The organism is Sphingomonas sp. P3_C6 (assembly GCF_056402595.1).
Genome location: NZ_JBFUHB010000003.1, coordinates 227,186 through 283,770, shown reverse-complemented (window position 1 = coordinate 283,770; position 56,585 = coordinate 227,186). Strand labels below are relative to the sequence as shown.

The window sequence follows — 56,585 nt, the reverse complement described above, 5'->3', positions numbered from 1 at the left end:
CATAGGCAGGGGTGAAGCCGATCACTTCGGCAAAGGCGAGCAGCATCACGAAGAACAGCACCAGCCCCGAGCCGACCAGGCCATATTCGATCGCCGACACCTTCACCCCGCCGATGACGTCGAACATCAGGAAAGCGAGGAAGGTGAAGCCGACGAACAGAAAGCCATATTTCACCGAGCGGTTGACCTGGCTGTAGAGATCGACCGGCGTCAGCAGATCGACACGCGCCTCACGCGCGCCGGCTTCCGCACCGCGGCGCCCCTCTCCGCCCGACTGCGCGGTCGAGTCGCCCGAGGCCTGATCGAACGAGACGAGCGCGCTGCCCAATGCGAGGTTGCCGACACGCCAGGTCGAGTCGAAGCCCTTGCCGAACGCCCTTTTCTGCACCGGCAGGAAACCGCCCTGATAGCTCGGGTTAGGCCAGGGCGAGACGACCTGCCATGCCGTGTCGCCGCCATTGGGCATCAGCGACAGCGATCCATTGCCGCGCACCGCATAGTCGAACGCCACGCCGAGCGGCCGGCCGCGCAGGTCGCTTGCGTCGAACCAGGCGTAGAAACCCGACCCGCCCGTCTCGCGCATGCCGTTGCCGGGCTGGAGCGCGACCGGCTTGCCGTTGAGCGACACCGCGGGCGGCGGCCCGAACAGGCCGCGCGCGTCGCTGATGCCGAAGCGAATCTGCGCCCGGTCCAGCGCGAGCGCGTCGGGTGCGACGCCGAAGCGCTGGAGATCGGCCGGCAGCGAGAAGCGTGCGCTGCCATGGTTGCGTGCTTCGAACACGACCACGTCATAGATCGAACGGTGGCGCAGATCGGGCTTCAGGTCGGTCTTCAGCTTGGTCACATCGGGCGACAGGGTCATGTCGTGCCAGCTCGTGCTGGTCTTGGTCACCTGCTTGCCATTTTCGGTGACGGTTTCGGTAGTCTGTTTCGAATAGGGGATGACGAGCACCGGTCCCGCAATGACCTGCGGCCCGCCCCAGCCCTGCGCGATCGAGGCCTGGGCAGTCTCCGACTGGTTTTGCCGGTCGTAGACGAGGAGATAGATGGCGAAGAGCGGGATCGCGAGCAGCGTGCCGATGAGGAACGGCAACAGCAGCTTGAACCCGGGCGAACGTTCGGTCGCATGACGTGCGGACATAAGGGCCTCCTTCAGGAGACCTTCAGCTAGCGGGGCGCCGGGATGGAAGCCAAAGTGGATCGGGAGGAATGGCCGTGCAGAATGGGTGCAGGCACCCGCCCCCCTCAGATCACGTCAAGTACCAGCCCGAGGTCGCGCGCTTCCTCGGCCTCGATATACCAGTTGGCCGGCGCTCGCTCGCGCAGATCCTCGAAATCGACCCGGCTGCCCCTCACGATGTCGCGGAAGCCCTCCTCCTCGATCAGGATCGAATGTTCGATCTCGTGCAGGGTCGCCTTCAGGCTGGCGATGCACATGCGCAGCGGGCCGTTGATGTTGAGCTGCTTCGAGATGATCCGCTCATGGATCATCAGCCTGGTGTGGCGCGTCAGGAAGCGGCGATCGACCGGGAACGCCGCCATGAAGGTCGCGCCGGCGGAATAGACCGCGACCTTGCCGAGGAACAGGATCTCGCGGCCGTCATGATCCTCCAGCAGGCGGATATCGTCGGCCATGGTCCGCGCGACCTCCGGATCGCCGCCGAGCGTGGTCATCGCGATGACCAGCGCGCCTTCCTCCGGGCAGGTCTCGAGCTGCTGACGAAAGCTCTGGTACATATATTGGTCGACCGGACCGGACAGGCGAATGTGCGGCTTGGCGAGCAGCGGGTAGCGGGTTTCCTTCATGGCGCCCCCAACCCCAGCACGGCGCGAAATGTTCCGACGTCACGACCTGCCGGCTGGCTGTTTTTCGCTCTATATTTTTTGCTGGCCGTCATGTTGGAGAGCGGGCGCGGATTTCACGCGTGTTGTCATCGACTTGCGTCGCAGCTGGCTGTTATCGAATAACAGCCATGGAACAGCCAGCTATCAGCGGTGGAACAGCCAGGAATAGCGGTCCGATAAAGTCACCAGCGATGCGAAAGAACGGCAAGGACAGTCCTGCCTCAGCATCATGCCATCAACGGCATCCGGTTGAATCAATCCGGCACGCCGTAGCAAAACTCATTTGGCTTGGGATCACCCCTTCCCCGTTCGGGCTGAGCTTGTCGAAGCCCTGCTCTTCCCTTCGAAGGAAGAAGAACAACCCTTCGACAAGCTCAGGGCGAACGGAGGTATGGATCAGTCCAGCTCAAATGCTCTAGCAGACCTCCGCGGTGTTCGCGGGCAGCGGTCCCGGTGGGATGCGCGCCTCGCTCATATAGAAGGGGTCGTCCTCGATCCGGTGGCTCGTGCCGTACGCTTTGCCCAGCACGGCGTAGAGTGCGGGATCATAGGCCTTGAGATCGGCGTCGGAGAGGATGCGGCGGCCATCGAAGATTACCATGCGGCCCGAATTGAACCAGAACTGGCTGCCCACCGCCCAATATTCGTCGATGGTCGTGGAGGCATATTCGCCCTTCCACCGCCCCGCCCGAAGCGCCGCGCGATAGGCGCGTTCGACCTCCTTGTAGAGGCGCGGGTCGGCAACGCGGGTCGCCTGGAGCACGTCGTGCGAGAATTCGTGGAGGAAGATGGTCTGGCCGTAATAGCGCGAGTTGCGCTGGCCCAGCAGGTCCTCGACCGCGCCGCTGGTGAGGCGACCGGCCATGCCGCGGGCACGGAAGTTCCAATAGGCTCGGTCGGTCAGGCGGCCGATGCGCTCGTCATAATGTTTGCGCTCGCAGCGGGTCAGCCGCGGGTCGTTGCGGTCGGGTTTCTTCCAGTCGCGCTGCTCGGGCAGGTCGAGCGTGCTTTCGTCCTCGGCCATGATCGCGACGCGGAAACCGCTCTCCGCCAGGGCGCGGGCGAGATCGGGGCGATGGTCGAGCAGCCCCTCGACGATCGCCTTCGCGGCCAGCAGCGCGCGATCCGGGACCTTGGGCGAGGACAGGATGGGGATGCCGTCCGCATCGACATATTTGGCGTAGAAGGGATCGAGCGCCAGCGACGCGGGCGGGGCGGAAACCCCGGCCGGTGCGCCTGTTGGATCGCCGAGCGCGAGCAGGAGGAAGAGCGGCAGGCCGATCACGGCCGCCGCCCGCACCTCAGTAAACCCGCTTCTTCGGCTTGATATAGTCGATATCGTCGGTGAGCGTGTAATCGTGCACGGGACGGTAATCGATTGCGGTGGTGCCGCCCTTGCCGCCCCAGCCATCGAAGGTCGCGACGGTGTGCTTCATCCAGTTCGCGTCGTCGCGGTCCGGGAAGTCCTCGTGCATGTGCGCGCCGCGGCTTTCCTTGCGGTTGGCCGCGCCCTTGATCGTCACCACGGCCTGGCCGATCAGATTGTCGAGCTCCATCGTCTCGACCAGATCGGTGTTCCAGATCAGCGAGCGATCGCTGATGCCGACATCGGCGAAGCTGGAATAGACCGCGTCCATCTTGGTGACGCCCTCGGCCAGCAGCGCGGTATCGCGGAACACGGCGCAATGCCGCTGCATGGTGCGCTGCATCTCGGCGCGGATCTTCGCGGTGGGCAGAGCGCCCTTGGCGTTGCGGAAATAGTCGAGGCGGGTGAGCGCGAACTCCTCCGAGCCCTTGGGCAGCGCGTTGTGCGGCGTGTTGGGCTTGAGCTGGTCCTTCAGGCGCAGGCCGGTCGCACGGCCGAACACCACGAGATCGATCAGCGAGTTGGAGCCGAGCCGGTTGGCGCCGTGCACCGAGACGCAGGCCGCCTCGCCCACCGCGAACAGGCCGGGGACGACCGTGTCCGGATCGCCGTCCTTATTCTGCACGACCTCGCCATGATAATTGGTCGGGATGCCGCCCATATTATAGTGGACGGTCGGCGTGACCGGCAGCGGCTGGCGCGTGAGGTCGACACCGGCGAAGATCTTGCCCGTCTCGGTGATGCCCGGCAGGCGCTCGTGCAGCACCTTGGGATCGATGTGATCGAGGTGCAGGTAGATATAATCCTTGTGCTCGCCGACGCCGCGGCCCTCGCGCATTTCCATCGCCATCGAGCGCGCGACGACGTCGCGGCTGGCGAGGTCCTTTGCGGACGGGGCATAGCGCTCCATGAAGCGCTCACCCTCGGAGTTGGTGAGGTAACCGCCCTCGCCGCGCGCACCCTCGGTGATGAGCACGCCCGCGCCGTAGATGCCGGTCGGGTGGAACTGCACGAACTCCATGTCCTGCAGCGCGAGGCCGGCGCGCAGCGCCATGCCGTTGCCGTCACCGGTGCAGGTATGGGCCGAGGTCGCCGACTGATACACGCGGCCGCCGCCGCCCGTCGCCAACACGACCGAATGGCTGCGGAAGCGGTGGATCGAGCCGTCTTCCATGCACAGCGCGATCACGCCGCGGCACACGCCGTTTTCCATGATCAGGTCGAGCGCGAAATATTCGACGTAGAAGTCGGCGTCGTACTTCAGGCTCTGCTGATAGAGCGCGTGAAGCATGGCGTGACCGGTACGGTCGGCCGCGGCGCAGGTGCGCTGCACGGGAGGCCCCTCGCCCATATTCTGCATATGGCCGCCGAACGGGCGCTGATAGATCGTCCCGCTCTCGTTGCGGCTGAACGGCACGCCGGCATGTTCCAGCTCGTAAACGGCGGCCGGTGCCTCGCGCACCATATACTCGATCGCGTCCTGGTCGCCGAGCCAGTCCGACCCCTTGACGGTATCGAACATGTGCCAGGTCCAGTGATCCGGCGAGTTGTTGCCCAGGCTGGCCGCGATGCCGCCCTGCGCCGCCACTGTGTGGCTGCGCGTCGGGAACACCTTGGTGATGCAGGCCGTCTTGAGGCCCGACTCGGCGATGCCCATGGTTGCGCGCAGGCCCGAACCACCGGCACCCACGACCACCGCATCATAGGTGTGGTCGATGATCTTATAGGCTTCCGGCATCAGACTGGCGCTCCGGCGGCAAAGGCGATCCTGAGGATCGAGAAGATGGCGATCGCGGCAGTCGCGACGGTGAAGAAGTTCAGGGCGAGCATGGCGGCGACGCGGCCCTCGTCGTGGAGATAATCCTCGATCGCGACCTGAAGGCCGATGCGGAAATGATAGAAGACCGAGACGATCAGCAGGATCATCGGGATCGCGGCCCAGGCCGAGCCGATCCAGAGACGCAGCGTCGCATAATCATAATTGGGCAGGCGCGCGATCGACGCGAGCAGCCAGAGCATCAGGACCAGGTTGGCGCCGGCGGTGACCCGCTGGTTCCACCAGTGATGCGACCCTTCCCGGGCGGAGCCGAGGCCGCGGACCCGGCCGAGTTCGGTACCGTTGCCCATCTTATTTCCCCGCCAGCAGATAGGCCCAGAACAGGGCCGTGAGGGTGATCGAGAAAACGAAGGTCAGCCAGGAGCCGGCGCGGTTCGTCTTCAGCTCGAAGCCGGCGCCCGCATCCATGATGAAATGGCGGATGCCGCTGGCGATGTGCTGGAACAGCGAGAGCGTCAGGCCGATGCCGAAGACATAGCCGACGATGTTCAGGCGGCCGTCCGCATAGGTGAAGATGTCGGCAAAGACATCGTAGCTGTCCTTGCCGCCGGCGAGCGCCGCCAGCCACCATACGAGCAGCATCGTGCCGACCGTCGCCAGCCCGTCACCGGTGACGCGGTGAAGGATCGAAACGGTCATATGGACGCCCCATTTCCACGCCGTCAGATGCGGCGAGATTGGTCGGGCGGGGTTGCGTGGGCTAGCCAAGGCGGGAAATCCTCTCGGACGATCAGTGGCGCCGTATTAGTCCGCGCGTGCTGCGATGCAAGGCGGATTGGACGTGCGCGGTGGTGCGGACGGGTTCGGCCCGGCCAAGTATGGCCCGAGACACGGTGTTGGAGACAGCGCCGATCTGCGAGCGGATGGACACTATTCGTCGAATTTTGCGAGGCACTTGCGAGAGGGGCAAAATCGAGCGCTTCTTGCGGCCTGCGCGCCCGTTACTGATGAGTCGGACATGATTTATGGAATGGTACTTGGCCGGCGAGAGTCGGCCCGGACTCGTCAACAGGAGCTCGACGGCGGGGTGACTTACCGAATTTCGCGAGGGGTATGAGAATTTCATAACGCTTTACTTGGTCCCTTCGGCCAGCCGACATAAACGGACGCGAGTTGAGCACATTGCGATAGTAAGATGAATCGGTGGTGGCGGGGAGGTCACGATTCACCCGACGCGCCGTCAGCTTCTCCTTCTCCCCTCCCGCTTGCGGGAGGGGCCGGGGGTGGGCTCGCGGCTGCTTCAGCCGACACCGTGCGTGGAAAGCGCGAGCCCACCCCTAACCCAGTTCCAGGTGAACGATGCCCCGCATCGTTCAGGTCAGGCCGGGGGCCTGACCGCCCTGGAACTCGCAAGCGGGAGGGGGATGAAGAAGGGCGGATCGGTGCGTTCGGCAGAGGCAGTCAGCCCATTCGCACGGGAAACGGCGCCACTTCCTAACCACGCCTTAACCTTATCTGGCGTAACCCCTGGGCGAACCGCACCGAGACGGACGGCCGCCAGCTAACGGAGTTTCGCCCTTGACCCCCAGTGACCTGCCCACCCCCGGCACGATTGCCGCCAAGGTGGATATCGCGGCCAGGCTTCGTGTCTTCGACGTCGACGGGTCGCTGGCGGGTGCGAGCCGCGACGCGTGGAGCGTTATCGAGCCTGAAATCCGCGCGATCTCCGAAGGCTATTGGCAACAATGGCTGCGCTGTTTCGCCGACGAGCGCATCTGGGCGCCGCACGAGACCGAGAAGATGATCGATGTCGGCTGCGTGTTCCTGCGCAACCGGTTTCTCGACACGACCGGCCGGGCCTGGATCGAATCGGTCGAGCGCTCGGTGGCCGCGGCCTATGTCGGCGACGTCTCGCCGCTTGCCCTGCTATCGATGATCAATGCCAGCGACCGCGTGGCGCTGGGCGTCATCACCCGCAAGGTCGATCGCGACGACCAGCGCCTGCCGGTGCTGGTCGATACGCTGATGCGCCTGTCGGCACTCGAGGGCGAAATCACCGTCGCCATCTACAATGCCTATCGCGAATATCTCGCCCAGGCGGGGCGCGACAAGCTGGCCGCCGAATTCCGCGACGGCATCGCGCAGATGGTCGAAAGCGCGACCCAGGAATCGAGCGTGTTGCGCGGCCAGTCCCTGCGCACCTCCACCTCGGCGCGCGGCATGCTGGGCAAGACGTCCGAAGTCGCCGCCGCGGCCGAACAATCCGCCGTCGCGATGCGCGAAGCGGCGCAGACCGCCGCCGGCCTGATCCGCGCGATCGAGGATGCCCGCACCGAAGTGGAGGCGGCCGCCGAGATCGCCACCCGCGCCTCGACCCAGGCAGGCCTTGCGGTCGGCATGTCCGAGACGCTCAGCGACCATGCCCAGTCGATCGAATCGATCCTCGGCCTGATCCGCGACATTGCCGGCCAGACCAACCTGCTCGCCCTGAACGCAACGATCGAGGCGGCCCGCGCCGGCGATGCGGGCCGCGGCTTCGCGGTGGTCGCCCAGGAAGTGAAATCGCTCGCCAACCAGACGGCCCGCGCCACCGACGACATCGCGGCGAAGATCGCGGCGATCCAGTCGGCCACGCGCTCCACCGTCGACACCAACGCGTCGATCAAGGCGACCGTGTCCGAAGTGCAGGAATCGGCCAACCGGATCCGCTTCGCCATGGAGGCGCAGGCGCAGACCGTGACCGCGATCACCGCCGCGGTCGACGAGACGGCGCTCGCCGCCGATTCGATGTCCAACACGATCGCCGCCATCCGCGAGGACACCGAAACCGTCGCCTCGGACATCGAGCGTGTCGGCCAGGGGTTCGATTCACTTGATGGCAGGTTGGGTACGCTCAAGAACAGCGCGGGCGAGTTCGTCGCCAAAGTTGCTGCATAAGCCAAGGACTCGCGAGCTTAGAGATTCGTGAGCATGGAGAGGATGACTGAATGGCGCAGGAAGGCGCGGGCACCATAGGCGGCTGGGGCGGCGATTCGCGTTCCATTGCCGAGCATGTGGCGAATTACGACTGGGACGGGGCGATCGGCCCCGCCTCGGCCGAGATCGCGCGCCTGATCGAGGGCAGCGAGCGGGCGATCGCAGCCGCCTTTTGGGACCATTATCTGTCGCTGCCGATAGTGGCGCATCTGCGCGAGCAGCTCGGCCCGGACCAGCTTGCCAGGCGCGTCGGGCGGAGCGCCGACTATACCCGCACCAAATATGAAAACCCGTTCGACGATGCCTGGATGCTGATGGCATTCCGCCACGCCGCAGGATCGCACCGGCTCAACATTCCGCTCCAGGCCCTGCTGTCGTCGCTCAGCTTCGCGCATAGCCGGACGCTCGAGGTGATCGAGCGGAAACTGGGCGCCGATATCGCCAGCTTCCGTGAAATCTCCGACGTGATCCAGCGGCTCGGGCTGGTCGAGGCCGATGTCATGGCATCGCATCTCGGCATGCGCGATCTGGAACGTGCCCGCGACGAGCGGCGCACCCGTTCGGCACAGTTCAGCGAAAGCATCGCCCAGTCGATCGAGGGCACCGCCTCGCTCGGCAATCGTATCCGGATCCAGGCGCAGCGTGCATCCGCATCGGCGCGCGGCATGCTGGGCAAGACGTCCGAAGTCGCCGCCGCCGCCGAGCAGTCGGCGATCGCGATGCGCGACGCGGCCCGCACGGCCGCCGGCCTGATCCGCGCGATCGAGGATGCCCGAGGCGAAGTGGAGGCCGCGGCCGAGATCGCCACGCGCGCATCGGGCCAGGCGGGCGAAGCGGTCGGCATGTCCGAGGCGCTGAGCGAGCATGCGAAATCGATCGAGTCGATCCTGGGCCTGATCCGCGACATTGCCGGCCAGACCAACCTGCTCGCCCTGAACGCGACGATCGAAGCGGCGCGTGCCGGCGACGCCGGGCGTGGTTTCGCGGTGGTGGCGCAGGAGGTGAAGAGCCTGGCCAACCAGACCGCGCGGGCGACCGACGACATCGCCGCCAAGATCGCAGCGATCCAGTCGGCCACGCGCTCGACGGTCTCGACCAATGCCTCGATCAAGACGACGGTGTCCGACGTGCAGGAGAGCGCAAACCGGATCCGCGTCGCCATGGAGGCCCAGGCGCAGACCGTCACCGCGATCACCGCCGCGGTGGACGAGACGGCGCTGGCGGCGGATTCCATGTCCAACACCATCGCCACGATCCGCGAGGACACCGAGGGCGTGGCGACCGAGATCGACGCGCTCGGCCGGGAATTCGGCGAGGTCGACGACCGGCTCAGCGGGCTGAAGGGTGCGGCGGATACCTTTTCGGCGAGCGTGGCGGCGTAGGACCGGTCGTCCGAGCGCGGCTCGAAAAGACGCCCGATCCACCAATCTCCCTATCTTTTCGGCGTATCGGCGAACCTATATCTGGGCAATATGGGGCTTCCGTCATTGACGACATAACGCAACCGCGCTGCAAGCCATGCCTCCGCCTTTGGCCAATCCTTGATGCCGACCGGAAGCCGCGCGATGTGTTTCAGTCCGCCATCGTAAAGATCCACGTGCCGAAAGGGAATGACGACGACAACGACGATCATTTCTCCAAAACCTGCCACCCCGGAGAGCGGGATCACTTTCTTCTTAAAGAGGTGATGGTAGACGATATTTTCGCCTTCGATACTCCAGCGCACGCGTTGGATAGCAATTCCGGCTGCCATAAGACCGAAGAGAAAAAGACCAATAACGGCTGCAGATCCGAGTTCGGCTGGTACCTGCGCTTCCTTGTGCGTGAAAATACCGTAAATTACGGCACCCAGTGCGACCGCAGCACCAAGGCACACCAGCCATCCCAGCGCTCGCTTTGCCAACCCGGTCCTAAATACGAGATCATTCTGCATAAGGCGCCACCTGCATGGTTCGTTGAGACCGAGGAATGCGTCTCACAGGTAGCGGGAACCTCGCGCCGGGCGCAAACTCTATCAGATCGGGCATCATAAGCGGGCGTAATCAGGCCGGGGGCACCCTTGCGTGTGTTGGAATCCTCGGCATTGCGCCGTAAGAGCATTTCGCGGCACCGGCCACGAAAATGCGCCCTTTCGCGCATTTTAAAACAGTATCTTAAGTAATAAAATCAACAAGGGGCAAGATAGCCAACCTGGCCATTGTTATAAGAACACATTCTTTGCTGCTGTTCTTGATTTACCCTTCCGGTGTCGGATGAATAAGCTCTTTCTGGCGGCGCCTTGAGCGTTTTACTTTGATACAGATAATTGCGGATCATTTGACGCGCGCCAGCAATTTTAAGAGTTCTTTGAGGATCATCAGGGGCTATGTCGTAATAGATCGCAATTTCGTCATCAGACATTGTCAATTGTTGCTGCGGAGTTGTTGGAGGTTTTTCGCCGGAAGCTTTTTTTGTAATATTTGGCGATTCATTCATACAGCGCTCGAGCGTGCGATATGCCTCCTGCAATCGAATGACGCTCGATCGGAACACTTCGCGCCCCTCAAGCTGAACGCCGATCATATTACTGTCCCGTTTATCTTTCAGCGTTAACCGAAGATCTGCAGCCACTATCAATGCTCCGCCCTGTCCGGGCAGACTCATTTGCTGGGCAGGAACCGATGGATACGGATTGTTGCCGGACACTGCGATCCTAACCGACCTTGATTGGCCGTTGCCCGGGATGGACTTGCCCGTGAACCAGATCATGCCGCGGCTATTGCGCGCGGTGTCCGCATCGACTGGACCGACGATGGCAAAACTGTTGGTAGGGGTGACGAAATTTACCGAGCAACTATAGCCGTCATTGAAGGGCTTGTGCATCAGCACCCAGGAGCCTTCCTTGCCCTCGTAGAACCGTTCGCTCGTGAGTGATCCCGATGCGCTGCCGGATCTGCGCTCAGGCGCGGCCTGCGTCGCGCTCGCAAAGGCGAATGCAGCCGCGACGATCCCACCTGCCAGCCAAATTTTCATCGAGTACACCTATACCGAAACCACATGATGGCCGTTCGGATGCAGTCAGTTCCGATGCCCACCCAGCGTGCGTTTTGCCACCCTTACGCCAAACACAGGATCGCCGACAAATCCAGCGGCGTATCGCCGGGCACTCTGCATCACGCGGCGCTACGCGGTCGGCATGAGTTTCGACTTTCCTGTGCGCTGGCGCTACTCGCGGGCAAGGCTGCGGACCCTGCCCGGTTGCGGGCGGATTCCTCGAGCCGGTCGACATCTGACTCCCGTCAGAGTTTCACCGGGACGGCCGGCTCCGGGCCGGCATGGTTGCGCCCAAGGGTGAAAAACGGCAGCGCATAATGCACCACCCAGCCAATGGTCAGCGCGTAGAGCACGGTGCCCACCCCGACGGTGCCGCCCATCAGCCAGCCGGTTGCGAGGACGCTCAGTTCGATTGCCGTCCGGACGATCTTGATCGGCCAGCCGCTACGGCCGGCGATACCGGTCATCAGCCCGTCGCGCGGCCCGGCACCGAGGCCGGCACCGATATAGGCACCACCCGCGATGCCGTTCAGCACGATCCCGGCGATCAGGAACAAGAAGCGCAGCGGATATCCCTCCGGCGCAGGCAGCAACGGTAGCGACAGGTCGACCACCGTGCCGATGATGAGGATGTTGAGCACCGTACCGATGCCGGGGCGCTGGCGCAGCGGAATCCACAGCAGCAGCACGACCAGCCCGACGAGATTGACCGTCATGCCGAAGCTGAGCCCGATGCGCGGCGCGAGACCCTGATGGAGCACATCCCAGGGATCGAGACCGAGATTGGCCCGCAGCATGAGGGCCATGGAGATGCCGTAAAGTGCCAGGCCCCAAAGGAGCTGGATAAGACGTCGTGTGATCATGAACAGAGCCATAACCAGAAGCGGCATTGTTTTTGAGGGCCAATTCAAAGATATTGGCCCCTATGGAAATGAATGCGCTCAGCCCGGCTTCCCTCGCCCGCCAGCTCGGATCATGGCGCGGCAGCGCGGGCGGCGGGGCTGCTTATCGCCAGCTCGCACGGGCGCTACGCCTTTTGATCCTCGACGGGCGGATCGGCCTGGGCGTGCGGATCGGCGGCGAGCGCGACCTTGCGCAGGCGTTGGCGGTGAGCCGCACCACGGTGAGCGCCGCGTTCGACCTGCTGCGCGACGAGGGCTATCTGCTGAGTCGCCAGGGTTCGGGCAGCGTGACACGGTTGCCGGGCGTAGGACAGGCGCGCGCGCCCGGCGCGACAGACCGCGACACGATCGACGATGTCGGAGAGGCAGGCCCCGATGTCGTCGACTGGACCAAGGCGGTACTGCCAGCGCCGCAGACCGTGTGGCATGCCTATGAGCAGGCGCTGGGCCAGATGCCGGCCTTCCTTTCCGGCTTCGGCTATGAGGTGTTCGGTATTCCGCGGCTGAGATCGGCGATCGCGGCCGATTATAGCGCGCGGGGGTGCCCGACGACGCCCGACCAGATCTTCGTCACCAGCGGCGCACAGCATGGCCTGTCGCTGCTGCTGCACCTGTTCGCCGGGCCGGGCGACCGGATCGTCATCGACCATCCGACCTATCACAATGCGATCGCTTCGATCCTCAAGCATAGCTGCGTCGCGGTGCCGGTCGCGCTGTCCGAAGCGGGCTGGGATATCGACGCGATCCACGCCGCGTTCCGCCAGACCGGCCCGCGCTTCGCGTATGTCATCGCCGATTTCCACAACCCGACCGGCCGGATGATGGATGCCGATACGCGCGCGGCATTGGTGCGCGCGGCCCGCGCCACGCATACGCCGCTGGTGATCGACGAGACGATGGCAGCGATGACGCTCGACCTGCCGGCGCCCGCGCCCGTCGCCGCGCATGACCCGCGCGGCGATACGGTGGTCAGCATCGGATCGGTCAGCAAACGCTTCTGGGGCGGGCTGCGGATCGGCTGGATCCGCGCCGACCCGCAGACGATCGTCGCGCTGGGCCGGATCCGCGCGACGCTCGACATGGCGACGCCGATCATGGAACAGCTGGCGGTCGCTGCCCTGCTCGACGGCAGTATCACAGGCGACGGCGGCGGCATCGACCTTCGCGTCCGCCGCGACCATCTGATCGCACGGCTCGCCGACGCCCTGCCGCACTGGCGGGTACCGGTGCCGGCCGGCGGCTTCATGCTCTGGGCCGAAATGCCGCGGCCCGAGGCGTCGGCGCTCGCGGCGATGGCGCAGAGCCTGTCGCTGCGCATCACGCCGGGCCCGCGCTTCGGCGTCAACGGCGCGTTCGAACGCTTTGTCCGCCTGCCCTTCACGCTGCCCGAGGCGGAGCTCGATCGCGCGGTCGACCGCCTGGTCATGGCCGAAGCCCATTTGCGCTCGCGCCACGGGCGCATGCCCGATCCGGTGGCGTGGGAACTGGACGCGGAGCGGGTGATTTAGAATCCGACTCGCCTGTTCTGAATCAGCGTCCCGGATTTGTTTCGTGGGGCTACCGGCCACAAATTTTTCGGCGGAGAAGCTCGCGGCCCGGTGGATGCCGGAACGGGTCCGGCATGACGGAATTTTGCATTATCTGGGCGAGAGCCCGTCGATTGTCTCCACGAACAGGCGCGGGTCGAACGTTGCAATCTCGCGGAAACTGACCTCGTTAAAGGTCGTTCTCCGTGCCGCCTCCGCCAGTCCCGGTTCCAGATCGACGATGTGGATCGGCTTCAGCGGCCGGCACATGACCTCATAGGCGTTGAGACACTGCTGCCCGCGATGAACGTCGCTCCAGTCGAAGACGGTCATGCCGCGCGATGCGAGATCCGCAAAACTCGTCGGATCCGGAATGGAAACGATCATCTTCACGAGGCTCGATTTCGGCAACGCCTGAACGAGAGAGTCGAGATCGTCATTGGTCGGGTAATCGTCATCGAGAACGGTGGTGGGAGCCGGTCCTTCGCCAGCCGTCACGAAAGTCGCGACATGACCATCGCGGTCGACCGCGATCCATTCCCAATCAAGGTGCCATGGATAGTTGCGCATCGACCGGCTCTCCTTCGCTCCCTGCGCCAACCGGTGCGCGCGTCCTGCCCAGTGCTCAAGGCTGTATCGCGGCTCCCCGCCAGATGATCGGCGGCAACATAGCCCATGCGAACACTGGCCTGCCGGCCTCGACATGGGGAGAACCGGGCTTCAACTTTTTCGGATCGAAAATCCGGAGTGTCACCTTGGCCATTCTGAACTGGCGGGTACGCGGATCGGTTACTTCGGTGAAGACGATCTTGCCATCCGGGCCGATAAGCGCTCTCGCTGGCACTCGACCGGGCACACCGTCAAACTCGACCTGGTCGGGCGAAGGGATCAGCGACGGGCCGCCCAGTTCGGACAGGGTAAGCGGGCGCTGCAGTATGGGAATGTCACCGGCATTGTACGCCTCGGCAGCGGCCAGCATCTCACGATAAGCGTCACTTTCGGGGTAAGCCTTGGGCGCGAGCAGGGCCACCGCCCTGGCGGGATCCGCCTTTCCCAGCGCCCCCTGCATTTCGAGAGCCGCCAGCTTTCGAGCAGCCCTGAAGGCATCTTTGGCCACCGCCGCTTCGAGCATCAGCCGCGCCCGCGCCTTGTCGGTCGGGACAAGGAGCTCGCCCAACAATAATTGGGCATCTGGTCGTCCGGCAGCGGCCGCGTCCTCTAGCATTGCACGATTTGCCCGCCTGGCCAGAATGGCGAGAAGCGTGTCGGAAGGTTTCTCGCCCCAGTCCTCGGCGGTCAGGGTGAAGATTCCGAGCATGCGTGCCTGCAGAAAATACAGGCGAGCCCGCGCCGGATCGGCAGGAACGCCGATACCGCGCCTCGATGCCAGGCCAAGCCAGTAGAAGGCGTTTCCCGTCCCCTTCGAACGGCCCGGCCCCCCGGCGGTAAGGAAGGTCAGAATCGCAACGCCTATTTCCGGATTGGTAGCGCATTTTACGAAGACGGAAGGATCAAAGGCGCGTTCCGGATTCGGGATTGCGGGCTTCAACAACGCCCCCGCCATTTCATAGATGTCATTCGCGCGGCTGTCGTTCAAACCTGCCGCCGTCTCGCCCGGCCTGGGCAGGGACTGCGCGATCTCTTTTGCGTCACGAATTCTGAAATCCGCACCGGACCGAGCAGGATCACGCTGATAGATTGCCCCTTTGCAATCGGCGACCGCTTCTGCCGTGCGTTTCGCCTCGGACACCGACCAAGGCTGTTGGGCGGCTTGCCCCGAAGCAGGCGCGCAAATCAGCGAAGCGGCAAGCGACGCCAGGCCATATTTATAAGGCATTTCTGGACGTGGCTCCACTATTCGATGCATTGCTTATCGAACGATTCCTAACATTCGCTTTTTTGCGGGCCGAACCGATCGGCTGCTGATACTGCATTTACCGGGACCGGTAGCTGGAAGCGGCATGATGACGCATGAGGACCTTTCTCAAGCACTCCCGATCATCGCCGTCGCGGGCGTATTGTTGCTCGACGCGCTCTCGACGCGCTTTGGAATGCGCTGCCTCGATTGGATCATCGAGCGAGCCGGCGGCCGGATCGCAGACTGGTTCAACCCGAATCGCCGTTACCGTTCGCAATCAAGCCCCGAACGCTATCGACGCCCGCTCCTCGGGCCGCGTCGCGACCGATCCTCCGAGGATAATAATGGAACGGACCGGAATCTTCCACGCTGATCACCGAACCCGTATCGCCAACCACCGACGCGTGGGACCGTAGCCGGCGAAAGCGTACAGGGTTGCGCACCTCCTCCGATCATGAAACCCTCTCCTCGACAGACTGGGGATTTTTCCGATGCAAGCACGGACTAGCGTGGCGATCGTCGCGCTGCTGATCTCTACGGGCTGTTCCCGTACCCCTGCGCCCGTGCCACCAGCGGCATCGACCGAGGCGATCGAGCAGGCGGCGCATGGCGGCTATGTCGCGGCGATCAACAGCAACGATGTCGAGACGCTGATGGGCAGCCTGACCGACGATATCGTCTATCAGGCACCGGGCGCCCCCGAGGTACTCGGCAAGGCGGCAGTGCGCAAATGGGTCGCAGGCTACCTCGCCGCCTATCGCATCCGGTGGGAAAAGACCTCGATCGGCTTCACCGTCAGCGGCGACTGGGCGTTCGAGCGCTATACCTACAGATCGACCGACACGGACAAGAAGAACGGCGCGGTCACGACCGATATCGGCAAGGGCATCAACGTCTATCGCCGGGGCGCCGACGGCAAATGGCGGGTGGCGATCGATGGATGGAGTTCCGACAAGCCCGCGGCATAACCAAAATGATCCGCTGCTGGCACGAGGGGCACGGCTGAGCTAGGGGACGCGCTTTCATAGAAGGACCGTCCATGTCGCCCCAGGATCTTGCCGCTTATGCCACGCGAACGCTGGACGATGCGACGATCCCGCAGCTGCCGCGGCATTATCGCGGCAAGGTGCGCGAGAATTACGATCTCGACGACGGGCGCCGCATCATCATCGCGACCGACCGGCTGAGCGCGTTCGACCAGATCCTCTGCTCGGTGCCGTTCAAGGGCGAGATCCTGACCCAGACGGCGCGCTTCTGGTTCGAGAAGACGGCCGATATCTGCGCCAACCATGTGCTGAGCTATCCCGACCCCAATGTCCTGCTGTGCCGGCGGCTCGACATCCTGCCGGTCGAGATCGTGGTGCGCGGCTATCTGGCCGGAACGACGGGCACCTCGATCCTCACCCTCTACAAGGCCGGGCAGCGCGACATGTACGGCATGACCCTGCCCGACGGCATGCGCGACAATGAGCGGCTGCCGACGCCGATCATCACGCCGACCAGCAAGGAATTCGACGGCGGGCACGACGCGCCGCTGAGCGCCGCCGACATCCTCGACCAGGGCCTGCTCAGCCAGGCGCAATGGGACGAAGTGAGCGCGACCGCCCTCGCCCTGTTCGCGCGCGGCCAGGCGATGGCGGCGGAGCGCGGGCTGATCCTGGCCGACACCAAATATGAGTTCGGCGTCGATGCCGAGGGCAGGATCATCCTGGCGGACGAGATCCACACGCCGGACAGCAGCCGCTACTGGAAGCAGGCGAGCTATGCCGAGCGCTTCGAGGCGGGCGAGCGGCCCGAAAGCTTCGACAAGGATTTCATCCGTGCCTGGGTCGCCGCGCGCTGCGACCCGTACAAGGACCCGATCCCGGCCATTCCGGAAGAGCTGATCCTCGGCACCTCGGCCGTCTATGCCGAAGCCTATGAGACGATCACCGGGCAGGACTTCGCGCCCGACCTGGCCGGGGCCACGGTGTTCGACCGGATCGTCGGGCGGCTGACGCCGTTCTTTCCGGACTGATTTTCGAGGCGCGCGCGGCGGGTAATTATATCGGGCTCCATGCGCGCGGCCGGACCTTTGTCTGGCGGCAGACGATGCACAATGCGGAAGCGCATCTTTGGGCCCGGTTTCGTCCGGGTGCATCGATCCTGTCTGGTGCCATGGCGGTCGATCGAGACGGCGACGTGCGGGCGCAAGGGGCCGGTCGAGGTGGCGCTGAACAACGGCGCGTGCCTGCCCGTCTCCAACCGCTATGCGGCGAACCTGCATAGCTGAATCGCCTGTCCCCTGTCGGCGGGGGTGACGCGGGCGGATGAGCACGGCTATGGCCCCCGCCATGACCAACATCCTCCTCACCGGCAGCAGCCGCGGCATCGGCGCGGCGATCGCGACTGCCCTCACCCTCCCCGACGTCACCCTGGTCGGCCATGGCACGGCGAGCGGCATTCCCGCCGACTTCGCCGATCCGGCTGGGCCGCGGAAGCTGTGGGACGCGGCGCTCGACCAGCTTGGCGGCACGCTCGACGTGCTGATCAACAATGCCGGCGTGTTCGAGAACAACCCGCTCGACCGGCCGCATGACGAGTGGGTCGCCGATTGGGAGCGCACGATGCGGATCAACCTGACCGCCTCGGCAGAGCTGTGCCGGCTTGCCGTGCGCCACTGGCAGGAGCGCGGTACCGGCGGCCGGATCGTCAACATCGCCAGCCGCGCGGCCTATCGCGGCGACAGCCCGCAACACTGGCATTATGCCGCGTCCAAGGCCGGCATGGTCGCGATGACCAAGTCGATCGCGCGGGGCTATGCTGCCGAGGGTATCCTGGCCTTTGCCGTGTGCCCGGGCTTCACCATGACCGGCATGGCCGAGGAATATCTGTCGAGCCGCGGCGGCGACAAGCTGCTCGCCGACATTCCGCTCGGCCGGGTGGCGATGCCGGAGGAGGTCGCCGAGACGGCGCGCTTCCTGGCGCTGGCCGCGCCCGCGTCGATGACCGGCGGGGTGATCGACGTGAACGGGGCAAGCTACGTCCGTTAGGGAAGCCGCAGCGCCGCAACAATTATCGTGACAGCGGGCCCGGCGGCGCCCACTCTCCTCCCCGGGCCTTCATCATGTTCCGGGGGGATCATGCCGTATCGTCACGCCTGGCTGTTCGTGCTCGCGCTGATCGCGGCGACCATTCCTGCTTTCTGGCGCACCTATTTCTCCGTGATCGGCGGGGCGCCGCTTGCCTTCCACGTCCATGGCGCGACCGCGACGCTGTGGATGCTGCTGCTCGTCGTGCAGAGCCGCACGGTGCATCATGGCCAGCGCGCGCTGCACCGGTCGCTGGGGCTGGCGACCTTCGCGGTCGCGCCGCTGTTCGTCATGGGCGGCTTCATGGTGATCCAGTCGATGGCGCGGGCGACCGCGGCCGGCGACCTTTTCTACCAGATGTACGGTGCCCGGCTTGCCAGCTACGACATCCTCGCGACCGCCACCTTTGCCTGGTGCGTCGCGATGGCGCTGAAGGAACGGCGCAACGTCCAGCTCCACGCCCGCTATATGCTCGCGACCACCCTGTTGCTGATCGGGCCGGTTCTCGGCCGCGTCATCAATAAATTCGTGCCGGGACTGATGATCAGGAGCCCGCAGGATTTCCCGCTCTTTGCCTGGGGCCTGCATCTGGCGGGGCTGTTCGCCATTGCGATCGCCCTGTGGCTCTATGGTGCCGATCGTCGCTTCGGCCGGCCCTGGCTGGTGGTTGCGGTGGTGACGATCGTCCAGTCGATCCTGTTCGAGACGCTGGCGCGCAGCCCGATCTGGGCGCGGATCTATCTGACGGTCGCACCGATTCCGATGCCGCTGTTCCTGGCGACCGGCCTTGCGGCCGGGGCGGCCGCGACGTGGTTCGGCTGGACCAGGGTACCGGCACGGCGGAGGAGGACGGTCACCGCCTGAGCCTATGCCGGCTGGGCCGGTCGGCGCCGGCCTGCCCGAGATGTCGCCGCTTGCGGCCTCGATCGCGGAGGCGCTCAGGGCCTAGACGCTTGTCGAACGCCGGTTCTTCTGCTTGGCGGCTGCGCGAGAACGGAGAAAGCCGATGTCCGAGAGCTGGAAGCTCAGTTTGCCCTGCACCCGCGACGAAGCGGAGGCGATCGATTTCGAAGCACCAGCGCTGGCGTCGCTCGACCCGGCGCCGGTGCTGCTGACCAGCGAGGAGATCGAGGACGATCCCCTGAGCTGGCGGCTCGATGCGTTTTTCGACGGCAAGCCCGATGCGGCGACGCTGGCGGTGGTGCGCGCCCTGGTGCCCAGCGGGGGGAAGAGCAAGGCGAAGCCGGAGCTCGTGGTCGAACAGGACTGGGTGACGCTCAGCCAGGCCGGGATCGAGCCGGTCCATGCCGGGCGCTTCTATATCCACACCGAGGCCAATCGCGGGACGGTGCCGCCCGGCACGCGCGCCTTCCGCATCGAGGCGAGCCGGGCGTTCGGCACCGGCCAGCACCAGACGACCTCCGGCTGCCTGGTGACGCTCGATGCGCTGAAGCAGCGCGGGGCGATGTTCCGCAACATCGTCGATGTGGGCACCGGCACCGGGCTGCTCGCCTTTGCCGCAATGCATTTGTGGCCGCGCGCCTATGCGACCGCATCCGACATCGATCCGGCGTCGATCGAGGTGACGGCCGACAATGCCGATCTGAACGACGTGGCGCTGGGACATGGCAAGGCCCAGCTTGCGCTGGCGGTCGCCTCGGGGCTCGACCATCCACTGATCCAGCGGCGGGCGCCGTACGACCTGATCGTCGCCAACATCCTGGCGGGGCCGCTGATCGCGCTGGCGCCGGCGATCGCTGCCGCGCTCGAGACGGGCGGGACATTGGTGCTGGCCGGGCTGCTCGACACCCAGGCGGCGGCGGTGGCGCGCGCCTATCGGCGCGAGGGACTGTTCCTGGCGGGCCGGACCCAGATCGGCGACTGGCCGACGCTCAGGTTGCGCAAGCGACGGCGGCAGGGCTGGCGGCGGCCGCTGCGGGACAGCGGGAAGACGGCGGAGACGCCTGGATTCGGGAGCTGGTGATTTAATTCCTCCCCGGAACGGGGAAGGGGGACCGCCCGCTTCTTCAGCGGGTGGTGGAGGGGCTTGGAGCGCCGGGCAGACGTTCCGCGCTCCAAGCCCCTCCACCATTCGCCGGAAGAGGCGAATGGTCCCCCTCCCCCGGTTCCCGGGGGAGGAACTAGAGAGCCGCCGCCTTTTCCCGGGCATAATCCTGCGTGCCGTGGGTCAGCACCACATCGTCCGGCAATATCTCCGCCACCGGCACGTCGGGCTGCGCCATGATCTCCGCATAGAGCGGCGCGAAATCGGTCTCGACCGTCACGCGCAGCAGTTCGTCGAAGCTCGGGATCACGAAGTAGTTCTGCTGGAAATCGTCGATCCGATATTCGGTGCGCATCACCCGCTTCATGTCGAAGGCGATGCGGTTGGGGCTCGGATCGTCGAGCGCGAAGCGGCTTTCGGCAAAGCTCGACACGATGCCCGCGCCATAGATGCGCAGGCCCTCGGGCTCGGCGATCAGGCCGAATTCGACCGTGTACCAATAGAGCCGCGCAAGATGCTTGAGCGACCCCAGTTCGAGCGCGCGCTGGCCGCCGCGGCCATAGGCCTCGAGATAATCGGCGAAGACCGGGTCGGCGAGCATTGGCACATGGCCGAACACGTCGTGGAACACGTCCGGTTCCTGCAGGTAATCGAGCTGGTCGGCCCGGCGGATGAAATTGCCGGCGACGAAGCGGCGATTGGCCATGTGATCGAAGAACACCTCGTCCGGCACCAGCCCGGGCACCGCCACGACCTGCCAGCCGGTCAGGCCCATCAGCCGTTCGGACAATTCCTCGAAATCGGGGATGCCGGGCTTCGACAGCTTGAGCACGTCGAGCCCGCGCAGATAGGCCTCCGATGCGCGGCCGGGCAGGAGTTTCGCCTGGCGGTCGAACAGGGTGTCCCACACCGCATGTTCCTCCGCGGTGTAGTGCGACCAGTCCTGCGGGACGGTCCAGTCGGGTGCCGCGCCTTCGGGCGGGCGATCGAGAACATGCGTTTCTTCAGCCATGGAAATGCCATATCACACTCGCGATGCTGGCGAAAATCCACCCCGTCCGGAACGGCGCAAGGTTGGCCGGAACGGCGCTTGCGGGGCTGATCGGCGTGCTGCTGGCCTATGGCTCGGCCGGGATGATCGGCGGCGCCCTGCCCACCAATGCCGGCTGGACGCAGACTGAATCGGGCGTGCGCATCTATATTGAGAGCAACGGCATCCATACCGGCATCGTCGTGCCGCAGGTCGGCGGCGGCGAGGACTGGCGCGACCTGATCCGGCCCGAGGATCTGCGCGATCCGCGTTATGCCGGGTACAGCCATATCTCGATCGGCTGGGGCGACCGCGCCTTTTATCTCGAAACGCCGACCTGGGCCGAGGTGAAGCCGCTGACCGTGCTGGCGGCGGCGACGGGCAGCGAGCGCACCGTGATGCATGTGGACCATGTGCCGGAACCGGGCGTCGATGCCGATATACGCAGCGTCGTGCTGCGCCCGGAGGAGTATCGTCGCCTTGCCGCCTTCATCCGCGCCAGCTTCCGGAGCGAGAACGGGCAGCGGCCGGCACACCAGCCCGGCTATGGCGATTACGACGCCTTTTACGATGCGCGCGGCCGGTACAGTGCGATCCGTACGTGCAACGAATGGACGGGCGAGGCGCTGCGCCATGCCGGCGTGCGCATCGGTGCCTGGACGCCCTTTCCCGTGACGGTACTTGGATGGTTCCCATGATGACGACCGATGCCAGGGCCCCTTCGCTATTGCTCTGGGCGATGGAGCTGCCGCGCGGCGCGATCGGGCTCGGGCAGCTTTTCTGGAACAGACGACTGCTCGAAGACGGCCCCAAGGGCGATGGACGGCCAATCCTGATCCTGCCCGGGCTGGTCAATGCCGACCGGTCGAACTTCGCCATGCGGGGCTATCTCAACCGGCTGGGTTACCGCGCCTATGGCTGGGGGCTGGGCCGCAATCTCGGCGTGCGGGCGATCGGGCCGGACGGCGAGAAGCTGTTCGAGCGCATTCGCGAGATCCATGACGAGACCGGCGAGAAGGTCACGCTGATCGGGGTGAGCCTGGGCGGCATCATGGCCCGCATGGCGGCGCACCGCGTGCCCGAGCTGGTGCGCGAGGTGATCACGGTCAGTTCGCCCTTTGCCGGCAGCCCGCGCGCGACCAATGTGTGGCGCGCGTTCGAATGGCTGACCGGCGACCGGATCGACGATCCCAAGGTGGTGGCACTGGGCCACGAGGTGGCGGAACCCCTCCCCGTTCCCGCCACCGCCATCTGGAGCGCCAGCGACGGGCTGGTCAATGGCGCGATCTGTCGCGAGCCGGGCTGCCGGAGCATCGAGGTGCGGAGCAGCCATATGGGGGTGCAGGTGCGGCCCGAAGTGCTGCTGGCGATCGCGCAGGTTCTGGGCGGGAAATAGTAGGAGCACCCTCCTGCTTCTGCTCCCCTTCCGCTTGCGGGAGGGGTCGGGGGAGGGCCTGTCCTGATGGCGCTTTCCTATCTGGGACAGGCCCTCCCCTAGCCCCTCCCGCAAGCGGGAGGGGGATTTGGCGGCGTTACGTCGCACCCTTAATTTCATTCACACTCGTGAGAGTGAGTGTTGACAAAGACCCGCGCCGCCTGCATCCTTCACCCACATCGCCGGCATCAACGATCGGCGTTCATGGGAGAGAGAGCATGAAGGCCATTCTTCTTGCGTCGGCCTGCGCCGCTGCGTTCGTCCTTTCGGCGACGCCTGCGCTGGCACAGAGCGTCGCACCACAAACCGACACCCCGGCCACCGCGCAGGACGAGACTCATGATGCGGCCGGCAACGACATCATCGTCACCGCGACCCGCCGCAACGAGCGGCTGCAGGATGTGCCGCTGAGCGTCACCGCCTTCTCGCAGGAGCAGCTGACCGAAAAGGGTATCGTCGGCTTCGAAGGCATCGCCCGCGAGACGCCCGGCGTGGTGCTCAATCGCCCGACCCAGAATTTCAACAATTTCACGGCGCGCGGCATCGCCACCAACGGCTACAACGCCAATCTGCAAAGCTCGGTCGCCGTCTATATCGACGAGCTGCCGGTCTCGACCATCGGCAACACCACCGTGGTCGACCCCAATCTGTTCGACGTGGAGCGCGTCGAGTTCCTGCGCGGGCCGCAGGGCACGCTGTTCGGATCGGGATCGCTGTCGGGCGCGATGCGTATCCTGACCAAGAGCCCCAATCTTCATGACTTCGACTATTCCGCGCTCGCGGATATCGGCCTCACCGGATCGGATTCGGTGCGCCAGCGCTATAATGTGATGGTCAATGTCCCGATCGTCTCGGACAAGCTCGCGATCCGCGGCGTCGGCTTTTATCGCCATGAGGACGGCTATCTCGATAATGTCGGCACCGGCGTCCACAATTCGAACAAGCTGATCGACTGGGGCGGGCGCCTCGTCGCGCTCTGGCGACCGACCGATCGCCTGTCGATCAAGCTGCTCGGATCGTACGAGAACAGCGACCCGAAGGATTCCTCGCTGACCAGCCCGTCGCTCGGCCGCGAGAAACGCATCTCGGACCAGCCGGACCGCTTCACCGGCAAGCAGACCATCATCAACGGCACGCTCGACTACGACTTCGATTTCGCCAAACTCACCAGCTCCTCGACCTATTCGAAGTTCGATCAGCGCTTCTGGCTGGATCTTGCCGGCACCTTCGCACCCGGATCCTATGTCGGCGCGCCGATCGCCTTCGGCCTCGATGCCAATGCCTATGACAAGGTGTTCGTGCAGGAGACGCGGCTGGTCTCGTCACTCGATGGCCCGCTACAGTTCGTGGTGGGCGGATTCTATCTGAACCGCCGCCGCGACGTCGATTATTTCTATCGCTCCAGCCTGCCGTTCCTGCAGGCGCGCGGCCTTACCGGGCTGCCCGACCAATATTACCAGAAGCAATATACCCATCAGATCAGCGAGGAGCTCGCCGGCTTCGGCGAGCTGACCTATCGCTTCTCGAGCAAATTCTGGCTGACGGGCGGCATGCGCTACGGGCGCACCTCGGCCCAGGGCTTCACCGAGCCCGGCGGCTATCTCGCCACCGCGTTCGGCCAGAATTATTTCACCTATGCGCTGCTCAAGATCCCGGTGAAGTTCGATACCTTCACCCCCTACACCGCGGTCACGGGCGTGAAGGCGTCGGGATCGAAGCCAAGCTGGAAAGCGAGCGCCAGCTTCAAGCCGACGGAATCGGTGACGACCTATGCCACCTTCTCCACCGGCTTTCGCGCCCCGATCGTGAACGCCTTCGCCGGGCGCCCGAGCCTGGTGAACCCGAGCGACATCATCATCCCCAACGGCGCATCGTCGGACGACCTGAAAAGCTATGAGATCGGCGCCAAGGGGCGGTTCCTCAACGGCCTCGTGACGATCAACGTCGCCGCCTATCTGATCGACTGGAGCAACATCCAGGCACAGGCCAATCGCGTATCGGACTCGGTGCAGTTCGCCACCAATATCGGCGGCGCACGGAGCAAAGGCTTCGAAGTCGAGATGGGCGTCGTGCCGGCAAAGGGTGTCTTCCTGGGCCTGAACGCAGCCTATAATGATTCCAAGATCACCAAGCTCAGCGCGACCGAGGCGGCGATCTCCGGCGCGGTGCTTGGTCACCGGCTCTCGGCACCGCGGCTTCAGGGTGCGGCCTATCTGTCCTATGGCTTCGACCTGGGTAACGACACCAAGGCGAACCTTGCCGTGAACGCGCAATATGTCGGGTCGTACAACAGCTCCTTCCCGAACACGCCGGGCGCGCCGACCGTACCGCTGTCCACCTTCGGTGTGACCGACGAATATGTGAACACCAACCTGACCTTCGGCCTCAAGCGCGGCGATATCTCGGCGCAGCTCTATGTCGAGAATGTGTTCGACGATCATTCGGTCACCTACATCCACCCCGAAGCGTTTCTCGTCAGCCGGTTCGGCACCCTGCGGCCGCGCACCATCGGCATTCGCCTCGGCTATGGTCTCTGATCGGTGACGGCCGGTTCAGCCCCGACCACCGGCACGCGCCCATGGCTGATGCTCGGCGCGCTCACCTTCGTCTATGTGCTGAACTTTCTCGACCGACAGCTGATCGGCATCCTGGCCAAGCCGATCCAGGACTCGCTTCAGGTCAGCGACGGTCAGCTCGGGCTGATCGGCGGCCTGTATTTCGCAATGTTCTATTGCTTCATCGCGATCCCGGTCGGCTGGCTCGCCGACCGGACCAACCGCATCAACGTCCTGTCGCTCGCCTGCGCGATCTGGAGCGGGGCGACGATCGCGTGCGGCATGGCCGCGACCTACCCGCAGCTCGTCGTCGCGCGCATGCTGGTCGGTTTCGGTGAAGCCGGCGGCGTGCCGCCATCCTATGCGATCATCACCGATACCTATCCGCCGGGCAAACGGGCTGCGGCGCTCGGCATCTTCAATCTCGGCCCGGCGATCGGCGCCGCGATCGGCGTGGCGTTCGGCGCCGCCATCGCGGAGCGGTTCGGCTGGCGCATGCCGTTCATCATCATCGGCGTGATCGGCATCGTCACAGCGCTGCTGGTGCGGCTGTTCCTTCGCGAGCCCGAGCGCGGCGCCACCGACCAGGTGCGCTTGCACGGCGGTGGAGACACCATTCGAGACAGGGCCGAATTCTGGCCGACCGTGCGCATGTTCTTTTCGCATCCCGTGCTGATGCTCGCGGCACTCGGCAGCGGGGCGACCCAGTTCGTGACCTATGGCCTGGGCAATTTCGCCGTGCTGTTCCTGATGCGCGACAAGGGCATGGTGCTGAGCGAGGTGGCCGTCTGGTATGCCCTGGTGCTCGTCCTCGGCATGGGCGGCGGGATGGTGATTTCAGGCCGGGTGATCGACCGCATGACGCGGACGTCAAGGGCGGGCTATGCCATCGCCCCCGCCTTGTCGCTGGCGGTGGCGATGCCCTTCTACCTCGCCTTCATCTGGGCGCCGACCTGGCCGCTGGCGCTCGCGCTGCTCGCCATCGTGATGATGTTCAACTATTTCTATCTCTCCGCATCGGTGGCGCTGGTGCAGGACGAGGTGAAGCCCAACCAGCGCGTGCTGGCGGGGGCGCTGCTCCTGCTGGTGATGAACTTCATCGGCCTCGGCCTCGGCCCGACCTGGGTGGGGCAGGCAAGCGACTGGTTCAAGGCGCATGGCCATGCCCAATATCTGCAATCGGCGCTCTACACGCTGACGCCCTTCTACCTGATCGCCATCGCACTCTTCCTCTGGCTGGCGCGCATCCTGCGCCGCGAAAGCCGCAACCCCGCCGGGATTCCCGCATGAAACCAGTGTCCCTCGCCGCGCTCGCCGCCGCGCTCCTGCTCACCACCGGGCCGGCGGCCGCGCAATCGGCGACGGTCGATGCGCCCGCCGGCGCCGAGCAGGGCAGCGTCCAGGGCGATCTCCGCATCTTCAGGGGCATTCCCTATGCCCAGCCGCCGGTGGGGGCGATGCGCTGGAAGGCGCCTGTCGCGCTTCCGGCCTGGCAGGGCGTGCGCAAGGCGACCGAGTTCGGGCCGGCCTGCGTCCAGCCGCATTCGAAGGCCGTGAGCATCTATACCAACCCGCCCGGCAAGATGAGCGAGGACTGCCTGACGCTCAACATCTGGGCGCCGAAAGACGCGAAGAAGTTGCCGGTGTTCGTCTGGATCCATGGCGGCGCGCTGGTCACCGGCTATAGCCACGAGCCGACCTATGACGGTGCGCGCCTGGCCGGAAAGGGCATGATCGTCGTCTCGATCAACTACCGGCTCGGCATCCTCGGCTATCTCGCGCATCCCGCGCTGAGCGCCGAATCCACCGAAGGCATTTCCGGCAATTACGGCCTGCTCGACCAGATCGCGGCGCTCGACTGGGTGAAGCGCAACATCGGCGCGTTCGGCGGCGATGCGGGTAATGTGACGATCGCGGGCGAGTCGGCGGGCGGACTCAGCGTGATGTACCTGATGGCGTCGCCCCGAGCGCGCGGGCTGTTCCACAAGGCGATCGCCGAAAGCGCCTATATGATCTCAACGCCCGAGCTGAAGCAGACGGCGCATGGCACACCTTCCGCCGAAGCGGCGGGGACTCAGGCCATGACGGCGCTGGGTGCGGCCGATCTGCCGGCACTCCGCGCGATGGATGCGGAGAAGCTGACCGATACCGCCGCCGCCAAGGGCTATGGCCCCTGGGGCGCCGTCGACGGCAAGATACTGACCCGCCAGCTCGTCGATACCTGGGATCGCGGGGAACAGGCGCCGGTGCCCGTCCTTGCCGGCTTCAACAGCGGCGAGATCCGGTCGCTTCGCATCCTGCTGCCCCCGGCGCCGGCCAATGCCGCCGCCTATGAGACGTCGATCCGCAAAAGCTATGGCGATCTCGCCGACTATTATCTGCGGCTCTACCCCTCCGGCGCGATCGGGGAGAGCATGCTCGCCAACACCCGCGACGCGCTGTACGGCTGGACCTCGACCCGGCTCGCGATCGGCCAGACGGCAATCGGCCAGCGCGGCTATCTCTACCTGTTCGACCATGGCTATCCGGCCGCGGACGACAATGGGCTGCACGCCTTCCACGCCTCCGAACTGCCCTATGTCTTCGGCACGGCCGGCGCGACGCCGCCTTATTGGCCGAAGGTGCCCGACACGTTGGCGGAGCGGCGCCTGTCCGATGCGATGATGGACTATTGGGTGTCGTTCGCGACGACCGGGGACCCGGTCGCCAAGGGCCAGCCGGCGTGGCTGCCTTATGGCAAGGATGCGCACTACATGGCCTTCGCCCAGGCGCCGGTGGCCGGCACGAAGCTGTTCCCGGGCATGTTCGCGCTGCATGAAGCGTCGGTGTGCCGCAGGCGGGCGGCGGGCGACCAGCCATGGAACTGGAATACCGGCGTGATCTCCCCGGTGCTGGCAAAGGCGGCGACCTGCAAATGATCCACGGGGAAATGCAGCCGTTCGATCTGACGCTCGACAAGTTTCTCGACCATGCGGCCAAATGGCATCCCCGCCGCGAGGTGGTGACCGCGCGCGAGCATGGCGGGGTCGACCGGATCGGGTATGCCGATCTGAGGACACGCAGCCTGCTTGTGTCGTCGGTGCTCGCCGGGCTGGGCGTGGACAAGGGCGACCGGGTCGCCACGCTCGCCTGGAACAGCCAGGCCCATGTCGAAGCCTGGTATGCGATCATGGGCATGGGCGCGGTGTGCCACACGCTCAACCCGCGCCTGACCGGTGCGCAGCTTGCCGCGATGGTCGGGCAATCGGGTGCGCGCATCCTGATCGCCAGCGCCGACCTGATGCCGCTCGCCAGGCAGATCGTCGAGCGCGTGCCGTCGATCGACTGCGTGCTGGTCATCGATGGCCCTGCCGATGCCAGGGCCGGTGCGGCGCGTGTCCTCGCCCTGGAACCGCTGATCGCGGAAGCGGGCACCGACATCGTCTGGGGCGGTTTCGAGGAAACGGCGCCCTGCGGCCTGTGCTTCACGTCGGGCACGACGGGCGCACCGAAGGGCGTGACCTATACCCACCGATCGAGCTTCCTTCACACGCTGCGCCTGCTTCAGGCCGATGTGATGGCGATCTCCGGCAAGGACAGCGTGCTGGTGGTCGTGCCGATGTTCCATGCCAATGCCTGGGGCCTGCCCTTCGCGGTGCCCTCGGCCGGCGGCAAGCTGGTGCTGCCCGGCCGCCACGCCGACGGCGCGAGCCTGGCACGGCTGATCGTCGCCGAAGGCGTGACGGTCGCGGTGGGTGTACCGACCGTATGGCTCGGGCTGCTCGACCATCTCGAGGCGACCGGTGGCGAGGTGCCGACGCTGGAGCGCATCATCATGGGCGGCGCGCCCCTCGCCCCTGCGCTGATGGAGCGGATCGAGCGCAGGCTCGGCGTGACGGTCCAGACGAGCTGGGGCATGACCGAGCTGTCGCCGTCGGGCACCGTGTCCCTGCCGGGCGATCCGGCGCGATCGGCCGCCATGGCGGGCCGCCCGGCCATCGGGGTCGATCTGCTGCTGGTCGATGGCGACGGCGTCGCCCTGCCCCAGCAGCGCGGGCCCGAGGGGCATCTGCGCGTGCGCGGCGCGGCGGTGGTCGAGCGCTATTTCGGACAGGAGCAGAGCGCGACCGACGAAGACGGCTGGTTCGGCACGGGCGATCTCGCGCGGATCGACCTGGACGGCAATCTCATCATCACCGGGCGCGCCAAGGACCTGATCAAATCGGGCGGCGAATGGATCAACCCGGCTGAGATCGAGGCGGTGGTCGGCGCCCTGCCCGAGGTGTCGCTGGCAGCGGTGATCGGCCGGCAGGACGAGAAATGGGGCGAGCGCCCGATCCTGCTGGTCGAGATGCGCGACCATGAGGCGATCAGCGACGAGGCGCTGCTGGCGCCGCTGAAGGGCCGGGTCGCGCCCTGGTGGGTGCCCGATGCGATCATCCGCTTGCAGCACATGCCTCTGGCGTCCACCGGCAAGATCGACAAGATACGGTTGAGATCGGAATATGGCGTTTGAGCCGGAGCCAGGCCGCCGGCTGGCCCGACGCCGGCCGAGGCAAGACAGAAAGGCCCTCATTGCCCGAAGACGTTAAACCCCGCCGACGTTCCACCAAGGCGGAACAGCGCGCCGAGACGATGGAACAGATCCTCGACGCGGCCGAATATCTCTTCTCGCAGCATGGCCTGTACGGCGTGACGCTGAAGGATGTCGCCAAGCGGGTGGGCGTGCACCACACGCTGCTCAACTATTATTTCGAGGACAAGAAGAAGCTGTTCGACGCGGTGTTCGCCCGGCGCGCGGTGGTCACCAGCGAGCGGCGGATGAAAGCGCTCGACGAATATGACGCGGCGACGAACGGCAAGCCGGGCGTCGAGGGCGCGCTGCGCGCTTTCCTCGACACCGATCTCGACCTGTATATCGAGGGTGGCGAGGGCTGGAAGAATTACGCCGCGCTCGGCGCCCAGGTGGCCAACGCCCCCGAATGGGGGGCCGAGCTGATGGACGCGCATTTCGACCCCGTCGTGCTGCGCCTGATCGGCCTGCTGAAAAAGGCGCTGCCCGATTGCGCCGAAGCCGACATCTTCTGGGGCTATCACTTCGTCACCGGCGCGCTGATGCTGACGCTGGCGCGCACCGGGCGCATCGACAAGCTGTCGGGCGGCCTGTGCAAGTCGGACGATTTCATCGCGGTGAAGGACCGCATGGCGTCGTTCATGGCGGCCGGTTTTGGGGAATTGTGCCGGCAGCGTTCGGGCGGGAAGGCACAGTAGTCCCAGGTCCGATTTAACATCGCCTGCTGCCACATTATGGGTAGTGTCTCAGTTTGAATTTAGCGGCTAATGCCAGTCGGGGCCGTCATAGCCAGCGGGCGGCTCAATGTCCGCCCACCGCGCCGCGACCTCATGGCATGAGGATGCCATGTTCCTGCGAAGCCGATCAATCGCTACGGGCGCCTTGGTGATCTCACCACCGAACGGGTCGAATGACATGCAGAGCCGCGCCAGCGGCTCTGTCTGGGACGAGCTTTCTTGCAGGGCCCAATGGATCAGAGCAGCCACGTATTTCCTACGGTCCTCAATGTTCTTGCGAGCGTCCGGTGTGCTCGCCATCAAAAGGACACAGCCCCCGGAGAATAGCTGCCCATCCTTCCCTTCTTCGACGATGGGAGCGTCAAGTCGAACATTGACCCGTACGGTTGAGATTTTAACGGTGCTGTCCTGCGGGCCTGGGAGAAAGCGATATTTTCGGGATGCCGTCGTCGCGAATGTCTGTTTAAATGCAGCGATCGCCGCTTGGCACCGCTTAGCCTCTTCACGGTTGTATCCGTCCTCGCGCAGCTCTCTGGCAGCGAGGCGCGCGAGCATGTCGTCAAAATACGAAAGGTCGCCTGTGTTTGTGGATAGAAATTTACCAATTGCCGGTAGCGCTTGAGCGTATGCGATTACCGACACTTTCCGCGGGAATTTCGCTTTACGAATCACCGCTTCTCTCTGATTCGCGTTGGTTGTAGTGAGGTACTCGGCAAGATGATTGGCAGAGAAACGAGGGCTCCGGTGAAAGCCATAGTTGGGAGCGTCAAGCATGGATGATATCATCCTCAGGGCTGCAATTGATACCGAGACGACCCTATACATAACACCAATTGCCGCCGAAACATACGCGGAACACATTGAGCATGACAATCTCGGTGGCGGAAGCGGCTATTTCGTCCTTCGGGGACGCCGCACTGGTCTGAAAGAACACCTAGATATTTTGGCGAAGGCGCCGACGTTCGAGGCTGCTGGCGATCTTTTTGATATGATCGTCTCTGCGCGCAAGCGCGCCGCGATCTAAGCGGCGCGCTTCTTGTAAGGCACAGACGGGCATGGCCCGAGTCTTGGGTTTGTCCCCACGGGGGAACTCGTTTCCTAGTTTTATCGGGTCCCGCGCTATGGCCGGCTCCATCGGCGGCGACTTACGCGAAAAAATCGAGAATCCCCTTAAATTTCAATGGGGCTCCGGCGGCGGCGACACGCCGCGAACAACCGTCAATGGCTTTGATACTTCCCTGCTGATCGACATCTGCAATGCCATCATTGCCGCCGAAGCTACCGGGTCACTCAAGGCGGCGCGATACGCCAAATTATCCAGCAAGCGCATATCATTGTTGGAGCATCGGCCAAGAACGGCATCCGACAGCTTGTTTACGCTTTGGCTGGATATAGCCCTTCAACAGAAGAAATTATCGCGGCCTTTAATCTACAAATTCAAGAGGAGGTCAAGAAATACGAACCTCAATTTCCCAATGAACTTTATATGCACTGGCACCGTCTTTACGATATTCCGATACCGGATCGCAGCAAGCGTTGACATTTCAAGCATCTAATGGTGCGGCACATCTACCATCCACTAGCAAAAAGCAGCGGAAATATATTGACGCTTCTTCGCGCGAAAAAGGCGACTGGAGGAGCGCGTCAAACCAAACTTTTCCAGTTTCTCAATGAAGTCGGCGCGCGGGCGCTCAGAATGCATCTTGGCCGTGTCTTGGAAATGGCAGAGTCGTCCGAAAGCAGCGACGAATATGACGTAAAATCGCCGCGCGTTTTGGAGATCAGCGAGAGCTTGAACTTGTCATTCCGAAGGTGGCCCCACCGCTTAGCCGCCGCCTGAGCAATCTCGCGGCGGCGCTCCGGCGTCATGTTCGCCGCGCGCTTCTTGCCGCCGAGGCTACCAAGCTCGGCGGCAGCGCTTTTGACCGGGTCGCGCGTATCCTCGATCTCGCCAGTGGCAAACTTGCCGATCATCACCGCAAGGCCGATTGCGTCGGCGGGGCGCTTCTCTCCGCGTGGCCCCTTAGGCATTACTAATCACCCGGCCATCATAAGAAATCGTGGAGCTGGGCCATCGCGCCGCTTTCGTAGCGACCACATCTCTTGCCCTTCTCGATCGCCAACGCGAACGGCACCAACTTTCAATAACGCCATTCTCAAGTCGCCATCAGAAATTCCTGATAGAACTTTTCTTATATGGTCCAATGGTCGAGCATCCCATTTTTCGCTTTTTAGCATTTCAAGTAGAACTGCGTCGATCTGTTGGGTCAGTTGCATCTCCGATTTGGCCTTGTTGGATGCTAGCCGATACGAGAGAAACGCAATAGGCAAGGACGTGATCGTGGCCGAACCAGCACCTATTATGGCAGCGAGAATTGTCGTATCCATATTGCCTCCACGCGTTGCGCTAAGCATATAGGAAGCGGGCGGCAGATGCGATAGCCGATCCGTCAAAGTTCAAACTGAGACACTACCACATTATGCCAGCAGGAATTGCCCTTTGGCCATGATCGGATGAGCGGCCCCTGTCGCGCGCGCAACGCCTTCTCGACCTGATCCAGGTGTTACGCCGGCATCGTCGGGCCGTGACGGGTGCTGCGCTGGCTGACGAGCTCAACATCTCGCTGCGCACCCTGTATCGCGACATCGAGACGCTGAAGGCACAAGGCGCGCACATCGATGGCGAAGCGGGCGTGGGCTATGTGCTCCGCCCCGGCTTCATGCTGCCGCCGCTGATGTTCTCCGAGGAGGAAATCGAGGCGCTGGTGCTCGGCTCGCGCTGGGTTTCGGAACGGGCGGACGGGCTCCTGGGCAAGGCTGCGCGCAACGTGCTCGCCAAGATCGGCGCGGTGCTCCCCGACGACCTCAAGGACAGTATCGAAGCGTCGGGCCTGTTGATCGGATCGGGTGAGCCCATCGCTGCCGGTGACCCCGGACTTGCCACGATCCGGGCGGCAATCCGGTCCGAACGGAGGGCGCAGATCACCTATGCCGACGAACAGGGGATCGCCACCCAGCGGACCATCTGGCCCTTTGCGCTGGCCTTTTACGATCGCGTGCGGGTCGTCGTCGCATGGTGCGAGTTGCGCGAAGGCTATCGCCATTTCAGAACCGACCGCATCACCACGCTCGATGTGACGCCCCGGCGGTATCCGCGCCGACGTGCCGCACTGCTCAAGGAGTGGCGGGCGGTCCGGAATATCCCGGAGCAATGACCCCTGGCACGATGACTCCGGGCATGATGACTACTGACATAAACTGACAGCATGCCTTTGTAGACGTCTCCCACCGGCCGGCGACCTTACGCCCCGCCGATCCAGGAGATCCTCAATGCCCGATTTCAGCTTCCTGCTGCTGCACGTCGAAGATTCCGCAGCCAGCGCTGCGTTCTACCATGAGCTGCTGGGCTTGCCCGTCCTCGATCAGAGACCAGGCTTCGCCATGTTGCCGCTAAGAGACGGCGTCACGCTGGGCCTGTGGGGCCGCGAGACGGTCGAGCCGACAAGCTCAGGCCAACCCGGTGCGAGCGAGATCGCCTTTGCGGTCGCCGACGCGGACACGGTCGAGGCGACGCACGCCGACTGGGAGCGACGCGGCCTCAAGATTCTTCAGACTCCAACCCGAATGGGCTTCGGCATGACGTTCGTCGCGCTCGATCCCGATGGTCATCGGCTGCGTGTGTTCGCACCCGGCGCCGCATAAAAAGCAATCGCCCTTTGGCGGCCGAACCAGCCGGTTCGGCCGCCAAAGGCGGTGGAGGCGCCCCTACCGAAGAGGCGTCTATATATGTGCTTGACCCAATCATCTGACCAGCCATCATCCGCCCATCAACGGGAGGGTGCGATGATAAAGCTACCGAAAAGACTGCCCTACGAAATCTTAGTTCTTGCCGCGCTAGCGCTCGGAAGCTGCGATGGGCCAGGATTGTCCGAAAAGCAGCGCGAAGAAGTGTCTGACATCGCGAGTGGTGAGGTTGGAGACAGTGACGCGCTGGTATCCGTGCGCAGCCGATTGGAGGCGATCGAGCAGCGCCTGAATATGTGAAAAGGGCCTGGAGTTTCCTCCCGACCCTTCCAAGGCCTAACCTCACTTTTTCTCACGGCGCAGACTTACCGCGAGCAGGCGCGCCAAGCTGAGATGACTCAGGGTAATTCGGGGACACTATACAAAAATATCTTCAGCGCTCTCGGCGAAATCAATCTGCCAAGGACAGTTAAGTATAGTGTCCCCGAATCTCCGGCAGCGTTCGGGCGGGAAGGCGAGCTAGTGGCGAAAATCACACGGTTGGGACCCGCTCGGGAATGACATGAATCGACCAAAATGCGCCGTTGGATGGCCAAGCATTCGAAGGCTGCTTCCGCCGAAAACCTGCCGTTCGCACGATCCTTCGCCTGCCGACAGCAACGCGACGCAACATCAGTAATTTCGGTTCGCTGCAGGAAAGCCTCAAAGGCTGCCGTCTGCGAAATGCGTGTCCAATTTACACTCGTTCGTTTAGTAATTCTGGACAACGCCGTTTACGCTGGTTTGAGGCGAAATATTGTCGCGAGGGCAGACAGCTGCGGAATTGGGTCTGACGCCAGATATTGCGGGCTGGGTAGGCGCGTTCGTTTTGCGGCGGGGACGGCCCGGGTATATGGGGCCTGCGCGCCTTATACGGTCAGAGGTCCCCCTTCGCACATGTTCATTAGATACGGGGCGTGCGATGGGTGATGTACAGTGTTGCGGAGCGATGAGAGGCTGAGCCGACTGATTGAGTTCACTGGTCACGTTATTGATTATAGCCGCCTTGCCATCGAGCTTGTCTTTCTCAAATTTCTCATTGTGTTCAGCGAACAACCAATACCATAGCGCTGCTATGATGACGAGTGCCGCCAGTACCTTTGTGATGATAAATGTTAACTCGCCTCTCTTTACGCGATTCCATTCGTACTTTAGTAGCTCTTTGGAGGCGTTAAGGAAGTCAAGTTCAATTGGCCTTATGTTGGCAGGCGTCATATTACTATCGTTAGCAGTTAGCTGCTGAAATCGCTTCATGCAGGCCAGCGCCGCCTTTGACCGGCTCTCGTCGGGATTAACCCGCAGCGTTATAGCGAAGCTTGCTTGGTTTAGCTGCGAGTAAAGCGGAGCAAGCGCCTTAACCTTTTCTGCGTGATCCTTGTATGTCACCCCCACGGCGTCGGCGATGGCGTTGAAGCTCGCCAGATAAGCCGTGATCTCGGACCTAAGCGCATCCACCCAAGCCTGGCGAAACTCGGAAGTTTTCTGCTCCTTGCTGATAATGAGGCCGAGGAATGACACGACACCAGCGATGAGCGCGGCACCTACGGCCCCAATGCTGATGTCCCCGCCCATTCAAATGTCCGCGCCTTAGCCCTTACCCCTTGACCGACAGTAGTTTAGCACGGAGGCTGTGCGGGAAGATAGTAGATGAGTGGGGGCCAATGCCTGCGATCGTACCTTATCGCTTAAAGCTGACTGGCGATCTTGCTGACGATCATCAGTTTGAGGGCTATGATGGTTACATGGCGCTTGCTGGGTTCGCTTGGACCCTGTCGCTGGTCGCCAACTATGCCGACTCCGGCAAGATAAGGCAGCGGGGCGAGTTCGATGGCAGGCACGCCGTTCGAGCCAAGGCCCCAGAGGAAGGCAGCGTCATCGCTGACTTCTTCGTCAATTTGACAAATAATCCTGCTGACGTGTTTGGCTCCGTGGCTGGAGGTGCGGCCAGCGGTAGCTTCCTCGACGCGCTAGTCCGGCGAGTTATCAATAAAAACCTAGGGCAGACCGCCGATGACGAAGCTCTAGCCCGGCTCCTCGCTAATCGGGCACGAACAGGTGATGTCGAGGCCCTGGTTGCAATAACAGAAGCCCCCATCCGCCAAGCCCACAGCGTTATCGGGTCTGGGGCCGAAGAGATGTTGATCTCTGGTGGTATAAACATAAATCCCATAGCGACCTTCGATGAGTCAACCAAGGAATATGTCAAGCAGAACGTTGAGGATAATCGCGAGATAACGAAATCCTTCAGCGTTTCAGCATTCAATGCCAACTCCGGATATGGAAGTGTTTTTGATCGTGATCATGGTCACGTCATACCCTTTAGTATGAAGCGCGATAAGCTGAGGCAATTTAGGCAGGTATTCTCATGGGGCTTGGACCAATACTCAAACCGAACTGGCGGTAAGGTTAGTGCGACGTTTACTCGAATTCTCGCGATGGACGGCCGACCGAAGCGATACGTTATCCACCGTGCCGAAAGGGCTGCCACTTAGGTGCAGTCACTATTACAAAGGAAAGTGCCAGCCGTGACATTGCGCAGAAAGTTTCCCTTGTTTTAGATGGTTGTGAATACCCGATGCGATCCCCCTCGGTTCCACCAATTCGCGTGTTTTGCATATGTTGATGAAGATTCTACGCGACCTTCCAACATCCGCTTTTGAAGCAGTTCATCTGTAAGCAGACTGGCAGAATCCGGTCCAATTTCTGTTGTTTCGCAGTCCCGTGCGGGCGAAGCCACATGTCCGCTTCTGTCCAGACCTGCCGTTCGACGAACCGCGGAGGAATGGCAGCAATGTCCCACCTTTGGTCATTTGGCGCAGCACGTAACCGGGTACCAAGGGTCAGGCGAGAACCACTAGGCAGAAGAGAGCGCGCGACCGCCGGAGGCTCCGATCAACTGCCTGTGTCCGGTCAGCCTGCAGGGCAAACGGCGTGACGCGGCAGACGCCAGTCCTGCCGAAGCAGCGCGACCGCCACCTGCCACGCGTGATCCCGCCGCTCGTTGGCGTGCATCACTTCGGGCGGTGCCGGGCAATCGGGCCGGACGCCGCGGCCATGCGGCTGGCCAGCCCATGCCATGCGGAACTGCAGTAGCGGTATGGCAAGCTTCATCCTGCTGTTGGGGAGTTCGAGGTTCCAGCGATAGCCACTGGTGTTCCCTTCGTCGGCGCCGCCGACCTCCTCCCCGACGAACACCGCCCGATCTGTATGACGGAGCATGGATGCGAGCTCGGCCCCGCCCGAAAAGGTATTGCCACCCGCGAGAACGACGAGGCGACCGCGGAAGATCGGGGCGAACGACGTCCATCGTGACATCAGGCCATGCGGCGGCGTGTTGCGCCGCGTCCAGCGGCCGCCCCTTATAGGGCGTTGCTGGTCCTTGTCGTCGTCATCGAATACGTCGGTCTCGAAGCGCTGTCCGCTAAGGCTGGTCACGGCGATGTGCCGGGCTCGCGCCTCGACTGCGGCATATTTACGCAGCGGCTTTTCGACGAGATAGGAGAACAGGATGCTCTCATTGGGCTCCGAGCCGCCTCCGTTCTCGCGCAGGTCGAGGATCAGGTCCCTGGCACCGTGCCGCTCGATTTCCGCGAAGACGGCGTGGATCGCGTCGGGAAAGGTCGCCCCCACCCCACGCATCCGGGCGTTGCTGAAGCTCGGGACGTTCAAATAGGCGGTGCGATCGTCGAGCCATTCGAGCGTCGGCAATGGCGGCGGATCATCGCTTTCCGGCGGCCGTGCGAGGCGCGGCACCGCCATGAGGTCGCGCTCGACCCGCCCGGCGGGGCCGTCGAGTACGACATGGAAGCGCGATTGCACTCCTCGCAAACGATACAGGATCGTGGCGAAGCCACGTCCCGAGACATCGCGCATCGTGCCGGTGCGGATAACGCCGTCATGCGGGGTCACGGCCGCCATCTCTTCCAACAGATCCGCGTCGCTGACGCCATCGACCGAAACCAGCCGCGTGCCCTTTGCAATATCCGCCGCCGCGCCATAGCCAGCGAGGACGAAGGCGCCCTTTTCAGTCCAAAGCAGGTCCAGCGGGAAGCGCGGCGCGTTCCGGTAATGCTGGCTCATGGCATCGCTGAGCTGGACCCCGAGATGGCCTTCTCCGATCCGGCCGAGGAGCGGACGCAGGACACGCCACAGAGCCTCGCTGTCGATGACGCCTGCGGCGCCAACGCGCGCGTTGGCCTTTGCCGCCGCCCATGCGTGGCGACTTTGATGCCAGTAGATGTTCGGCATGGCCGCCTCGACCGCAGCGATGGCGAGTTCCAGATCCTCTCGCGCGCCAGCCGGGGTCAGCGCGATGGCGACCGGCCTGGGTGTATCGGCAACAACGGGCACCGCGGCCAGCATGGAAACGGCAGCGAGGAGCCAGCGTCCCCACCCGCGAATTGTCATCATTGTGAAAGCCCGATAAGCAAAATACTGCCTGAATCGTTGGAGGCAATATTTTGCCTAGTCAAGTCACGCCTTCTTTCCTCACGCATGTCGCGGCAAATGTGCGCGCGCGCCGTATGGCTGCGGGCCTGAGCCAGAAGGCTTTGGCCGATGCCTCCGGCGTCAGCCTGCGCATGGTCGGGGGAATCGAAAATGGGGCGACCAGCGTCAGCACGGCAACGCTCGACCGGATCGGAGTCGCCCTGAATGCCACGCTCGCCGAACTCGTCGCTGACCCGTCGGCACCCCGTAGTGCCCGGATCGACCGGCTCGGCTGGAGTGGCGACAAGGGTGGCGAAGGGGTGTTGCGGTGGAGCATCGATACGCGGCGCGAAGTCGAGCTATGGGAATGGCGACTGGAGCCGGGCGAACGCTATCAGGCGGCGGCCGACCCGGTCGGATGGCACGTGATGATCTTCGTCGTCGAAGGCCGGCTGGCCCTCGAACTTGAAACGGAGACGATCGAGATAAGCGCGGCGAGCCATGTTTTCGACAGTGCCCAGACGCACGCATTCGCCAATTTTGGAACGGAGGCGGTTCGTTTCTTCCGTTGCACCGCATGGTAGCGGGGCCCTGATCATTGCCATGGGAGCTAGCCAGAATAATATTCGCTATCTTGTGAGTGAATAATATTCACGATATTCCGCCCGGCAAGATCAACCAGAGGGGATGTCGAATGTCAGTGATGGGACGCGTCGCGATCGTAACGGGCTCGGGCGGCGGATTGGGGCGCGAGCATGCGCTGTTCCTCGCGCGCCAGGGCGCGAAGCTGGTGGTCAATGATCTTGGCCTGGACGCGGCCGGGCGGGTCGCCGCCGAGATCGTCGAGGCCGGGGGCGAGGCGATCGCCGTTGCCGGATCGGTGACCGACGAGGCCGCCGTCGCTGCGATGGTCGCCACCGTGATGGCGCGCTGGGGCCGGATCGACATTCTCGTCAACAATGCCGGCATCCTGCGCGACAAGAGCTTCGCCAAGATGAGCATCGACGATTTCCGGCTGGTGGTGGACGTGCACCTGATGGGCGCCGCGATCTGCAGCAAGGCGGTGTGGGAGATCATGCGCGAGCAGCGGTACGGCCGGATCGTGATGACCACCTCCTCGTCCGGGCTGTACGGCAATTTCGGCCAGGCCAATTACGGTGCGGCCAAGATGGCGCTGGTCGGGCTGATGCAGACCCTGGCGATCGAGGGCGAGAAATACGGCATCCGGGCGAACTGCCTCGCCCCCACCGCCGCGACCCAGATGACGCACGGCGTGCTGGCCGAGGCGAGTCTCGACCTGCTCGACCCCGCGCTGGTGAGCCCCGGCCTGCTGGCGCTGACTGGAGAAGACGCCCCGACCCGCGCGATCCTCTGTGCCGGTGCCGGCCATTTCGCACGAGCGAGCGTGACCCTGTCGGACGGCCATTATGTCGGTGCCGGCGCCGATGCCGGCGAGCAGGTCATTGCGCATTGGGACGACATCTCGGACCGGGCCGGCGAGATCGTCCCGGACTATGGTTTCACGCAGGCCGAACGCGAATTGGCCAATGCCGGGTTCGTCATGGAGTCGGTCGCCATCAGGGGGTGACGCGCGCCATACCCGCGCGGGTGCGAAACGGCTGTCCATGCGTTCCGCACCCACCATCCCGTCGGCCCGACGGGATGCGACCGGGAGAAAAGCGTGCGCAATCTCGATTTCAGCTCGTGGCAGAGCCTCGCGGCCACGCTGTTCGGCCTTGCCATCGTCACGCTGATCKGCGTCGGCATCCGGCTGGTGATGATGATCACCATCCAGCAGCGCCGCGAACGGATGAACCGCCAGATCAACGAGCGCCTGCGCACGCTGATCGCCGCCTACAAGACGCTGGGCGGGTCGTTCACCGGGACCCTGACCGTCGATCCGCGTCACCTGCGCGATCTGCAGCACCCGACCGAAACCCCGGCAGTCGCAGGGCTCGACCTGAGCCCCGAGCGTGCCGCCGGGTCGGATCGCACCCGGCGGATCAGGGACGCGGTCGAGGCATCATTGTCGGACATCATCCTGCTCGGCACCGAGGAGCATGTCCGGCTGGCGGAACGCGCCGCCCGCGAACTGGTCGCCGGGCGTCCGGTTCACACGCATGACCTGGTGGTGTCGCTCCGCAGCTTCATCCGCGAGGCGCTCGATCTCGACCCGATCCCGCCCGGCCTGGAGATTCCGGTCCAGGGCCCGGCCCGCCCGTCAGGCTCCGGCGGCGGCAGGGGCGAGCGTGGTGGAAAGGGCGATGGTGGCGGCAGTGGCGGCGGCGGTGGTGGCGGCGGGATGGGAATGGGCGGTATCGGTGGTGGCATGAGTGCCGGGGACGACGAGCCCTCGCCCTCCGGCCACCGCGCCTAGTTCCGGCCGCGCTGTTCCAGCGCCCGTTCCCAGGCGAGCGCGTCCTTCACGATCGTATCGAGATCGTCGAGCGCCGGTTTCCAGTCGAGCGTGGCGAGGATCGCGCGGTTGTCGGCGATCAGCTCCGCCGGGTCGCCCGCTCGCCGGCCTTCCAGGCGACGCTCGATCTTCATGTTCGTGACCCGGTCGACCGCGTCCAGCACCTGCTGGACCGAGAAGCCGCGGCCATAGCCTGCATTGAGGAAGTGGCTGCGGGCGGGCTCCGCGACCAGCAGGGCGAGCGCCGCGACATGGGCGGCGGCGAGATCGCTGACATGAATATAGTCGCGCACGCCGGTGCCGTCCGGCGTGTCGAAATCGGTGCCGAACACCGACACGGCGGCGCGCTTGCCCGTCGCGGCCTCGACCGCGACCTTGATGAGATGGGTGGCGCCCGCGGTCGACTGGCCGCTGCGGCCCTTCGGATCGGCACCGGCGACGTTGAAATAGCGCAGCGCCGCGAAGTTGATCGGGTGCGCCGCGGCGACATCGCGCAGCATCGCCTCGGTCATCAGCTTCGACATGCCATAGGGGTTGATCGGCACCTGCGGATCATTCTCCGCCACCGGCACCTTTTCGGGCGTGCCATAAGTCGCGGCGGTAGAGGAGAAGATGAAGTGGCGCACGCCGCAGACCACCGCGCTCTCGATCAGCGCGCGGCTGGCGGCGGTGTTGTTGCGATAATATTTGAGCGGATCGGTGACCGATTCAGGTACCACTACCGAGCCGGCGAAATGCATGATCGCCTGCACGTCATGCTCGCGCATCGCGGCACGGACCGGGCCGTCATCCTCGATGCTCGCCTTGACCAGCACGGCACGCGGATCGACCGCCCAGTCGAAACCGGTGACGAGATTGTCGATCACGACAACGCGGTATCCTGCATCGAGCAACGCCAGCACCGCATGGCTGCCGATATAGCCCGCTCCCCCCGTTACCAGCACCGACCCGTCCAGCATCGCCATCTCCCTGAAGCCGCCAACGCGTTAGGGCCTGCACCCGGCCTCCGCAACATGAGGAGATCGGATGCAGGCCCTTTCGTGCGACCCGGCTATGTCGGTCCTGTTCGGGCTCAGCAGCGGGCTAGAAAATCCTCCATCGCGTCATAGGCGGTGGACGTCAGGCGGAGATAGGAACGGCGGCCGTCATAAGGATCTGCCTCGCGCACGACGAGGGAGCGCTCGATCAGCAGCTTTACCCAGCGCAGGCCGGTCGACATCGGCTTGCCCGAGCCGATCGCGGCGCTCGTCACCGAGACGCGCTTGCCGCTTGCCTGGGCAATGTAGAGATCGAGCATCAGGTCCCAGCCCGGATCGCCGAACAACTCGTTGCCGAGCACCTCGTCCCGCATGCGGCGTTGAGTATGGATGTGGCGGGCCTTTTCGATCAGCGCGAATTCAGCGCGCAGGCCGACCCGCATATGAGCGACTGGCAATTCCTGGATCAGCATAGTTGTTCCCCCGCTCCCCGGCGATACGCCAACTATAAGGAACAATGCGGGAATCCATGTGATGCCAAAGTCGGAACACCGTGTTCCACGGTGTCTCGTGCCGCGTCGATACCCGGCAGCCGGGCCGCGGGCGGAATGCGCCATGAAAACAACGGAAATTGGAGGTAATAATCGGCGGATTTCCGCCCTTTATTAAATATCGGCGTGCTGAATGCCGATACAGGGCGGTTTCACCCCCACCAGCCGGGATCGGTGGAACACCTCGGGTGGAACACCCCTGGAGCAATGTGGAACACCTTCGGGGGCCATTTGGAACACTATGGCAGGTTGGTGTTCCACAGGTTCCGATCCGGCCCTGACGACCCGCCCGCGACGTGCGGACGGGCCGGAGTCGCGACTTACCTGGCGATGCGGGTGACGCGGCCGACGCTGGTATCGCCTGCCCACATGTTGTTCTGCTTGTCGAACACCCAATAGCTCGCTTCGATGAACTGGCCCTTGCCGATGCCCATGCCGTTGCCGGCCGCACCGACGACCTTGCCCGTCTTGCGGTCGAGCTTGAGGAACTGGCCGTCCTGGCCGCTGGCCATCCAGGGTTCGCCGTTGCGGTCGAACTGGATCGCGCAGACCAAATTCTCGGTCGGGATCTGGCGCAGATACTGGCCCTGGCTGTTGAAGATCACGATCCGATAATCCTCGCGGTCGCCCACCCAGACATCGCCGGTCTTGGGATCGACGCCCAGGCCATGCGCGTTCTGGAACTTGCCGCGGCCGACGACATGACCGAACCACTGGCCGATATAGTTGCCGGCCTTGTCGAGATGCAGGACGCGCGCCGCGCCGATATTGTTGGTGGGATCGTCCGAATCGACCACGTTCGGACTTTCATTGCCATGGCCTTGCGCGATGTACATGTCGCCATTGGGGCCGAACGCGATCATCACCGGCTCCCACAACAGGCGCTGGCCCTTGGTCTCGTCCCAGTCGCCGGGGTGACCGGAACTGCCGATGGTCTGGAGCAGCTTGCCGTCCGGGCCGACCTTCTTCACTGTCGCATTGGCGGTATCGATGACATAGACATTGTCCTCGGCATCGATGGCCATGCCATGCGCCTTGTCGGCATGGCCGATCACCGCGTCACCGACCGTCATGGTCAGCTTGCCAGCGGGCGAATAGCGCATCAGCTGCGGACTGCCGGCGGGCTTACGCTGGAACACCCAGAGATTGTTCTTCGAATCCAGCGCGACCGCCGGAACCCCGCCGATGCCGGCCGGAAGCTGGATCGGATAGGAGAAGTCGTAGCCGAGCTTCTGATCCCACTGGACGCGCTGAAGCTCGCCGCGCTGGATGCCGGTGCGGCTCTGGCAGGTGGTCGAATGGCGGCAGCCCTGGATCGTGTTGGGGCGCGCGCCGGCGGCGAAGGGCGCTCCTTCCGGCCGCGGCAATATCGTCACCACGCCATTCGCATCGACCGAGGTGCGGCCGCCGGGATCGGGGAAGGAACCCTGCAGCACCCAGCCAGGCGTCGTCCCGTCGGCCGGGCCCCTGGTCGGCGGCACGGTCTGCGCAAACGCACCCGTGACGAGCAGGATGGCGCCGAGCGTCGCGCCGGCGATCACGGGCAGTGTAGGTCGGATCATTGCATTCTCCCGGGGGTAGATCTTATCGTTGAACAAAGCGCTGGCGACTGACGGCGTCGGTCTGCGATTTCCGCGCGAGGGGGCGTCGCCTCGGGCGTGACCTGAACCACGCCGCCGCGGACCAGGAGGTCGCCGTCAAAAGAAGGGGTGAGGAGGCGCAGATAGCAGGCCGCCATGGATTCTTGCCATTTCCAGTCTCCCCGTCGAGTGTTGTCCGGGCCATTTTTAGCCTCGTATCCGGTGGTAGATTCCCCACATTCTTCGCGCACTAGCGTCGCATATGGTGGATGCTTCAGACTACCACCGGCAGCACGCGCCATAATGCATACAGAAAATGATAGATGCATGCATCTTCACAAACAGCAAATCTGTCAATAGATTCGTCACCGATTCATCAGTGGATTTCGCGCGGCACATGAGCAAAAAACGGGGCCGCCCCATCAGGGCGACCCCATAGGGAGCATCCGAGACCCCACCGTCTCAGACGGGCATTTTCCGCTTGGTGAATTCGCGGCCCATGATGGCGACATCCTCGCCGCCCTGCCCCGCCGCCACGACCATGCAGCCATCCTTGATCTGCTGGACCACGTTATTGTGGCCCGGCTCGGTCTCGGCCGCGTTGAGGAACATCACCTTGTTCTTCTTGCATTCGGCCAGCACCCTGGCGCGGACCGCCTCCATGTTCGGCAGCGCCGACACATCGGAGACGACCTTGCCGGCGGCGTCGCGGATCACCGGGTGGCCGGACAGGCCGCCATCCTCCACACCATGATAGCCGTTGAGCCAGAGATTATGGTCGCCCGGCCCCCATTCGGCCATCGCCATGCCGGGGATCGCCAGGGTCTGCGCGACGGTCTTGTCGGCATAGGTATCCTCGATCTTCACGCCGAAGATCAGCTCGCCGCGCGGGTTGAGCGGCCAGAGATCGGCGATGTGCTGATAGGTGCCGCCCGACACGCCCCAGATGTCGGCCGCATAGCTGGCGCTGTTGCCGCGCAGGCCCTGCATCGGCACCCGCGGCGTGTTGGGATAATCGCGAAACGGGTAGCGCGCGCCCATATGCATATAGGTCTCGATCGCCTTGGGGTCGCGCGCATGGCAGATATGGATGCCCATCACGCCGGTGCAGAGCAGCTGCTCGATCACCCAGGTGTTGGCGCGGGCATAGGGCTCATCCAGGCCGATGACCGGCGGCGAGACGAACACGGTGGGGAAGCGGTGGCCGGATTTGGTGCCGCCGCCATCCTTCAGGCCGCGCATGAACTCGCGCAGTTCCTTCAGGTCGAAACAGCCATGTTCCATTTCATAGCTGATCGCGTCCGCCCAGGTCTTGCACATCTTCCTGCCCTGTTCGTACGGATCGACGTTCGGGCCGACGCCGGCGCCGGTATAGTAGATCGGCTGGCCGTCCTCCCACAGCTCGATGCACTTGTTCAGCCGGCGCGGCTTGTAGTTCGGATCGACCGACGATGGCTGCTTGCCGGTGTTGATCGGGCGGGCGGCGCGAGTCTGCGCCGCGGCCTGGGTCGCGGCGATGCCGACACCGACGGCCGCCCCGGCCATCAGGAGTTCGCGCTTGTTGATCTCCATGAGCTATCCCCTTTTTTCCGCTGGAGGTGGATCGGAAAGGCCGTGTCCAGCAACGCGGCCCTTTACGGCCCGGTCAGAAATTCGCCCGGAAGCCGACCGAGACCAGCCGCCCGAGCAGGTTCGAGGTGAAGCCGTTGAAGCCCCAGGCGCCGACGCCGCCTGCCCCGGTGGTGTTGCCATTGTAGAAAGGCGGCTGGCGGTCGAAGAGGTTCTTCACGTCGACATAGACCTGGCTGCCGTTCAGGAAGCTGCCCTTGAATTCATAGGCGGCGTGCAGATCGACGCTGAAGTCCGGCTTCACATGATCGCCGCCGCCGGTCGGATTGCCGTTGGAGCCGAGCGTCACCGGCCTGACCGAGGTCTGGATCCAGTTGCGATAGGCGCCGGTGTAATTGCCGAAAAGGTCGATCGAGAAGGCGTCCTTCTCCCAGCTCAATTGCCCGCGGCCCTTGGTCTGGATCGACGGGAACTGGGAGTTGTAGCCGGAGGTGTTGAGGATGCTGAACGCCTGGTCGCCGAAATCCTGCATGAAGCGGGTGAAATAGGTGATCGACCCGCCGACCGTGAAGGTGCCGAGGCTTGCCGTCGGCATGCGGTACTGGAACTGGGCGTCGATGCCCTGGACGTTGAGGTTGAGCACATTGCCGACGTCGCGGTTGATGAGGAAATAGACCGTCGACGGCAGGGTCGCGGCGGTGGTCGCGCCGTTCGCGACGTTGGTGAAGGTGCGGATCTGGTCGGCGGTGCAGGCGGTCGGGCAGATCGTCAGGCGATCGCGCAGCGCGGCCGAATTGATGATGAGCGGCTGTGCCGGCGAGGCGACGCCGCCCTTGAACACATTCGCCCAATAGGTGACGTTCATGGTGAAGCCGGGGATGAAATCCGGATTCAGGTCGAGACCGACCGACCAGCTCGATCCGGTCTGCGGCACCACCCCGGCAAAGCCGGCGCCGAGCGACCGGTCCAGCCCCTCGCGCCCGGTATTCGCGCCGACGCGGCAGGTGACCGTCGCCGTCTCGCAGCCCGGCAGCTGCTTCACCTCTGGATAGGCAGCGACCGGCACGTCGAGCACGGCGCTGGCGCCGGTACCGGTCGCCCCGCGCAGATAACCCTGGCGCGCATCGCCGATCTGGTTAAGCGGCGGCGCCACGAAGGATTCCGCCCAGTTGCCGCGAATCTTGATCCAGTCGTTGATCTGCCAGTTGGCCGCGACCTTCGGGTTCGTGGTCGATCCGAAATCGCTATAATGGTCGATACGGCCCGAGATGCTCAGGTCGAACTTCTTGACCAGCGGGATGTCCATGTCCTCGCCGACCACGGGCACATAGACTTCCACATAGCCCGACTTCACGTTGCGCGGGCCCAGGTTCATGATGAAGTTGGTGTAGCCGGTGCCCGAGCTGTTCGGGTTCAGGCCGTACACGTCCTGGGTGACGTGCATATATTCCCCGCCGACGGCCGCGCGGACTGCACCACCCGGCAGATCGAACAGCTCGCCCTGCGCCTCCAGCTTGAGCTGGTACATGTTGTTCTGGTGTTCGTTGTTGGTGTTGTTCGTATAGAGATATTGCCACACCGACGCCGCCGTGCGGTTGTTGCCCAGGCCGTTCCACACATCGAGGGCGTTCGCCGCCGTCAGCGCCTGGCTGGTCGTACCGGTCTGGCCCGGCTGGGGCAGGACGGTCGAGATCGAGCCGTTCAGCGCCGGCGATCCGTTGAGCGCAAGCGTGGCGCAGGTGCTGCAGAAAGTGTTCCTGCCGCGCTGATAGCTGTTGGACCGGGCAAGCGCGCCGCTGGCCGTGATCGACCATTTGTCGGTGACCTTATAATCGATCACCCCGGTCGTGTAGAAGGTAGTGTTCTGGTAGTTGTTGGTCCCGTAATTCCCGTCGGGCGTCAGCGCGAGCCAGTTGACCAGTTCCTGGGTGAAGCCCGTTCCCGGCGGCGCGCGGAAGAAGGGATTGATCTGGGTGCCCTTGCCCGATCCGGCACCATAGGTCTGCGCCCCCGTCAGCGTGCCGGGCGTACCGGTCGAGAAATGCTGCAGATGGTTGTACACGAACTTGCCGGTGAAGGTGATGCGGTTGCCCAGTTCCTGGTTGACCACCACCAGCACCCCCTCGCGCTGGACGCCCGGCACGGCGCTGCCATAGATCGAGGTGTTGCACATGCCGTTCAGCGCCTGGTTGTTCGGCAGGGTCGAGGTGGCGTCGGCGCTCGGATAGATCACGGTCGCCGACGAGCTGGCGCGGACGGTCGCGGGTGAGCAATTATAGGTGTTGGTGTTGCTGCCGCCGATGTCGCGATAGTCGCCGCGGCTCAGGAACGAGCGTTTGTCGCTGGTGATTTCCTGCTGCTTCAGGAACTGGCCGGCGATGTACACGCCGCCCGTATCCCATTTCGTGCCCCAGATGCCGTTGAGGTCATAGCTGCGATAATCGTCGGCGAAGCCGACCCGGCCATTGACCTGAAGCCCCTCGAACGTCTTGCGCGTGATGAAGTTGACCACGCCGGCGACGGCGTCCGAGCCGTAGATCGAGGACGCGCCGTCGGCCAATACCTCGACCCGCTGCAACGCCGGCGTCGGAATGATGTTCGGATCGGTCTGCGCATATTGCAGGCCGCCACCGGGCATGCGCAGCCCGTCGATCAACGCCAGCGTGGTGTTGCTGCCGCTGCCCGCGAGGCTGTGGATCTGCGGCGCGTAATAGGAATAGGAGCTCTGCGCCTGCGGCGTCGAGCCGGCGGTGGTGATCGCGGGAACGGTGTTGACCAGTTCCGAGGTCGAGATGGCCGCCGTCTTTTCGAGCGCCTCCTGCCCGACCGAAACGAGGTTCGACCCTACCGGGGCCACGCCGCGGATCGCCGAGCCGGTGACCACGATGTCCTCGCCCGGATTGGCCATATCCTGCTCGGCCGGCAGTTCCTGGCCCGATCCGGCAGAGGCCGTCACCTGCCCGCCCGGCGCGGGTTGGGCATTGGGGCTGGCCGTCATCCGCGCGTCCTGCGCCTGGGCCGCCGAAGCGACGGCGAACATGGCCGCAAGCGCGATCGTCGAGCCGCTCATCCTGAGCGAGGGCAACATCTTGGTCACTGTATCTTCTCCCCTTTTTGATTCTTGTGGGTCGATGATGCGATCAGGACGCTCCGGCACAGCGGCGCGCGGCAAGGAGTGCGACATGGGAAGTGTCGTGGATGATCGGTGCAGCGTCGCGGCTCTCCGAGTCCCGGCAAGCGGGCACGAGGCTCCGGCAACGGGTCGCGATGCGAATCCCGATCAAGGCATTCTCCCCTTTTATGTCGCCGCGGCTTTTGCCGTTGACGTCGCTGGCACCGGTCTTCCCGCCGCCCGCCCGTCACCCGAGTCCGGGTAACGGTGTATTTGGATACAATTCCTGTCGTTGAATACAAGATGATATTTCATGCTGCATTGCGACGTAAAAAATGTGATCTATTTGGTGCGCGCCAGTCCCGGAAGTTCGGGCCGCGCGCATGCCCGGCTAGAGAGTGGCGGCGTTACAACCGATCTGATCGTTTTTCCCAAGGTTAAAGCGCGGCTTATCCAGGTTCATTTGAGCTGGTCGCCGGGCGCCGGGCACGCGGCCCTCGCCCCATGACGAGGCTCAATACTGGATACACTGTGATGTTCTGCACGCAAGAAAAGCAACGGCGCATCCAGCCGCTTACAAGCCACACCAGGCGCGACGTTTGGGCGACCGGTAGGGCGAGCATATGTATTGTACTGTCGATAATTGTATGCAAATTCTGCCGTGCGGCTCCGGGCCAGCGCGACTCTATCCCCGGAGCCCGAAGCAAAGGGGGTCATCGAAACGCACCGCGCGCCCGTCGACATCCCGGGCGACGATCACGGCCCCAGGCCATGGCGGATGGGAATCACGACAAGAACAAGGGAGAAGATGCAGTGAGAAAGCTATTACTGGCCGCCGCCTTGAGCGCCTCGGCGCTTGCGATGGCCATGCCCGCCCAGGCGCAGATCCAGGCGACCAGGGAAGATATCCTGTTCTACACCGCCGACTGGACCGGGGAGCGCTTTCCCGATGGCCGGCCCAAGGTGCCCGATGCGATCCTGAAGCGCCTGCTCGACGTGAACACGGAGGAAGCGTGGGGCATCCTGCGCCAGGCGGGGTACAACAACCAGTTCGAGGGCGGTTTTCAGATGGTCCATAACGACCGGCCGTTCGTCGGCCGGGCGCTGACCGTCCAGTATCTTCCGATGCGCCCCGACATGAACAAGGCGATCAGCGCCTTGGGGGCCAAGGAGAAGCGCAGCGGCGGGCATAACAGCTGGCCGATCGACATGCTCCAGGTCGGCGACGTCTATGTCGGCGACGGATACGGCAAGATCATCGACGGCACCCTGATCGGCGACAATCTCGGCAATTCGATCTACGCCAAGTCGAAGACCGGCGTGGTGTTCGATGCCGGTGTGCGCGACGTGGCGGGCCTTGCCGCGATCGACGGCTTCAATGCCTTTACCCGCGGTTATGACCCCTCGGCGATCCGCGAGATGGAGATGTTCAGGATCAACGGCCCGATCCGCATCGGTCGTGCGACGGTACTGCCGGGCGACCTGATCCTGGCGAAGCGCGAGGGCGTGGTGTTCATCCCGGCGATCATGGCCGAGAAGGTGGTGAAGGGCGCGGAGTATATCGCAATGCGCGACGGCTTCGGCCATCAGATGCTGCGCGAGCAACGCTTCACCCCAGGCCAGATCGATCAGAAATGGACGCCCGACATCAACGCCGCCTTCCTCAAATGGGTCGACGAGCATCCCGACCAGATGAAGATGACCAAGGCCGAACTCCAGGAGATGATGAAGGGGCGCGAATAGGCGTCACGGGGTGCCGGAAAGGCGAAGGGGCGGCCTCGCGGTCGCCCCTTTTTCGTTCGATCCCGCCTCCCCCGTTCGTCCTGAGCGTGTCGAAGGATCGTTCTTTCTTCCCCTGAAGAGAAGAGCAGGGCTTCGACAAGCTCAGCCCGAACGGAAGGAGGGGCGTCTGTAAAGGCTTGGGCCCTAAACGAAGTCCACCCGGAAGATCTTGCCGCTCGATGTGCTCGCCCGGTCCGGCCAGCCGGGATGGATGCCGGCATCGCAGCCATACATCACGCCATCCCTGAAGGTCAGGCCGTGCGGGTCGGCGCTGCCCGGCACGAACTCGGCGGTTTCGAGCAGTCGGCCGGTCGCAAGGTCATATTTGGCGAGGCCCGGCTTGAAGTTCGGGTCGGTGTTCGAATCTCCGGTGACGATCCAGATCGCATCCCCATTCACCGCCAGCCCGTGCAGGCGCGGCGCCTGGCAGGGGATGAACAACTCGGGCGCCCAGCTCTTCGGATCGACCCTGAGGATGCCACGCATGCGCAGCGCGGTGATGTAGAGCTTGCCGCCGGCATACGCGACGCCGTGGCACCCGCCGCCATTGTCGGCCGGGCCGAGCGGGATCTGGCGGTGGCTGACGGTGCGCCCGTCCAGATCGGTCTCGAAGATGCCGTTTGGCGCTGCGTTGGCGCCCATCCAGAGGTGCCCGCCGCCGAACGCCATGCCGCTGGTGTTCTTCGACTCGGTCTTCACCTTGCGCAGCACCTTGCCGTTCCAGTCGACCAGATAGCAGTCGTTCGACACGCCCACGCCCTCGGCTGTGAGCTGCTCGGCCACCCACAGCCCCTCCGGTTGCGAATCGATCGCATTGGGATAGCCCTCGGGACTGAGGAACAGGTCGGTGGTGCGAACCCTGCGGTGCGGCACGGCCTGCGCCGGCCGCGTCTCGCGTGCGATGCGCGCCGCGTCCCTCTCCTTCTTCTGCTGGTCCCCGCCCTTCTGATCGACGCCCTGCGCCGAAGCGAGCCGGCCCAGTCCCAGGCCGAGCCCCACACCCAGGCCAGCCCGAAGGAATTCGCGCTTGTCCATTATCCTCTCCCATTTCCCTGTTCGTACGTCCCGTTTTTCGATCATACCCCCGACCTTAGTCGGTGTCTTTTTTCGTCGGTTTTGCATGTAAAGCATAGCGCTTCGTATAACTTGCATGCAAGTTGTGCTAGAGCGCTGATCAGGTTAGATTATTTGTAGAAGCTACAACATGTTAGGGGGCAAGATGAAAGGATCGTCGGCAAAAAGCGATAGGGGAGTCGGGTCCGGGGACGGGTGCACCAGCTTGATAAGTCCCCTTCCGGTCTTTAGGTAAACGCTGTCTCACGACGTTAACCTTCCAAAAAATCACAATTGGGCGCTGAGATGATGAGCCGAACTGTAAAACCTGGCACCAAGACCAAAGCCGTCAGAGCCAAGGCTCCAGCAAGGAACGGCGTCAGTGCTGGACCACGCAAGGGCAGGCTTCGTCTTGACGCGGTAAAGACAATTCGGAAGATGATTCTGCTGGGCGAGCTGCCGCCGGGCGAACGCCTGCGCGAAGTCGCGCTCAGCGAGGCGTTGGGCATGTCGCGGACTCCGATCCGCGAGGCGTTCCGTACGCTTGCCGCCGAAGGATTGATCGACCTGCTGCCCAACCGCAGCGTCGTGGTCAGCGTGCCGGACAAGTCGGAGGCAGCGGACGTGTTCACCGTGCTCGGCGTGCTCGAAGGCCTGGCCGGGCAGCTCGCCTGCCGCCGCATGACGCCCGAGCAGATCGAGATCCTCGACGAGCTCCAGGCCGATCTCGCCGCCTATTTCGAAAAGTCCGACCGGCTGAGCTATCTCGAGGCGAATCGCCTGATCCACGAACATATCGTCCAGGCGGCCGAGAGCCCGTCGCTGATGCTCGCCTGGCGGCTGCTGCTGCCCCGCGCCGAGCGCGCCCGGCACGTCACCACGCTCGACCATGACCGCTGGGCCGAGGCCTATGCCGAGCATCAGGAGATCAACGCGGCGATCCAGGCGCGCGACGAGAAACTGCTCAAGCAGCTGCTGGAGAATCATTTCGCCAAGGGCGTCGAGAGCATGAAGAAGAACGAAGCCCGCGAACGCGCCAATCGCCGCGCGGAGATCTATGCCGGCGTGACGAGCTGACACGCTAAGAGGCCACTGCCGTTCCCCGGCGGAGGCCGGGGCCCAGTTGGGAAGGTAGATGTAACAACGCGCGACGCCAGCCGACTGCCGTCTCCCAACTGGCCCCGGCCTCCGCCGGGGAACGGCAGTACCGAAGCTCCCTCGAATCCCTGTACCCTCACCCCATGAGGGCCCGCGCCCAGGCAACATGGCATCGCCTCACCCGACACGCGCATAAAATCCCGCGATACCCGGTTGTCTGTATGCAAGTCGCTTGATATGCATACAGGAAATCGGGCGCAGTCATGCGACCCGTAAACGGGGAGAATGACGAGTGCGCGACCTGCTTCCAGCCGACAGCCAGGACGCGACTCTGGTGGGGCGGCTGGCGACCGACCAGGGCCCGATCCCCATCTCCGTAATCGACGGCCACGTCTTCGACCTTTCCGCCGAAGCTGCCACGGTCTCCGGCCTGCTTGAGGCGATACCGCCCGGCGGCACGCTGCCGGCAGGCCGCGACATGGGTCCTATCGAGGCGCTCGACCTGCGCCCCGCCTGGGACGGCGGCACCGGGCGGCTGCTTGCCCCGATCGACCTGCACTGCGTCAAGGCATCCGGCGTGACCTTCGCCGTCTCGGCGCTCGAACGGGTGATCGAGGAGCGCGCCCGCGGCGACTCCGCCGGTGCCGCGCAGTTCCGCGCCGAGATCCAGGCGAAGATCGGCGGCGACATCCAGTCGGTCCGCCCTGGATCGCCCGAGGCGATGAACCTCAAGGAGATGCTGATCGCGAGCGGCGCCTGGTCGCAATATCTGGAGGTCGCGATCGGCCCGGACGCGGAGATCTTCACCAAGGCGCCTGTACTGTCCGCGGTCGGATCGGGCGCCTGGGTCGGCATCCGCAGCGACTCGCACTGGAACAATCCCGAGCCCGAGGTCGTGATCATCGCCGATTCAGCGGGCAACGCGCGCGGCGCGGCGCTGGGTAACGACGTCAATCTGCGCGACATCGAGGGGCGCAGCGCGCTGCTGCTGGGCAAGGCCAAGGACAATAACGCATCCTGCGCGCTCGGCCCGTTCATCCGCCTGTTCGACGACAGATTCACCATGGACGACATCCGCAACGCCGAAGTCTCGCTGCTGATCGAGGGCGAGGGCGAGGACGAGTACCGGCTGGAAGGCACGTCCAACATGCGGCTGATCAGCCGCGATCCGATGGCGCTGATCGGCCAGACGATCGGCAAGAGCCACCAATATCCCGACGGCTTCGCGCTGTTCCTCGGCACGATGTTCGCGCCCGGCGACGACCGCGGCGAGCCCGGCCGGGGCTTCACCCACAAGGTCGGCGACACCGTGAAGGTGTCGACGCCGAAGCTCGGCACGCTGACCAACAAGGTGTGCCACTGCGAAGACGCGCCGCCATGGACCTATGGCATCGCGGCCCTGATGCGCGACCTTGCCCGCCGGGGTGCCGTCACGGCCTGACCGGCAGTCGATCGAAGCCCCGACCGTTTTGCAAGACGCGCCCGCCAGGACGGGACGGTCCAACAGGAGAGTGATTATGGGGAACGCCTTCTCGTCGAAAAACCACACCGCCGCAGGGCGCAGGCGCAAGTCACGGCTGACCGTCCGCCTGCTGGCAGCGAGCGCCGGCGCGATATGCCTGTTCGCCACCCTGCCCGCGCTGGCGGAAACGCTGGTGGTGAAGAACTTCACCCTGATCGACGGCCGTGGCGGCACGCCCGCACCGAATTCGGCGATGGTGGTCGAGGACGGGCGCATCCTGTGGGTCGGCCCGTCGGGCCAGGCGCCGGCCGCTGCCGATGCGGTGGACCTGACCGGCAAATATGTCATCCCCGGCCTGATCGACACCCATATCCATATGGGCAACGTGCATGACCTGACCCAGGACGAGAAGTTCTACACGACCGAGAATGTCGAGGCGGACCTGAAGACCTACGCCTCCTACGGTTTCACCACCGTGGCGGTGATGGGCACGGACAAGGATTCGGTCTTCGCCGTGCGCAATGCGGAGCGTGCCGGCCGCCCGACCATGACCCGGCTGTTCACCGCCGGCCAGGGCATCGTGTTCCGCGGCGGCTATGGCGGCGTGCCGGGCATCAACCGCCCCGTCAGCAACGCCAAGGAAGCGACGATCGAGGTCGACGCCCAGGCGGCCAAGGGCGCCGATTACATCAAGTTCTGGCTCGACGACGAGCTGGCGACCATGCCGAAGATGCCGCCCGAGATCAGCAAGGCGGTGATCGACGCGGCGCACCGCAACGGGCTGAAGGCCTTCGCCCATATCTTCTATCTGGAAGACGCCAGGCGCCTCGCCAATCAGGGCATCGACGGCTTCGTCCACAGCGTGCGCGACAAGCCGATCGATGCCGAGCTGACGAAGCTGATGAAGGAGAAGGGCATCGTCCAGGTCGCGGCGACGCTCAGCCGCGAAGCAGCGATGTTCGCCTATGGCGCGCCCGCACCGCAGCTCAACGATCCCTTCTTCCAGCAATCGCTGTCGCCGGAGGCGCTGAAGATGCTGGCCAGCCCGGAACGGCAGAAGACGGTGTCGTCCTCGCCCACCTTCCCCAAGCTGCCCGCTTTCTTCGACATGGCGATGGCGAACCTGAAGCGTGAATCGGCGGCCGGCGTGCATTACGGCCTCGGCACCGACTCCGGCCCTCCCGGCCGCGTCGCCGGCTATTCGGGCCATTGGGAAATGGAGCTGATGGTCAGGGATGGCTTCACGCCGGGCCAGGCGATCCAGGCGGCGACCGAATATGGCGCCGAAGTTCTGGGCGCGAAGGACCTGGGCACGCTGGAACGGGCCAAATGGGCCGACTTCGTCGTGCTCGACGCCGATCCGCTGAAGGACATCAGGAACACCCGCAAGATCGACTCGGTCTATATCGCCGGCCGCAAGGTACGCTCGGTCACCCAATGACCATGGGTGCCAACGACGCCGCACCGGCGCGGCGGCCGACACGGGTCCGCCACGCCGTGCTGTGGATGACCGTCCTCGCCTATATGATCACCTATATGGACCGGGTGGTCATCTCGACCGCGGCGCCGTCGATCCAGCAGGAATTCGGCTTCACCGCGATCACCATGGGGTGGATCTTCAGCACCTTCCAGATCACCTATGCCCTGTTCCAGATTCCCGGCGGCTGGCTGGGCGACCGCTTCGGCCCACGCCGGGCGCTGACCTGGATCGTGGTGTGGTGGTCGAGCTTCACGGCGCTGACCGCGATGACCTGGTCGGCGGGGTCGATGCTCGTCGCACGCGCGCTGTTCGGCGCGGGCGAAGCGGGCGCCTTCCCGATCGCGACCCGGTCGCTGTCGCGCTGGATGCTGCCCGCGGAGCGCGGCTTCGCCCAAGGTGTCACCCATGCCGGCGCGCGGCTCGGCGGGGCGGTGACGCCGGTGTTCGTCGTGCTGCTGATCGCCGATTTCGGCTGGCGCGCGCCCTTCTTCGTGTTCGCGTGCGTCGGGCTGGTCTGGGCCGCATCGTGGTTTCTCTTCTACCGCGACCTGCCGAGCGAGCATAAAAGCGTCAATGCGGCGGAGCTGGCGCTGATCACCGACGCGCTCGGATCGGCCCCGAAGCCG

Annotated in this window: 54 protein-coding genes (2 of these 54 running past the window's edge); 31 read left to right on the top strand and 23 right to left on the bottom strand. The window is 64.2% G+C overall.

The genetic code is table 11. The annotated features are described in order from the left end of the window. The 6 genes from creD to sdhC all read right to left on the bottom strand — a co-directional run. Positions 1–1,141, bottom strand: the 5' portion of a protein-coding gene (creD, locus tag AC1DT7_RS06265; protein WP_478034957.1) for a cell envelope integrity protein CreD. It extends 248 nt beyond the left edge of the window; only the first 1,141 of its 1,389 coding nucleotides appear in the window; the start codon lies at positions 1,139–1,141; the stop codon falls past the left edge of the window. A 104-nt stretch (positions 1,142–1,245) separates the two neighbouring features. Then, positions 1,246–1,806 (bottom strand): ATP-dependent Clp protease proteolytic subunit, encoded by a 561-nt coding sequence (locus AC1DT7_RS06260; protein WP_478034956.1) that lies wholly within the window; start codon positions 1,804–1,806, stop codon positions 1,246–1,248. A gap of 454 nt (positions 1,807–2,260) precedes the next feature. Beyond that, positions 2,261–3,130, bottom strand: a complete 870-nt coding sequence (locus AC1DT7_RS06255; protein ID WP_478034954.1) for a glycoside hydrolase — start codon at positions 3,128–3,130, stop codon at positions 2,261–2,263. A gap of 16 nt (positions 3,131–3,146) precedes the next feature. Next, a complete protein-coding gene (sdhA, locus tag AC1DT7_RS06250) occupies positions 3,147–4,949 on the bottom strand; it encodes a succinate dehydrogenase flavoprotein subunit (RefSeq protein WP_478034953.1) in 1,803 nt (600 codons plus the stop codon). Further along, positions 4,949–5,338 (bottom strand): succinate dehydrogenase, hydrophobic membrane anchor protein, encoded by a 390-nt coding sequence (gene sdhD, locus AC1DT7_RS06245; protein WP_478034952.1) that lies wholly within the window; start codon positions 5,336–5,338, stop codon positions 4,949–4,951. The genes sdhA and sdhD overlap by 1 nt, the downstream gene beginning before the upstream one ends. 1 nt (position 5,339) lies before the next feature. Further along, the gene (gene sdhC, locus AC1DT7_RS06240; protein WP_478034951.1) at positions 5,340–5,687 is read right to left on the bottom strand and encodes a succinate dehydrogenase, cytochrome b556 subunit; all 348 of its coding nucleotides are present in this window, start codon (positions 5,685–5,687) and stop codon (positions 5,340–5,342) included. Positions 5,688–6,581: 894 nt separating this feature from the next. Between sdhC and AC1DT7_RS06235 the strand changes: the two genes are divergently transcribed. Both AC1DT7_RS06235 and AC1DT7_RS06230 read left to right on the top strand, forming a co-directional pair. Continuing rightward, positions 6,582–7,925 carry a methyl-accepting chemotaxis protein gene (locus AC1DT7_RS06235; RefSeq protein ID WP_478034992.1) on the top strand — a complete coding sequence of 448 codons (1,344 nt, stop codon included), beginning with the start codon at positions 6,582–6,584 and terminating at the stop codon, positions 7,923–7,925. Positions 7,926–7,975: 50 nt separating this feature from the next. Continuing rightward, complete coding sequence (locus AC1DT7_RS06230) at positions 7,976–9,346, top strand: methyl-accepting chemotaxis protein (protein WP_478034950.1); 1,371 nt, start codon at positions 7,976–7,978, stop codon at positions 9,344–9,346. A gap of 50 nt (positions 9,347–9,396) precedes the next feature. Here the strand turns inward: AC1DT7_RS06230 and AC1DT7_RS06225 are convergent, their stop codons facing one another. The 3 genes from AC1DT7_RS06225 to yczE all read right to left on the bottom strand — a co-directional run bounded on the left by AC1DT7_RS06225 (position 9,397) and on the right by yczE (position 11,860). Continuing rightward, positions 9,397–9,897 carry a hypothetical protein gene (locus AC1DT7_RS06225; protein ID WP_478034949.1) on the bottom strand — a complete coding sequence of 167 codons (501 nt, stop codon included), beginning with the start codon at positions 9,895–9,897 and terminating at the stop codon, positions 9,397–9,399. 233 nt (positions 9,898–10,130) lie between these two features. After that, a complete protein-coding gene (locus AC1DT7_RS06220) occupies positions 10,131–10,976 on the bottom strand; it encodes a hypothetical protein (RefSeq protein ID WP_478034948.1) in 846 nt (281 codons plus the stop codon). A 266-nt stretch (positions 10,977–11,242) separates the two neighbouring features. Then, entirely contained in the window at positions 11,243–11,860 is a 618-nt protein-coding gene (gene yczE / locus AC1DT7_RS06215) for a membrane protein YczE (RefSeq protein WP_478034947.1), read from the bottom strand. Positions 11,861–11,922: 62 nt separating this feature from the next. Between yczE and yczR the strand changes: the two genes are divergently transcribed. Continuing rightward, complete coding sequence (gene yczR, locus AC1DT7_RS06210) at positions 11,923–13,407, top strand: MocR-like transcription factor YczR (RefSeq protein WP_478034946.1); 1,485 nt, start codon at positions 11,923–11,925, stop codon at positions 13,405–13,407. Between the two features lie 129 nt (positions 13,408–13,536). Here the strand turns inward: yczR and AC1DT7_RS06205 are convergent, their stop codons facing one another. Further along, complete coding sequence (locus AC1DT7_RS06205; protein ID WP_478034944.1) at positions 13,537–13,995, bottom strand: hypothetical protein; 459 nt, start codon at positions 13,993–13,995, stop codon at positions 13,537–13,539. 55 nt (positions 13,996–14,050) lie between these two features. Further along, positions 14,051–15,262, bottom strand: coding sequence for a tetratricopeptide repeat protein (locus tag AC1DT7_RS06200; protein ID WP_478034942.1), 1,212 nt, complete (start codon positions 15,260–15,262; stop codon positions 14,051–14,053). A gap of 124 nt (positions 15,263–15,386) precedes the next feature. On the opposite strand from AC1DT7_RS06200, the gene AC1DT7_RS06195 reads away from it, so the two are divergent. The 7 genes from AC1DT7_RS06195 (at position 15,387) to AC1DT7_RS06165 (ending at position 20,338) form a co-directional block, all read left to right on the top strand. Then, positions 15,387–15,656, top strand: coding sequence for a hypothetical protein (locus AC1DT7_RS06195; RefSeq protein ID WP_478034941.1), 270 nt, complete (start codon positions 15,387–15,389; stop codon positions 15,654–15,656). A gap of 118 nt (positions 15,657–15,774) precedes the next feature. Next, positions 15,775–16,251, top strand: a complete 477-nt coding sequence (locus AC1DT7_RS06190; RefSeq protein ID WP_478034940.1) for a YybH family protein — start codon at positions 15,775–15,777, stop codon at positions 16,249–16,251. 71 nt (positions 16,252–16,322) lie between these two features. After that, positions 16,323–17,300 (top strand): phosphoribosylaminoimidazolesuccinocarboxamide synthase, encoded by a 978-nt coding sequence (locus tag AC1DT7_RS06185; protein WP_478034939.1) that lies wholly within the window; start codon positions 16,323–16,325, stop codon positions 17,298–17,300. A gap of 81 nt (positions 17,301–17,381) precedes the next feature. After that, positions 17,382–17,555 (top strand): LytTR family DNA-binding domain-containing protein, encoded by a 174-nt coding sequence (locus AC1DT7_RS06180; RefSeq protein WP_478034938.1) that lies wholly within the window; start codon positions 17,382–17,384, stop codon positions 17,553–17,555. A gap of 61 nt (positions 17,556–17,616) precedes the next feature. Next, the gene (locus AC1DT7_RS06175) at positions 17,617–18,315 is read left to right on the top strand and encodes an SDR family NAD(P)-dependent oxidoreductase (RefSeq protein ID WP_478034937.1); all 699 of its coding nucleotides are present in this window, start codon (positions 17,617–17,619) and stop codon (positions 18,313–18,315) included. Between the two features lie 90 nt (positions 18,316–18,405). After that, complete coding sequence (locus tag AC1DT7_RS06170; protein WP_478034936.1) at positions 18,406–19,218, top strand: hypothetical protein; 813 nt, start codon at positions 18,406–18,408, stop codon at positions 19,216–19,218. Between the two features lie 142 nt (positions 19,219–19,360). Beyond that, the gene (locus tag AC1DT7_RS06165; RefSeq protein ID WP_478034935.1) at positions 19,361–20,338 is read left to right on the top strand and encodes a 50S ribosomal protein L11 methyltransferase; all 978 of its coding nucleotides are present in this window, start codon (positions 19,361–19,363) and stop codon (positions 20,336–20,338) included. 157 nt (positions 20,339–20,495) lie between these two features. Here AC1DT7_RS06165 and phhA read toward each other — a convergent pair whose 3' ends face one another. Beyond that, positions 20,496–21,371: a phenylalanine 4-monooxygenase gene (phhA, locus tag AC1DT7_RS06160; protein WP_478034934.1), complete on the bottom strand. Its 876-nt coding sequence runs from the start codon at positions 21,369–21,371 to the stop codon at positions 20,496–20,498. Between the two features lie 62 nt (positions 21,372–21,433). Between phhA and AC1DT7_RS06155 the strand changes: the two genes are divergently transcribed. The 7 genes from AC1DT7_RS06155 (at position 21,434) to AC1DT7_RS06125 (ending at position 30,629) form a co-directional block, all read left to right on the top strand. Continuing rightward, complete coding sequence (locus AC1DT7_RS06155; protein ID WP_478034933.1) at positions 21,434–22,087, top strand: TIGR02117 family protein; 654 nt, start codon at positions 21,434–21,436, stop codon at positions 22,085–22,087. Continuing rightward, a complete protein-coding gene (locus tag AC1DT7_RS06150) occupies positions 22,084–22,785 on the top strand; it encodes an esterase/lipase family protein (RefSeq protein WP_478034932.1) in 702 nt (233 codons plus the stop codon). The genes AC1DT7_RS06155 and AC1DT7_RS06150 overlap by 4 nt, the downstream gene beginning before the upstream one ends. 257 nt (positions 22,786–23,042) lie before the next feature. Next, entirely contained in the window at positions 23,043–25,361 is a 2,319-nt protein-coding gene (locus AC1DT7_RS06145; RefSeq protein ID WP_478034931.1) for a TonB-dependent receptor, read from the top strand. A gap of 3 nt (positions 25,362–25,364) precedes the next feature. After that, the gene (locus AC1DT7_RS06140) at positions 25,365–26,669 is read left to right on the top strand and encodes a spinster family MFS transporter (RefSeq protein ID WP_478034930.1); all 1,305 of its coding nucleotides are present in this window, start codon (positions 25,365–25,367) and stop codon (positions 26,667–26,669) included. After that, positions 26,666–28,297 carry a carboxylesterase/lipase family protein gene (locus AC1DT7_RS06135; protein ID WP_478034929.1) on the top strand — a complete coding sequence of 544 codons (1,632 nt, stop codon included), beginning with the start codon at positions 26,666–26,668 and terminating at the stop codon, positions 28,295–28,297. Before AC1DT7_RS06140 ends, AC1DT7_RS06135 begins: the two co-directional genes overlap by 4 nt. 11 nt (positions 28,298–28,308) lie before the next feature. Further along, positions 28,309–29,874, top strand: coding sequence for an AMP-binding protein (locus tag AC1DT7_RS06130; protein ID WP_478034991.1), 1,566 nt, complete (start codon positions 28,309–28,311; stop codon positions 29,872–29,874). A gap of 59 nt (positions 29,875–29,933) precedes the next feature. After that, the gene (locus tag AC1DT7_RS06125; RefSeq protein ID WP_478034928.1) at positions 29,934–30,629 is read left to right on the top strand and encodes a TetR/AcrR family transcriptional regulator; all 696 of its coding nucleotides are present in this window, start codon (positions 29,934–29,936) and stop codon (positions 30,627–30,629) included. A gap of 66 nt (positions 30,630–30,695) precedes the next feature. Here the strand turns inward: AC1DT7_RS06125 and AC1DT7_RS06120 are convergent, their stop codons facing one another. Continuing rightward, positions 30,696–31,442, bottom strand: coding sequence for a hypothetical protein (locus tag AC1DT7_RS06120; protein WP_478034927.1), 747 nt, complete (start codon positions 31,440–31,442; stop codon positions 30,696–30,698). Between AC1DT7_RS06120 and AC1DT7_RS06115 the strand changes: the two genes are divergently transcribed. Continuing rightward, positions 31,441–31,692: a hypothetical protein gene (locus AC1DT7_RS06115; RefSeq protein ID WP_478034926.1), complete on the top strand. Its 252-nt coding sequence runs from the start codon at positions 31,441–31,443 to the stop codon at positions 31,690–31,692. The genes AC1DT7_RS06120 and AC1DT7_RS06115 overlap by 2 nt on opposite strands. 97 nt (positions 31,693–31,789) lie before the next feature. Continuing rightward, complete coding sequence (locus tag AC1DT7_RS06110; protein WP_478034924.1) at positions 31,790–32,224, top strand: hypothetical protein; 435 nt, start codon at positions 31,790–31,792, stop codon at positions 32,222–32,224. A gap of 88 nt (positions 32,225–32,312) precedes the next feature. Here AC1DT7_RS06110 and AC1DT7_RS06105 read toward each other — a convergent pair whose 3' ends face one another. Both AC1DT7_RS06105 and AC1DT7_RS06100 read right to left on the bottom strand, forming a co-directional pair. Continuing rightward, complete coding sequence (locus tag AC1DT7_RS06105) at positions 32,313–32,642, bottom strand: hypothetical protein (RefSeq protein ID WP_478034922.1); 330 nt, start codon at positions 32,640–32,642, stop codon at positions 32,313–32,315. 63 nt (positions 32,643–32,705) lie between these two features. Next, the gene (locus tag AC1DT7_RS06100; protein WP_478034921.1) at positions 32,706–33,056 is read right to left on the bottom strand and encodes a hypothetical protein; all 351 of its coding nucleotides are present in this window, start codon (positions 33,054–33,056) and stop codon (positions 32,706–32,708) included. Positions 33,057–33,193: 137 nt separating this feature from the next. Between AC1DT7_RS06100 and AC1DT7_RS06095 the strand changes: the two genes are divergently transcribed. The 3 genes from AC1DT7_RS06095 to AC1DT7_RS06085 all read left to right on the top strand — a co-directional run bounded on the left by AC1DT7_RS06095 (position 33,194) and on the right by AC1DT7_RS06085 (position 34,712). Further along, positions 33,194–33,883, top strand: a complete 690-nt coding sequence (locus AC1DT7_RS06095) for a helix-turn-helix transcriptional regulator (protein WP_478034990.1) — start codon at positions 33,194–33,196, stop codon at positions 33,881–33,883. Positions 33,884–33,998: 115 nt separating this feature from the next. Continuing rightward, complete coding sequence (locus AC1DT7_RS06090) at positions 33,999–34,370, top strand: VOC family protein (protein WP_478034919.1); 372 nt, start codon at positions 33,999–34,001, stop codon at positions 34,368–34,370. 141 nt (positions 34,371–34,511) lie between these two features. Then, complete coding sequence (locus AC1DT7_RS06085; protein WP_478034917.1) at positions 34,512–34,712, top strand: hypothetical protein; 201 nt, start codon at positions 34,512–34,514, stop codon at positions 34,710–34,712. A 450-nt stretch (positions 34,713–35,162) separates the two neighbouring features. Here AC1DT7_RS06085 and AC1DT7_RS06080 read toward each other — a convergent pair whose 3' ends face one another. After that, positions 35,163–36,023 (bottom strand): hypothetical protein, encoded by an 861-nt coding sequence (locus tag AC1DT7_RS06080; RefSeq protein WP_478034916.1) that lies wholly within the window; start codon positions 36,021–36,023, stop codon positions 35,163–35,165. 89 nt (positions 36,024–36,112) lie between these two features. Between AC1DT7_RS06080 and AC1DT7_RS06075 the strand changes: the two genes are divergently transcribed. Then, positions 36,113–36,943: a DUF7946 domain-containing protein gene (locus tag AC1DT7_RS06075; protein ID WP_478034915.1), complete on the top strand. Its 831-nt coding sequence runs from the start codon at positions 36,113–36,115 to the stop codon at positions 36,941–36,943. A 418-nt stretch (positions 36,944–37,361) separates the two neighbouring features. On the opposite strand, the gene AC1DT7_RS06070 is transcribed toward AC1DT7_RS06075, so the two are convergent. Continuing rightward, positions 37,362–38,861: a S41 family peptidase gene (locus tag AC1DT7_RS06070; protein WP_478034914.1), complete on the bottom strand. Its 1,500-nt coding sequence runs from the start codon at positions 38,859–38,861 to the stop codon at positions 37,362–37,364. 98 nt (positions 38,862–38,959) lie between these two features. Between AC1DT7_RS06070 and AC1DT7_RS06065 the strand changes: the two genes are divergently transcribed. The 3 genes from AC1DT7_RS06065 to AC1DT7_RS06055 all read left to right on the top strand — a co-directional run bounded on the left by AC1DT7_RS06065 (position 38,960) and on the right by AC1DT7_RS06055 (position 41,256). Then, positions 38,960–39,463 carry a helix-turn-helix domain-containing protein gene (locus AC1DT7_RS06065; RefSeq protein ID WP_478034989.1) on the top strand — a complete coding sequence of 168 codons (504 nt, stop codon included), beginning with the start codon at positions 38,960–38,962 and terminating at the stop codon, positions 39,461–39,463. Between the two features lie 110 nt (positions 39,464–39,573). Further along, a complete protein-coding gene (locus AC1DT7_RS06060; RefSeq protein ID WP_478034913.1) occupies positions 39,574–40,467 on the top strand; it encodes an SDR family NAD(P)-dependent oxidoreductase in 894 nt (297 codons plus the stop codon). A 93-nt stretch (positions 40,468–40,560) separates the two neighbouring features. After that, complete coding sequence (locus AC1DT7_RS06055) at positions 40,561–41,256, top strand: hypothetical protein (RefSeq protein ID WP_478034912.1); 696 nt, start codon at positions 40,561–40,563, stop codon at positions 41,254–41,256. Here AC1DT7_RS06055 and galE read toward each other — a convergent pair. The 5 genes from galE to AC1DT7_RS06030 form a co-directional block, all read right to left on the bottom strand. Further along, on the bottom strand, positions 41,253–42,254 hold the full coding sequence (gene galE / locus AC1DT7_RS06050; RefSeq protein ID WP_478034911.1) for a UDP-glucose 4-epimerase GalE: 1,002 nt from the start codon (positions 42,252–42,254) through the stop codon (positions 41,253–41,255). The two genes, AC1DT7_RS06055 and galE, sit on opposite strands and share 4 nt — an antisense overlap. A 113-nt stretch (positions 42,255–42,367) precedes the next feature. Beyond that, positions 42,368–42,745: a hypothetical protein gene (locus tag AC1DT7_RS06045; RefSeq protein WP_478034910.1), complete on the bottom strand. Its 378-nt coding sequence runs from the start codon at positions 42,743–42,745 to the stop codon at positions 42,368–42,370. A gap of 398 nt (positions 42,746–43,143) precedes the next feature. Continuing rightward, a complete protein-coding gene (locus AC1DT7_RS06040; RefSeq protein ID WP_478034909.1) occupies positions 43,144–44,385 on the bottom strand; it encodes an NHL repeat-containing protein in 1,242 nt (413 codons plus the stop codon). A 480-nt stretch (positions 44,386–44,865) separates the two neighbouring features. After that, positions 44,866–45,975 (bottom strand): hypothetical protein, encoded by a 1,110-nt coding sequence (locus tag AC1DT7_RS06035; RefSeq protein WP_478034908.1) that lies wholly within the window; start codon positions 45,973–45,975, stop codon positions 44,866–44,868. Positions 45,976–46,048: 73 nt separating this feature from the next. Further along, positions 46,049–49,060 (bottom strand): TonB-dependent receptor domain-containing protein, encoded by a 3,012-nt coding sequence (locus AC1DT7_RS06030; protein ID WP_478034987.1) that lies wholly within the window; start codon positions 49,058–49,060, stop codon positions 46,049–46,051. Between the two features lie 837 nt (positions 49,061–49,897). On the opposite strand from AC1DT7_RS06030, the gene AC1DT7_RS06025 reads away from it, so the two are divergent. Beyond that, the gene (locus AC1DT7_RS06025; RefSeq protein WP_478034907.1) at positions 49,898–50,827 is read left to right on the top strand and encodes an RraA family protein; all 930 of its coding nucleotides are present in this window, start codon (positions 49,898–49,900) and stop codon (positions 50,825–50,827) included. 183 nt (positions 50,828–51,010) lie between these two features. On the opposite strand, the gene AC1DT7_RS06020 is transcribed toward AC1DT7_RS06025, so the two are convergent. Continuing rightward, the gene (locus tag AC1DT7_RS06020) at positions 51,011–51,901 is read right to left on the bottom strand and encodes a YncE family protein (RefSeq protein ID WP_478034906.1); all 891 of its coding nucleotides are present in this window, start codon (positions 51,899–51,901) and stop codon (positions 51,011–51,013) included. A 324-nt stretch (positions 51,902–52,225) separates the two neighbouring features. Here AC1DT7_RS06020 and AC1DT7_RS06015 point away from each other — a divergent pair, with 324 nt between their 5' ends. From AC1DT7_RS06015 to AC1DT7_RS06000, 4 genes are all read left to right on the top strand, one after another. Further along, positions 52,226–52,996 (top strand): GntR family transcriptional regulator, encoded by a 771-nt coding sequence (locus AC1DT7_RS06015; protein ID WP_478034905.1) that lies wholly within the window; start codon positions 52,226–52,228, stop codon positions 52,994–52,996. Positions 52,997–53,309: 313 nt separating this feature from the next. After that, positions 53,310–54,458, top strand: coding sequence for a fumarylacetoacetate hydrolase family protein (locus AC1DT7_RS06010; protein WP_478034904.1), 1,149 nt, complete (start codon positions 53,310–53,312; stop codon positions 54,456–54,458). A 76-nt stretch (positions 54,459–54,534) separates the two neighbouring features. After that, positions 54,535–55,920, top strand: coding sequence for an amidohydrolase family protein (locus AC1DT7_RS06005; protein WP_478034902.1), 1,386 nt, complete (start codon positions 54,535–54,537; stop codon positions 55,918–55,920). After that, positions 55,917–56,585, top strand: the 5' portion of a protein-coding gene (locus AC1DT7_RS06000; RefSeq protein ID WP_478034901.1) for an MFS transporter. It continues 639 nt past the right edge of the window; 669 of the gene's 1,308 nt are visible here — the first part of the coding sequence; the start codon lies at positions 55,917–55,919; its stop codon lies beyond the right edge, outside the window. Before AC1DT7_RS06005 ends, AC1DT7_RS06000 begins: the two co-directional genes overlap by 4 nt.

What these genes read in the sequence shown, in the direction of transcription:
- AC1DT7_RS06260 (WP_478034956.1), bottom strand. Translation starts at nt 1,806, where the DNA reads ATGAAGGAAACCCGCTACCCGCTGCTCGCCAAGCCGCACATTCGCCTG.
- sdhA (WP_478034953.1), bottom strand. Translation starts at nt 4,949, where the DNA reads ATGCCGGAAGCCTATAAGATCATCGACCACACCTATGATGCGGTGGTC.
- sdhD (WP_478034952.1), bottom strand. Translation starts at nt 5,338, where the DNA reads ATGGGCAACGGTACCGAACTCGGCCGGGTCCGCGGCCTCGGCTCCGCC.
- sdhC (WP_478034951.1), bottom strand. Translation starts at nt 5,687, where the DNA reads ATGACCGTTTCGATCCTTCACCGCGTCACCGGTGACGGGCTGGCGACG.
- AC1DT7_RS06230 (WP_478034950.1), top strand. Translation starts at nt 7,976, where the DNA reads ATGGCGCAGGAAGGCGCGGGCACCATAGGCGGCTGGGGCGGCGATTCG.
- AC1DT7_RS06225 (WP_478034949.1), bottom strand. Translation starts at nt 9,897, where the DNA reads ATGCAGAATGATCTCGTATTTAGGACCGGGTTGGCAAAGCGAGCGCTG.
- AC1DT7_RS06220 (WP_478034948.1), bottom strand. Translation starts at nt 10,976, where the DNA reads ATGAAAATTTGGCTGGCAGGTGGGATCGTCGCGGCTGCATTCGCCTTT.
- yczE (WP_478034947.1), bottom strand. Translation starts at nt 11,860, where the DNA reads ATGATCACACGACGTCTTATCCAGCTCCTTTGGGGCCTGGCACTTTAC.
- yczR (WP_478034946.1), top strand. Translation starts at nt 11,923, where the DNA reads ATGGAAATGAATGCGCTCAGCCCGGCTTCCCTCGCCCGCCAGCTCGGA.
- AC1DT7_RS06205 (WP_478034944.1), bottom strand. Translation starts at nt 13,995, where the DNA reads ATGCGCAACTATCCATGGCACCTTGATTGGGAATGGATCGCGGTCGAC.
- AC1DT7_RS06200 (WP_478034942.1), bottom strand. Translation starts at nt 15,262, where the DNA reads ATGCCTTATAAATATGGCCTGGCGTCGCTTGCCGCTTCGCTGATTTGC.
- AC1DT7_RS06195 (WP_478034941.1), top strand. Translation starts at nt 15,387, where the DNA reads ATGATGACGCATGAGGACCTTTCTCAAGCACTCCCGATCATCGCCGTC.
- AC1DT7_RS06190 (WP_478034940.1), top strand. Translation starts at nt 15,775, where the DNA reads ATGCAAGCACGGACTAGCGTGGCGATCGTCGCGCTGCTGATCTCTACG.
- AC1DT7_RS06185 (WP_478034939.1), top strand. Translation starts at nt 16,323, where the DNA reads ATGTCGCCCCAGGATCTTGCCGCTTATGCCACGCGAACGCTGGACGAT.
- AC1DT7_RS06180 (WP_478034938.1), top strand. Translation starts at nt 17,382, where the DNA reads ATGCGGAAGCGCATCTTTGGGCCCGGTTTCGTCCGGGTGCATCGATCC.
- AC1DT7_RS06175 (WP_478034937.1), top strand. Translation starts at nt 17,617, where the DNA reads ATGACCAACATCCTCCTCACCGGCAGCAGCCGCGGCATCGGCGCGGCG.
- AC1DT7_RS06170 (WP_478034936.1), top strand. Translation starts at nt 18,406, where the DNA reads ATGCCGTATCGTCACGCCTGGCTGTTCGTGCTCGCGCTGATCGCGGCG.
- AC1DT7_RS06165 (WP_478034935.1), top strand. Translation starts at nt 19,361, where the DNA reads ATGTCCGAGAGCTGGAAGCTCAGTTTGCCCTGCACCCGCGACGAAGCG.
- phhA (WP_478034934.1), bottom strand. Translation starts at nt 21,371, where the DNA reads ATGGCTGAAGAAACGCATGTTCTCGATCGCCCGCCCGAAGGCGCGGCA.
- AC1DT7_RS06150 (WP_478034932.1), top strand. Translation starts at nt 22,084, where the DNA reads ATGATGACGACCGATGCCAGGGCCCCTTCGCTATTGCTCTGGGCGATG.
- AC1DT7_RS06145 (WP_478034931.1), top strand. Translation starts at nt 23,043, where the DNA reads ATGAAGGCCATTCTTCTTGCGTCGGCCTGCGCCGCTGCGTTCGTCCTT.
- AC1DT7_RS06135 (WP_478034929.1), top strand. Translation starts at nt 26,666, where the DNA reads ATGAAACCAGTGTCCCTCGCCGCGCTCGCCGCCGCGCTCCTGCTCACC.
- AC1DT7_RS06130 (WP_478034991.1), top strand. Translation starts at nt 28,309, where the DNA reads ATGCAGCCGTTCGATCTGACGCTCGACAAGTTTCTCGACCATGCGGCC.
- AC1DT7_RS06115 (WP_478034926.1), top strand. Translation starts at nt 31,441, where the DNA reads ATGGATGATATCATCCTCAGGGCTGCAATTGATACCGAGACGACCCTA.
- AC1DT7_RS06120 (WP_478034927.1), bottom strand. Translation starts at nt 31,442, where the DNA reads ATGCTTGACGCTCCCAACTATGGCTTTCACCGGAGCCCTCGTTTCTCT.
- AC1DT7_RS06110 (WP_478034924.1), top strand. Translation starts at nt 31,790, where the DNA reads ATGGCCGGCTCCATCGGCGGCGACTTACGCGAAAAAATCGAGAATCCC.
- AC1DT7_RS06105 (WP_478034922.1), bottom strand. Translation starts at nt 32,642, where the DNA reads ATGATCGGCAAGTTTGCCACTGGCGAGATCGAGGATACGCGCGACCCG.
- AC1DT7_RS06100 (WP_478034921.1), bottom strand. Translation starts at nt 33,056, where the DNA reads ATGGATACGACAATTCTCGCTGCCATAATAGGTGCTGGTTCGGCCACG.
- AC1DT7_RS06090 (WP_478034919.1), top strand. Translation starts at nt 33,999, where the DNA reads ATGCCCGATTTCAGCTTCCTGCTGCTGCACGTCGAAGATTCCGCAGCC.
- AC1DT7_RS06085 (WP_478034917.1), top strand. Translation starts at nt 34,512, where the DNA reads ATGATAAAGCTACCGAAAAGACTGCCCTACGAAATCTTAGTTCTTGCC.
- AC1DT7_RS06080 (WP_478034916.1), bottom strand. Translation starts at nt 36,023, where the DNA reads ATGGGCGGGGACATCAGCATTGGGGCCGTAGGTGCCGCGCTCATCGCT.
- AC1DT7_RS06075 (WP_478034915.1), top strand. Translation starts at nt 36,113, where the DNA reads ATGCCTGCGATCGTACCTTATCGCTTAAAGCTGACTGGCGATCTTGCT.
- AC1DT7_RS06070 (WP_478034914.1), bottom strand. Translation starts at nt 38,861, where the DNA reads ATGATGACAATTCGCGGGTGGGGACGCTGGCTCCTCGCTGCCGTTTCC.
- AC1DT7_RS06060 (WP_478034913.1), top strand. Translation starts at nt 39,574, where the DNA reads ATGTCAGTGATGGGACGCGTCGCGATCGTAACGGGCTCGGGCGGCGGA.
- galE (WP_478034911.1), bottom strand. Translation starts at nt 42,254, where the DNA reads ATGCTGGACGGGTCGGTGCTGGTAACGGGGGGAGCGGGCTATATCGGC.
- AC1DT7_RS06045 (WP_478034910.1), bottom strand. Translation starts at nt 42,745, where the DNA reads ATGCTGATCCAGGAATTGCCAGTCGCTCATATGCGGGTCGGCCTGCGC.
- AC1DT7_RS06040 (WP_478034909.1), bottom strand. Translation starts at nt 44,385, where the DNA reads ATGATCCGACCTACACTGCCCGTGATCGCCGGCGCGACGCTCGGCGCC.
- AC1DT7_RS06035 (WP_478034908.1), bottom strand. Translation starts at nt 45,975, where the DNA reads ATGGAGATCAACAAGCGCGAACTCCTGATGGCCGGGGCGGCCGTCGGT.
- AC1DT7_RS06030 (WP_478034987.1), bottom strand. Translation starts at nt 49,060, where the DNA reads ATGTTGCCCTCGCTCAGGATGAGCGGCTCGACGATCGCGCTTGCGGCC.
- AC1DT7_RS06020 (WP_478034906.1), bottom strand. Translation starts at nt 51,901, where the DNA reads ATGGACAAGCGCGAATTCCTTCGGGCTGGCCTGGGTGTGGGGCTCGGC.
- AC1DT7_RS06015 (WP_478034905.1), top strand. Translation starts at nt 52,226, where the DNA reads ATGATGAGCCGAACTGTAAAACCTGGCACCAAGACCAAAGCCGTCAGA.
- AC1DT7_RS06005 (WP_478034902.1), top strand. Translation starts at nt 54,535, where the DNA reads ATGGGGAACGCCTTCTCGTCGAAAAACCACACCGCCGCAGGGCGCAGG.